The organism is Pseudomonas sp. F01002 (assembly GCF_004402115.1).
Taxonomy (GTDB): domain Bacteria; phylum Pseudomonadota; class Gammaproteobacteria; order Pseudomonadales; family Pseudomonadaceae; genus Aquipseudomonas; species Aquipseudomonas frigoris.
Window position 1 is genome coordinate 144058 of record NZ_SOPU01000003.1, and the last position, 45655, is coordinate 189712.

At 58.5% G+C, this 45655-nt stretch carries 33 protein-coding genes and 2 pseudogenes (1 of these 35 cut by a window edge); 18 read left to right on the plus strand and 17 right to left on the minus strand.

Annotated features, from left to right (window positions below; translation table 11 throughout):
• On the minus strand, positions 1-855 hold the 5' portion of the coding sequence (locus E3W21_RS01270; RefSeq protein WP_134417331.1) for an RHS repeat-associated core domain-containing protein. It extends 3672 nt beyond the left edge of the window; the window shows 855 of its 4527 coding nt (coding positions 1-855); it begins with the start codon at positions 853-855; the stop codon falls past the left edge of the window.
• A 402-nt stretch (positions 856-1257) separates the two neighbouring features.
• Between E3W21_RS01270 and E3W21_RS01275 the strand changes: the two genes are divergently transcribed.
• The gene (locus E3W21_RS01275) at positions 1258-2634 is read left to right on the plus strand and encodes a multicopper oxidase family protein (RefSeq protein ID WP_129438138.1); all 1377 of its coding nucleotides are present in this window, start codon (positions 1258-1260) and stop codon (positions 2632-2634) included.
• On the plus strand, positions 2634-3131 hold the full coding sequence (gene tadA, locus E3W21_RS01280) for a tRNA adenosine(34) deaminase TadA (protein ID WP_134417333.1): 498 nt from the start codon (positions 2634-2636) through the stop codon (positions 3129-3131). Before E3W21_RS01275 ends, tadA begins: the two co-directional genes overlap by 1 nt.
• A gap of 130 nt (positions 3132-3261) precedes the next feature.
• Here the strand turns inward: tadA and cmoB are convergent, their stop codons facing one another.
• From cmoB to E3W21_RS01325, 7 genes are all read right to left on the minus strand, one after another.
• Positions 3262-4218: a tRNA 5-methoxyuridine(34)/uridine 5-oxyacetic acid(34) synthase CmoB gene (gene cmoB, locus E3W21_RS01290; RefSeq protein WP_134417335.1), complete on the minus strand. Its 957-nt coding sequence runs from the start codon at positions 4216-4218 to the stop codon at positions 3262-3264.
• The gene (gene cmoA, locus E3W21_RS01295; RefSeq protein ID WP_054613634.1) at positions 4215-4958 is read right to left on the minus strand and encodes a carboxy-S-adenosyl-L-methionine synthase CmoA; all 744 of its coding nucleotides are present in this window, start codon (positions 4956-4958) and stop codon (positions 4215-4217) included. Before cmoA ends, cmoB begins: the two co-directional genes overlap by 4 nt.
• Positions 4959-5147: 189 nt before the next feature.
• Positions 5148-5783, minus strand: coding sequence for a lysoplasmalogenase (locus E3W21_RS01300; protein ID WP_178084123.1), 636 nt, complete (start codon positions 5781-5783; stop codon positions 5148-5150).
• Positions 5784-5785: 2 nt separating this feature from the next.
• Positions 5786-6178, minus strand: coding sequence for a protease inhibitor I42 family protein (locus E3W21_RS01305; RefSeq protein WP_123368345.1), 393 nt, complete (start codon positions 6176-6178; stop codon positions 5786-5788).
• Positions 6179-6383: 205 nt separating this feature from the next.
• The gene (gene lon / locus E3W21_RS01310; protein ID WP_134417339.1) at positions 6384-8801 is read right to left on the minus strand and encodes an endopeptidase La; all 2418 of its coding nucleotides are present in this window, start codon (positions 8799-8801) and stop codon (positions 6384-6386) included.
• A gap of 295 nt (positions 8802-9096) precedes the next feature.
• Complete coding sequence (locus E3W21_RS01315; protein WP_134417341.1) at positions 9097-11508, minus strand: glucose/quinate/shikimate family membrane-bound PQQ-dependent dehydrogenase; 2412 nt, start codon at positions 11506-11508, stop codon at positions 9097-9099.
• Positions 11509-11719: 211 nt separating this feature from the next.
• Complete coding sequence (locus E3W21_RS01325; RefSeq protein ID WP_166793803.1) at positions 11720-13102, minus strand: carbohydrate porin; 1383 nt, start codon at positions 13100-13102, stop codon at positions 11720-11722.
• Positions 13103-13465: 363 nt separating this feature from the next.
• Here E3W21_RS01325 and E3W21_RS01330 point away from each other — a divergent pair, with 363 nt between their 5' ends.
• Both E3W21_RS01330 and E3W21_RS01335 read left to right on the plus strand, forming a co-directional pair.
• Complete coding sequence (locus tag E3W21_RS01330; protein ID WP_007944895.1) at positions 13466-13696, plus strand: VF530 family DNA-binding protein; 231 nt, start codon at positions 13466-13468, stop codon at positions 13694-13696.
• Between the two features lie 2 nt (positions 13697-13698).
• Complete coding sequence (locus E3W21_RS01335; RefSeq protein WP_134417343.1) at positions 13699-14349, plus strand: Pr6Pr family membrane protein; 651 nt, start codon at positions 13699-13701, stop codon at positions 14347-14349.
• 89 nt (positions 14350-14438) lie between these two features.
• On the opposite strand, the gene E3W21_RS01340 is transcribed toward E3W21_RS01335, so the two are convergent.
• Positions 14439-15224 carry a siderophore-interacting protein gene (locus tag E3W21_RS01340; protein WP_134417345.1) on the minus strand — a complete coding sequence of 262 codons (786 nt, stop codon included), beginning with the start codon at positions 15222-15224 and terminating at the stop codon, positions 14439-14441.
• Positions 15221-15802: a PadR family transcriptional regulator gene (locus E3W21_RS01345; RefSeq protein ID WP_134417346.1), complete on the minus strand. Its 582-nt coding sequence runs from the start codon at positions 15800-15802 to the stop codon at positions 15221-15223. Before E3W21_RS01345 ends, E3W21_RS01340 begins: the two co-directional genes overlap by 4 nt.
• A gap of 515 nt (positions 15803-16317) precedes the next feature.
• Here E3W21_RS01345 and E3W21_RS01350 point away from each other — a divergent pair.
• The 5 genes and pseudogenes from E3W21_RS01350 to E3W21_RS01370 all read left to right on the plus strand — a co-directional run bounded on the left by E3W21_RS01350 (position 16318) and on the right by E3W21_RS01370 (position 22001).
• Entirely contained in the window at positions 16318-16812 is a 495-nt protein-coding gene (locus E3W21_RS01350) for a CS1 type fimbrial major subunit (protein WP_129438113.1), read from the plus strand.
• Between the two features lie 85 nt (positions 16813-16897).
• Positions 16898-19423 (plus strand): annotated as a pseudogene (locus tag E3W21_RS01355) (CS1-pili formation C-terminal domain-containing protein).
• Entirely contained in the window at positions 19392-20681 is a 1290-nt protein-coding gene (locus E3W21_RS01360) for a hypothetical protein (protein WP_256661468.1), read from the plus strand. Before E3W21_RS01355 ends, E3W21_RS01360 begins: the two are co-directional and overlap by 32 nt.
• A gap of 42 nt (positions 20682-20723) precedes the next feature.
• Entirely contained in the window at positions 20724-21467 is a 744-nt protein-coding gene (locus E3W21_RS01365; RefSeq protein WP_134417348.1) for a molecular chaperone, read from the plus strand.
• Between the two features lie 33 nt (positions 21468-21500).
• Positions 21501-22001 (plus strand): CS1 type fimbrial major subunit, encoded by a 501-nt coding sequence (locus tag E3W21_RS01370; RefSeq protein WP_134417350.1) that lies wholly within the window; start codon positions 21501-21503, stop codon positions 21999-22001.
• A 132-nt stretch (positions 22002-22133) separates the two neighbouring features.
• Here E3W21_RS01370 and E3W21_RS01375 read toward each other — a convergent pair whose 3' ends face one another.
• Entirely contained in the window at positions 22134-27263 is a 5130-nt protein-coding gene (locus E3W21_RS01375; protein WP_305955660.1) for an NEL-type E3 ubiquitin ligase domain-containing protein, read from the minus strand.
• 146 nt (positions 27264-27409) lie between these two features.
• On the minus strand, positions 27410-30526 hold the full coding sequence (locus tag E3W21_RS01380; RefSeq protein ID WP_134417352.1) for a transglycosylase domain-containing protein: 3117 nt from the start codon (positions 30524-30526) through the stop codon (positions 27410-27412).
• A 633-nt stretch (positions 30527-31159) separates the two neighbouring features.
• Here E3W21_RS01380 and E3W21_RS01385 point away from each other — a divergent pair.
• On the plus strand, positions 31160-32578 hold the full coding sequence (locus tag E3W21_RS01385; RefSeq protein ID WP_134417354.1) for an amino acid permease: 1419 nt from the start codon (positions 31160-31162) through the stop codon (positions 32576-32578).
• A gap of 193 nt (positions 32579-32771) precedes the next feature.
• Here the strand turns inward: E3W21_RS01385 and E3W21_RS01390 are convergent, their stop codons facing one another.
• Entirely contained in the window at positions 32772-33896 is a 1125-nt protein-coding gene (locus tag E3W21_RS01390; protein WP_134417356.1) for an OpgC family protein, read from the minus strand.
• Between the two features lie 240 nt (positions 33897-34136).
• Between E3W21_RS01390 and E3W21_RS01395 the strand changes: the two genes are divergently transcribed.
• From E3W21_RS01395 to E3W21_RS01420, 6 genes are all read left to right on the plus strand, one after another.
• Positions 34137-34511, plus strand: a complete 375-nt coding sequence (locus E3W21_RS01395) for a GtrA family protein (protein WP_134417358.1) — start codon at positions 34137-34139, stop codon at positions 34509-34511.
• Positions 34508-35449: a glycosyltransferase family 2 protein gene (locus E3W21_RS01400; RefSeq protein WP_134417360.1), complete on the plus strand. Its 942-nt coding sequence runs from the start codon at positions 34508-34510 to the stop codon at positions 35447-35449. Before E3W21_RS01395 ends, E3W21_RS01400 begins: the two co-directional genes overlap by 4 nt.
• Before the next feature lies 1 nt (position 35450).
• On the plus strand, positions 35451-36965 hold the full coding sequence (locus E3W21_RS01405) for a glucosyltransferase domain-containing protein (protein ID WP_134417362.1): 1515 nt from the start codon (positions 35451-35453) through the stop codon (positions 36963-36965).
• Positions 36966-37113: 148 nt separating this feature from the next.
• Complete coding sequence (locus E3W21_RS01410; protein WP_134417364.1) at positions 37114-37488, plus strand: GtrA family protein; 375 nt, start codon at positions 37114-37116, stop codon at positions 37486-37488.
• On the plus strand, positions 37485-38450 hold the full coding sequence (locus E3W21_RS01415) for a glycosyltransferase family 2 protein (protein ID WP_134417366.1): 966 nt from the start codon (positions 37485-37487) through the stop codon (positions 38448-38450). Before E3W21_RS01410 ends, E3W21_RS01415 begins: the two co-directional genes overlap by 4 nt.
• A 3-nt stretch (positions 38451-38453) precedes the next feature.
• Positions 38454-40043, plus strand: a complete 1590-nt coding sequence (locus tag E3W21_RS01420; protein ID WP_134417368.1) for a glycosyltransferase family 39 protein — start codon at positions 38454-38456, stop codon at positions 40041-40043.
• On the opposite strand, the pseudogene E3W21_RS01425 reads toward E3W21_RS01420, so the two are convergent.
• From E3W21_RS01425 to E3W21_RS01435, 3 genes and pseudogenes are all read right to left on the minus strand, one after another.
• Positions 39991-40275, minus strand: a pseudogene (locus E3W21_RS01425) (putative quinol monooxygenase). The gene E3W21_RS01420 and the pseudogene E3W21_RS01425 sit on opposite strands and share 53 nt — an antisense overlap.
• Positions 40276-40332: 57 nt before the next feature.
• The gene (locus tag E3W21_RS01430; RefSeq protein ID WP_134417370.1) at positions 40333-41952 is read right to left on the minus strand and encodes an FMN-binding glutamate synthase family protein; all 1620 of its coding nucleotides are present in this window, start codon (positions 41950-41952) and stop codon (positions 40333-40335) included.
• 132 nt (positions 41953-42084) lie between these two features.
• Positions 42085-42885 carry a LuxR C-terminal-related transcriptional regulator gene (locus E3W21_RS01435; protein WP_008147857.1) on the minus strand — a complete coding sequence of 267 codons (801 nt, stop codon included), beginning with the start codon at positions 42883-42885 and terminating at the stop codon, positions 42085-42087.
• Positions 42886-43010: 125 nt separating this feature from the next.
• Between E3W21_RS01435 and E3W21_RS01440 the strand changes: the two genes are divergently transcribed.
• Positions 43011-43832: a carbon-nitrogen hydrolase family protein gene (locus tag E3W21_RS01440; protein ID WP_129438083.1), complete on the plus strand. Its 822-nt coding sequence runs from the start codon at positions 43011-43013 to the stop codon at positions 43830-43832.
• Positions 43833-44074: 242 nt separating this feature from the next.
• On the plus strand, positions 44075-45400 hold the full coding sequence (locus tag E3W21_RS01445) for an APC family permease (RefSeq protein WP_123369261.1): 1326 nt from the start codon (positions 44075-44077) through the stop codon (positions 45398-45400).
• 155 nt (positions 45401-45555) lie between these two features.
• On the opposite strand, the gene E3W21_RS31540 is transcribed toward E3W21_RS01445, so the two are convergent.
• A partial coding sequence (locus E3W21_RS31540) for a hypothetical protein (protein ID WP_256661481.1) occupies positions 45556-45655 on the minus strand: 100 nt, incomplete at its 5' end.

The following is a 45655-nucleotide window of genomic DNA, read 5'->3' on the forward strand; positions in this document are numbered from 1 at the left end:
GTCGATCAACAGTTGCACCACCACCGTCGACACGGCTTCGGCGGTTTTACCGGCGATCTCGCCGGGCGGCAGCATGTCCAACCAGAGGCTGGCGGTGCGTAACAGCAGGCACAACGCCGCTTCATCACTGGCCAGCAGTTGGGCTTTTTCCATGACATCGGGGGCAGTTTCCGCAAGCTCACGCAATTGATCCGCGCCGCTGCCCAACCGCTCACCAAACTTCCCGGGATCCTTGAGAATGTCCGAAAGGAGGCCGATGCCGTCCCACACGCCCTCGATCGCCGCCCAGCTTCCCGCGAGCATTCCATTGCCTACAGCAACCGAAGACGATTCCGACCACTTCGGTTTGAACGTCTTCCACTCTTCACGCAGCCAGTGTTCGAGCTCATTCGTCAGCCCATCGTAGGAAGAGAAAAGGTCTTCAACCTGCTGCGGAGTGACTTCGTGGTGAACGTGAACGCGGTAGAACTTGCCGGGTGTACCGGTGAACGTTCCCTTGCCGTTTTTATCGAGTGTGACCGACGTCTTTTCGCCGCTATCGCTGGCAATCACATCAACCTGAATATTCCCCACGGGAATGTCATAAACCGATTCAAACTTGCTCTCGATCTCTAGCTCTCCACCCTTCGGGCATTGCACCACGGAGGAGAAAAAATCGTCGTCGCCACTGCTCACCGCAGTGCTGGCATTGCCGAAACTTATGATTCGCTCCATACCCATCAACGAAGGCAAATCAGCCGCGTGACTGGCCTTGTCGGCGGCCCGGTTGAACCAGTACTTGAGCTGTTCGCGATAGAGCGAAAGGGTGTTCGGGAAACTGTCGAGTTCCTGCTCGATGCGGGGGACGTGCTCCATCAACGCCCCGAAAAATACGAAGTTGCTGGAGTAAAGGAGTCGAACATGAGCAATCCCTGGCGCAGAAAATTAGGCGCGGGGACTTTGCGGGGGATCGATCAGGAAAGAAGTCGGGAAAGGTGGAAATGGATGTAGGGTAATTCCCTGATTTATGGCGACTAAATAACGATCAGCGAAGCGGCCCCAAATTCTGCAATCGCATTGCATCTGACTTATCGCGCTGGATGGTTTCACGACGGCTGCGCAGACGAACGGGAGCAAGCTCGCTCCCACAGGGTATCTGCCATGAATTGAGTGCGGCCATCCGCCGCGTCGCCCTTACTGTTTCTCATCCGCAGGTGTATCGTATTCGCCTTTTACAGGCCCACGGGCCAGTCGCTGATACGTGAGGTAGTTGAGTTCATGTCCTTTACCCGTCGCCAAATCCTCGGTGGCCTGGCCGGTCTTGTTGTCGTTGGCGTCGGAGCGGGGGGCGCGTCGCGGTACTGGTTGGGCAAGATGGCCGACGCCGATGCGGGCCACGACTACGAGCTGATCGCCGCACCGCTGGACGTTGAACTGGTGGCCGGGCACAAGACCGAAGCCTGGGCGTTCGGCCCGTCGGCGCCGGGCACCGAGTTGCGGGTGCGTCAGGGCGAATGGCTGCGGGTACGTTTCATCAACCACCTGCCGGTGGCGACCACCATTCACTGGCACGGCATTCGCCTGCCGCTGGAAATGGACGGCGTGCCCTACGTCTCGCAGCTTCCGGTGCTGCCGGGCGAATACTTCGACTACAAATTCCGCGTGCCCGACGCCGGCAGCTACTGGTATCACCCGCATGTGAACAGCAGCGAAGAACTCGGCCGCGGGCTGGTCGGCCCGTTGATCATCGAAGAGCGCGAGCCTACCGGCTTCAAGTACGAAAAGACTGTGAGCCTCAAGAGCTGGCACGTCGATGAAGAGGGCGCTTTTGTCGCGTTCAGCATTCCTCGCGAAGCGGCCCGTGGTGGCACGGCGGGGCGCCTGTCGACCATCAATGGCGTCTCGCAAGCGGTGATCGAATTGCCCGCCGGGCAGATCACCCGGGTGCGCCTGCTCAACCTCGATAACACCCTGACCTACCGACTCAACATTCCTGGCGTCGAAGCGCAGATCTATGCGCTGGACGGCAACCCCATCGAACCGCGCCCGTTGGGCAAGGAATACTGGCTCGGCCCGGGCATGCGCATTTGCCTGGCGATCAAGGCACCGCCGGCCGGTGAAGAGCTGTCCCTGCGCAACGGACCGGTTCGCCTTGGCACGTTCCGTTCGGTGGCGAACACCGATGCACCGACCGAATGGCCGCCCGCGCTGCCCGCCAACCCGGTGGCCGAGCCGGACCTGGCCAATGCCGAGAAACTCAACTTCAATTTCGAATGGGTAGGCTCGGTGTCGGTGAATGTCGACAATGGCAAGCCGCCGAGCCTGTGGCAGATCAACGGCAAGGCCTGGGACATTACCGACAAGACTTGCGCCGATCGCCCGATTGCCAAGCTCGAGAAGGGCAAGAGCTACATTTTCGAATTGAAGAACATGACTCAGTATCAACACCCGATTCACCTGCACGGCATGAGCTTCAAGGTCATCGCCTCGAACCGGCACAAGGTCATACCGTACTTCACTGACACCTACTTGCTGGGCAAGAACGAACGCGCGCAAGTGGCGCTGGTGGCGGATAACCCTGGGATCTGGATGTTCCACTGCCATGTGATCGATCACATGGAAACCGGCCTGATGGCCGCCATCGAGGTGGCCTGATGCGTCAGATACGCCCGACAGCAATCATCGACCGCAGCGGCGATCGTGACTTCATGCGCGAAGCCCTGACCCTGGCCGCCCAAGGCGCGGCGCTGGGTGAAGTGCCGGTGGGCGCGGTGCTGGTGCAGGACGGTGAAATCATCGGTCGGGGTTTCAACTGCCCGATCAGCGGCAACGACCCGAGTGCTCACGCCGAGATGGTCGCGATCCGCGCTGCTGCGTTGGCAGCCAGCAACTATCGTCTGCCCGGCAGCACGCTGTACGTGACACTTGAGCCGTGCAGCATGTGCGCCGGGCTGATCGTGCATTCGCGGATTGCGCGGGTGGTGTATGGGGCGCTGGAGCCGAAGGCCGGGATTGTGCAGAGTCAGGGGCAGTTTTTTACCCAGGGTTTTTTGAATCACCGGGTGCTGTACGAAGGCGGAGTGTTGGCCGAGGAGTGCGGGGCGGTGTTGAGCGAGTTCTTCAAGGCCCGAAGAACCAAACCAACAGACTAAACACCGTCCCCTGTGGGAGTGAGCTTGCTCGCGATTGCGGACTTACATTCAACATCGTCGTTGGCTGAAAGGACGCCATCGCGGGCAAGCCCGCTCCCACAGGTTTATCTGGGGTCTGAAAGATCGGGGGTTACTTGCGGGCCACGATGACGGCACGCATCGGCGCCGGCAGCCCTTCAACCGTCTTGCTGTGATCTTCCGGGTCAAGGAAATCGCTCAACGACTGATACTTCATCCACTCCGTCCCGCGCTGTTCCTCGACCGTCGTCACGCTCACGTCCACGCAGCGAACATCCGTGAACCCGGCGCGACGCAACCACAATTCCAGCGCCGGCACCGACGGCAGGAACCACACGTTTCGCATCTGCGCATAACGGTCTTCCGGCACCAATACCTGCTGCTGATCGCCCTCGATCACCAGGGTCTCCAGCACCAGTTCGCCACCCTTGACCAGGCAATCCTTCAGCGCCAGCAAATGCTCGATCGGCGAACGACGGTGATAAAACACGCCCATGGAAAATACGGTGTCGAAGCCTTCCATGTTCGGCGGCAGGTCTTCGAACGGGAACGGCAGGTGCCAGGCATTGGGTTCGGACAGGTAACGCTGCACCGCCTGGAACTGACAGAAGAACAGCCAGTTCGGGTCAACACCAATCACACTGTCGGCACCCGCACCGAGCATGCGCCACATGTAATAGCCATTGCCGCAGCCGACATCGAGGATGCGTTTACCCTTCAGATCCAGATGCGGTGCAACCCGCGACCATTTCCAGTCGGAACGCCATTCGGTGTCGACGTGCACGCCAAACAGATCGAACGGCCCTTTGCGCCAAGGCGACAAGCCCATCAGCGCAGTGCGCATCTGAGCACGGGTTTCGTCGTCGCAATCGGTGTCCAGCGTCAGACCGTTGAGCAAATCAACTTCGCTCGGCTGAATCTTCGGCAAAGCGTCCAGCGCACTCTGCCAACGCTCCAGATCGCCGTGACCCTTTTCCATTTTCTTGTCGAGTTGACGCTGCAGAGTGTTGGCCCAATCGGCCAGCGGTGTGCCAGCCAAGCGGCGGGCGAGGGGGGACAGATCAATCATGGCAAGGCAATCAACGAGGCAAAGTTAAGACACTGGAACCACGGCACGACTTTCGAGAACCCGGCGGCCAGCAGGCGCTCGCGGTGTTCTTCGAGGCTGTCGGGCTTCATGACGTTTTCGATGGCGCTGCGCTTCTGGGCGATTTCCAGTTCGCTGTAGCCGTTGGCGCGTTTGAACGCGACATGCAGGTCAGTGAGCAGCGCATGTTCTTCGAGGTCGTTGAAGCGCAGCTTCTCCGACAGAATCAGCGCGCCACCGGGCAACAGCGATTGGCGGATACGCGAGAGCAATGCGGTGCGCTGCTCCGGGGCGATGAATTGCAGGGTGAAGTTCAGCGCCACCACCGAGGCGGGCTGGAAGTCGAGAGCGAGGATGTCGCCTTCGATCACTTCAACGGGCAGCAACTCCTGGAACATCGAGTCCTGACCGTTGAGGTACTCGCGGCAGCGTTCGACCATCGCCGCCGAGTTATCCACAGCGATGACGCGGCAGCCGTCGGTGCGTACGTGTCGGCGCAAGGCCTGGGTTACGGCACCGAGGGACGAACCCAGGTCGTAAAGCACGCTGTTTGGCTGGGCGAACTGCGCGGCGAGCACGCCAAGGTTTTCAACGATGGTCGGATAGCCCGGCACCGAGCGCTTGATCATGTCCGGGAACACCCGCACCACGTCCTCGTTGAAGGCGAAGTCAGGCACCTGGGCCAAAGGCTGGGCGAAAAGGCGATCGGGTTCTTTGCTCACGGCGGTTCCAGCGGCTTAGGTGGAAAAGGCTGGCATTTTAGCCAAATTGACGGGGGGATGCGCGGGTTGTCTGATAAACCACCTGACAGGATCCAAGGTCTGCTTCTTCAGTGACACCGCTATCGCGAGCAAGCTCGCTCCCACAAGTACAGCGCTATCCCTGTGGGAGCGAGCTTGCTCGCGATGAATTCAGCGCGGTTTTTGGCCGAACGCCGACGCCGCAATCCCCCATTGCCCCAACCAATAGCTGAGGATGATCACATAAGGCGCCGCATCGAACGGCGCAACAAAGCGACTGATGCCAATCACGCTGTCGGAAAACACAAACGCCACCGCACCTGCCGCCGCCAGCAGCGCCGAGCGTTTGGGCACTTCGGTCCCGAGCCGAGCCAGCGCCCGCCAGAGCATCGCGTTAATGGCCAACCCGTAAACAATCACCGGAATCAGTAACGGGCCCAGTCCGTGGGAAATCAATATCCCCAACAGTACCGCGCCAACACCCAAGGCAATCACCAATGGCAACAGCGCCAACCGCCGGCAATCGCTCAAGTAGGCTTTCAGATAGGCCAAGTGGGCGACCAAAAACGCCCCAAGACCAAACACAAACAAATCCCCCGGCCACGCCAGCAACACATCACCAAGCAGCGAGAAAATCAGTCCGAGGCTGATCCAGCGTCGATACTCGGTAGGCGGTGCGTCATGCAACCAGCCGAGCAAGGCCAGAACCGGCAATGGCTTGACCAGCAGGCAGAGCAACGCAGCATGCACGCTGACGCCGTAGAGGAACGTCACCGCGCCCATCAGCGCCAGAATCAGCCAGCCCACGATCAGTTAACCGAGATTGCGCAGTCGAAGGTTTCCACTGCCGGTACTTCCGGTGCCCAGGGTTGTGAGTAGGTCAGGCGCAAACGGCCCGTGCCAGCGGCGAAGGACTGGAAGCGCCAGGTCGAGAGGCCGGCGCTGCCAACGATCCCCGCGTCTTGCGGGTTGCTGTAGACCTCGGGGCTGAGCGCGCGCAATACGCCACCGGCCGAATCCTGGATAGCCCAGCGATAACCCGTGGTCGGGTTGCTCGGCAGGGTCAGAATCAGGTTTTGCCCGCTGTGCAGTTTTACCGGGCATTCGCTTTGTTTTTCCACGGTCACGTTCTGTTTCGGTTGCGTGGCGCACGCGGCCAGCAAGGAGAGGGCGAGGGGGACAAACAGGCGGGTGGGGGACATAAGGTCAGTGGCTCCGGCATTCACGACGAACGGCGAGCATAACTGAAGATGAGACAAAGTGTGACGGCAACGCCTGAGGTGGCCGAGAGTTGAGCGTCGTCAGTGCCGACGTCATCGCGAGCAAGCTCGCTCCCACAGGGGACAGTGATAAACCTGTGGGAGCGAGCTTGCTCGCGATGGCGGTCGTATTGTCGCTACATCACCGTCAGAACAATATCTTCGCCACATCCGCAAACCGCTTGGCAAAGTGCACGGTAATCCCTTCCTTCAGATAATCCGGCAGTTCTTCAAAGCTACCGCGGTTAGGCTCCGGCAGAATCAATTCAAAGATCTTCTGCCGCCGCGCCGCAATTACCTTTTCGCGCACGCCGCCAACCGGCAGTACATGCCCGGTCAGCGTCAGTTCGCCGGTCATGGCGATGCCTTTTTTCGGCGCCTGGTTTCGGGCGAGCGAGAGCAGGGCGCTGGCCATGGTCACGCCGGCACTCGGGCCGTCTTTCGGGGTGGCACCTTCCGGGACGTGCAGGTGAACGAAGGCTTCGTCGAAGAACTTCGAATCACCGCCGAACGACTTCAGATTGGAGCTGACGTAGCTGTAGGCGATTTCCGCCGACTCCTTCATCACATCGCCCAATTGCCCGGTGAGTTTGAAGCCACGATTCAGGGTGTGAATGCGCGTGGCTTCGATCGGCAAGGTCGCGCCGCCCATGCTGGTCCAGGCCAGCCCGGTGATGACCCCGGTACCGGACAGCACTTGCTCGTTACGGAACACCGGATGGCCGAGTGAGGACTCGAGGTCTTTCGGGCCGAGCTTGATCACCGCTTTCGGCTCGTCGATCAGTTTCACAACGGCTTTGCGCACCAGTTTGCCCAGTTGTTTTTCCAATTGCCGCACCCCCGCTTCACGGGCGTAACCGTCGATCAACGCTTTGAGGGCGCTGTCGCTGATGCTCAGGCTGCCTTTGGACACGCCGGCCTTTTCCAGTTGCTTGGGCCACAGGTGACGTTTGGCGATGGCGATTTTTTCTTCGGTGATGTAACCCGACAGGCGAATAATTTCCATCCGGTCCAGCAACGGGCCGGGGATCGAGTCCAGGGTGTTGGCGGTGCAGATGAACAGCACTTTCGACAGGTCCAGACGCAAGTCCAGGTAGTGGTCGAGGAATTCGACGTTCTGTTCCGGGTCGAGGGTTTCCAGCAGTGCCGAGGCCGGGTCGCCCTGGTAGCTTTGGCCCATCTTGTCGATCTCGTCGAGCATGATCACCGGGTTCATCACTTCGACATCTTTCAACGCATGGACGAGTTTGCCCGGTTGCGCGCCGATGTAGGTGCGGCGGTGGCCCTTGATCTCGGCTTCGTCGCGCATGCCACCGAGGCTGAAGCGGTAGAACGGCCGACCGAGGGATTCGGCGATGGATTTACCGACACTAGTTTTACCTACGCCCGGCGGGCCGACCAGCAGCACGATGGAGCCGCTGATCTCGCCTTTGTAGGCCCCGACGGCGAGGAACTCGAGGATGCGGTCCTTGATGTCGTCGAGGCCGGCATGGTGTTTGTCCAACACCTTGCGTGCGTGCTTGAGGTCTAGTTTGTCCTCGCCGTACACGCCCCACGGCACCGAGGTTGCCCAGTCGAGGTAGTTGCGGGTGACCGCGTACTCCGGCGAACCGGTTTCGAGGATCGACAGCTTGTTCATTTCCTCTTCGACGCGTTTTTGCGCCTGAGCGGGCAGAACCTTGCCTTCCAGGCGCTGTTCGAACTGCTCGATGTCGGCGCTGCGGTCGTCCTTGGTCAGGCCCAGCTCTTGCTGGATGACCTTGAGTTGTTCCTTGAGGAAGAACTCGCGCTGATGCTCGCCAATCTTGCGGTTAACTTCGGCGGAAATCTCTTTTTGCAAACGCGCGACTTCGACTTCCTTGCGCAACATCGGCAGGACTTTTTCCATGCGCTTGAGCATTGGCACGCAGTCGAGCACTTCTTGCAGGTCGCTGCCGGTGGCCGAAGTCAGTGCGGCGGCGAAGTCGGTCAGCGGCGATGGGTCGTTGGGGCTGAAACGGTTGAGGTAGTTCTTCAGCTCTTCGCTGTACAGCGGGTTGAGCGGCAGCAGTTCCTTGATCGCGTTGATCAGCGCCATGCCGTAGGCCTTGACCTCGTCGGTCGGCTCGGTGGGCTGGTGCGGGTATTCGACTTCTACCAGGTACGGCGGGCGATGGTGTTTGAGCCAGGTGCGGATGCGCACGCGAGTCAGGCCTTGGGCGACGAATTGCAGTTTGCCGTTTTCGCGACTGGCGTGGTGCACCTTGACCAGGGTGCCGTAGAGCGGCAGGGCCGAGGTGTCGAAATGACGCGGGTCTTCCTGGGGCGTGTCCATGTAGAACAGGGCCAGGGAGTGGTGATCGGATTTGCTCACCAGGTCGAGGGTTTCGGCCCACGGTTCTTCGTTGACGATGACCGGCAGCACTTGGGCCGGGAAGAACGGGCGGTTGTGGATCGGGATGATGTAGACCTTGTCCGGCAGGTTCTGGCCTGGCAGGGCGAGGCCTTTGCCGGTGGAGGGGTGTTCGGCGTTCTCTGGGTCGGCGTATTCGCTCGGGTCTTCGGGGAATTCTTGCTGGTCGCTCATGGGGCACCTGCGCAATTGGGTATGGGTGTTAGATGGGGCAGGTGGGGGGTGGTTTCAATGGCGATGGATATTTCTGGGTGTGTGTTCAGGGTTTGGACAGGTGTGTTTGACTTGGCGGCCTGTGGGAGCGAGCTTGCTCGCGATGACGGAGTGTCAGCCGACATTGATGTCGAATGTTAAACAGCCATCGCGAGCAAGCTCGCTCCCACAGGGGATGTGCGGTGTGACGGGACAGCGGCCATAAAAAAGGCGACCCCCTCACAGGAGTCGCCTTTCCTTTAACCGCCGCTACAACTTACTCGGACAGTTTGTACGCAATCACGTAGTCACCTTGTTTGGTGCCCAGCGACCCATGACCGCCCGCAACAACGAGCACGTATTGCTTGCCGTCCTTGCCGGTGTAGGTCATTGGCGTGGTTTGTGCGCCTGCTGGCAGGCGGCCTTCCCACAACTGTTTGCCGTTTTTCACGTCGTAGGCGCGTAGGTACTGGTCGAGGGTGCCGCTCAGGAAACCAACGCCGCCAGCAGTGACGAAGGTACCGCCCAGGCTAGGCACGCCCATGCTCAACGGAATCGGAACCGGCGAGCTGTCGCGCACGGTGCCGTTTTTGTGTTTCCAGATGATTTTGCTGGTGGTCAGGTCGACCGCTGTCACGTAACCCCAGGCCGGTGCCTGGCACGGCAGGCCCAGTGGCGAGAGCAGGGGTTCGAGGATGACGCCGTATGGCGCGCCTTTGTTCGGCTGCACGCCTTCGGTTTCGCTTTTACGCGGGCCTTGGGCGGCGATTTCGGCGGCCGGGATCAGTTTCGATTTGAACGCCATGTAGTCCGGGTTCATGAAAGCAATCTGACGCACCGGGTCAACCGAGATGCCGCCCCAGTCGAACACGCCGAAGTTGCCTGGATACACGATCGAACCTTGCAGCGATGGCGGCGTGAACGCGCCGTCGTAGCGCATGGATTTGAAGTCGATCCGGCAGATCAGTTGGTCGAACGGGGTGACGCCCCACATGTCGCGTTCTTTCAGCGGCGGTGGCATCAGGTTCAGGTCGGATTTCGGTTGGGTTGGCGAGGTGTGATCACCTTCGACAGCGCCTTGTGGCACCGGCACTTCGTTGATCGGCACGATGGCCTTGCCGGTGCTGCGGTCCAGCACGTAGATGCTGCCTTGCTTGGTGGACGCGAGTACCGCTGGTTTCACACCGTCTGCGGTTTTCAGGTCCATCAGGGTTGGCTGGCCGCCGACGTCCATGTCCCACAGGTCGTGGTGGGTGAACTGGAAGTGCCAGCGCACCTTGCCGGTGGCGATGTCGAGCGCGGTCAGGCCGGCGGCGTGCAGTTCCGATTCTGGCGTACGCGCGCCACCGAACTGGTCCGGGGTCTGGTTGCCCATCGGCAGGTAAAGCATGCCGAGTTTTTCGTCAACGGCGAACATGGACCACATGTTCGGCGAGTTGCGGGTGTAGACCTTGCCTTCGGCAATCGGTGTGGTGTCGTCCGGGTTGCCGCTGTCCCAGTTCCACACCAGTTTGCCGGTGTGCACGTCGAACGCGCGGATCACGCCGCTTGGCTCGTCGGTGGAGACGTTATCGGTGACGTGGCCGCCAATCACGACCAGGTCTTTAGTCACGGCTGGTGGCGAGGTGGAGTAGTAACCGCCGGCGTTGAAGCCGCCGATGTTGGCGCTCAGGTCTACCTGGCCTTTGTTGCCGAAGTCTTCGCACATTTTGCCGGTGTCGGCGTCGAGGGCGATCAGACGGGTGTCGGCAGTCGGCAGGAAAATGCGACGCGGACAAACGCTGCTGACCGGCGCAGGGTTGGCTGTGCCGGTCGGGCTTTGCTCGGAGGCGTAAGCGGCGTCATCGTGATACGTCACGCCACGGCAGGTCATGTGCGCCCAACCCTTGAAGTTCGCCGCGTTTTGCGTGGAGAGCTTCGGATCGAAACGCCAGATTTCCTTGCCGGTGTCCGGGTCCAGCGCGATCACCTGGCTGTGCGGCGTGCAGACGTAGAGCATGCCGTTGACTTTCAGCGGGGTGTTTTCGGCAGTGGTTTCACCCGGGTCGTTCGGCCCTGGCAGGTCGCCAGTGCGGTAGGTCCAGGCTGGAACGAGCTTGTTCGCGTTCTGCGGGGTGATCTGTGCCAGTGGCGAGTAACGGTCGCCATGGGCGCTGCGGCCGTAGGAGTTCCAGTCACCGTCGGGCATGGCCGGGGCGGTGTTGGTCATACCCGGCACGCTGTCGCGGTCCAGTTGACCTTTGATTTCACCGGGGTTGGTGAATTGGCTGGCCAGCGCGGCAACACCGGCAATCGCCACCGCAGCGCTCAGGGCACCTGTGCCGACCGGATTGAATTCACCGCGATGCAGTGGGCGGCGGACCCACGGCAGCAGCATGACGATACCGATGGCAAACAACATCGCCAGACGCGGTACGAGTTGCCACCAATCGAGGCCGACTTCCCACAGGGCCCAGACGGTACTGGCGAACAGCACCACTGCGTACAGGCCCAGCGCAGAGCGGCGGGCAGCAATCAGCAGCCCCCCGGTCAGCGCCAGGCCGATACCGGCCAGCAGGTAATACAGCGAGCCGCCGAGCATGCTCAGCTTGATCCCCCCGGCCAGCATGGCCAGGCCCATTAGCAGAAGCAGGATACCGAGCAGGCTCGGCAGCAGACGGCTTCGACTCAAAGCACCATCAGTGCTCATAGTGTGGTTCTCCGTGACGTTTTAAGTAGTCCCGCGCAAGTTCACTGTAGATGACGATCCGGTGCGGGCAGGGTTCATGTAAAAAGTGTTTGGACGCCGCATTCCCTGTGGGGGCGAGCTTGCTCGCGATAGCGGCCTCGCATTCAGCATTGATGTCGACTGACACTCCGCCATCGCGAGCAAGCTCGCTCCCACAGGTTTTGCGTGATTCTTAGAACGACGACTGGACCTTGATCCCGCCAATCAGCGCGTCATCGACCTGGTCCACGCCACCGGGGTGGCGGATGTATTGCAGGTTCTGGCGCACGGTCAGCCAGTTCGTGACGTGCACGCCGTAATAGAGTTCGGCGCTGTATTCGGTGTCCTGCGGTGGCAGGAAGGACGGGTCGTTGTAGTCGAAGACCGCGCGGGCCTGATTGGTCGCCTCGGCGTTCTTGCGATAGGCCGGGTTGACGTGGACGCGGGCCAGGGCGAAACCGATGTCGTCCTTGGCGCGTGCATCGAACAAGCCTTTGTAGACGACGCCCGCCTGGACATAGTTGTCGATGGCGTTGGTCTTCTTGTCGTGCATCGTGCCGTTGGCGAACACGCTCAGGCCGCGGGAGTTGTCGCTGGCGCGGCTGGTCAATTGCTGCTGCACACCGAGCCACACACCGTGTTTGCTCGACGCGCTGCGGTAAGCCTCGCCACTCAAGGCGGCCGGCTGACCGTTGCTGTCCTTGTAAGCGTCGGTGGCGTTGGCACTGCTGTAGTAATAGCCAGCGCGGTATTCCCCCGGTAGACCATTGAGCTTCGGCGACCACACCAGTTCCACCGGCAGGATCGCGCCCTGGGTACCGCTGCCGCTGAGCTTGAAGCCGTTGCCGCGATCGAGGTTCGACGGGTTCTGCTCATACGCGCCGACTTGCGCGTACAACTCCGGCGTCAGGTGATATTTGACGCGCATCGCCCACTGGCTGACCGGCCAGTTGTACCAGATGCCGCCGACCCAGTTGCCCACCTGCGAGCCGCAGAACGCGAGGTTCTGGAAGTCGCAGGGGAAGCTGTTGAAGTCTTCGCCTTCGCCGAAACGGCCGACCTTGATGTCGAGCTTTTGATCGAAGAATTTCTGCTGATACCACATCTGCGTCAGGCGCCATGTCTGCCCGCGGCCCCAGACTTCCTGAGCCGAGGTGAACCCGCCCACGCGCGGATCATTGATGCGGTCGTTGCTGATGTTATTGCCGTTGCGCTCGGTGATGGTCAGCTGAAATTCGGCGTCGTCCCAGCCCAGAATCTTCTGCAAGTCCATGTGGGTGCCGAGGCCAAACTGGTCGCTGTAGCGAGCGGTGCGATCGTGGTCGTAGCCGCCGTGCAGATTGCTGCCCATTTCGCCGGTGTAATCGACCTTGAAGTCGTAGCCTTTTTCCGAAAGTTCGGTGCGCGTGCCGTTCCAGTCGCCGAGCATCCACGGCGACTCGCTATCGAAGGCCGGAGCCGCCTGGGTGCAAGTGGCGAGGCCCAGCGCGGTGAATCCGCCAATCAGGTTCAGGGCTTTTCGACCAGCAATAGTGGTGCGGACAGCGCTGTCTCGCGGAGTTTGAAGATAAGGCATAGGGGAAGTAATTCTTGGTCTTTTCTGGGGGGTGAACTGAAGCGGCAGTATGTCGCGGGCAGCGGAAGCGTTTCAGCTTGACGGGCGCAAGGATAATGTCCTGTTACAAATAGAGAAAGCGCTTTTAACGACATGGAGCGTTTCGGATTTGGTAACAGTCAGTGGAAAAGATCGCAGCCTCGTTTCACTCGACAGCTCCTACAGGTGAACGCATTCCAATGTAGGAGCTGTCGAGTGAAACGAGGCTGCGATCTTTTGTGTTTCACCTACATTTATCTGACCGCACACAGATCGCTTCCCCCCAACGAAGCCCTCGGCTAAGGTGCGCGGCTTCTTCACTCTCTCTACGCTCGAAGGCCCGGCATGACCGAACAGAACAACAACCCGCTGCACGGCGTGACGCTGGAGCAAATCCTCAACGCGCTGGTTGAACACTACGAATGGTCGGGGCTGGCCGAGCGCATCGATATCCGCTGTTTCAAGAGTGATCCGAGCATCAAGTCGAGCCTGACGTTTCTGCGCAAAACCCCGTGGGCGCGGGAGAAGGTCGAGCGCTTGTACGTGAAGTTGATGCGCACCAAGCGCCCGGTCTGAACATGGTCAACCCACCGACGCCAGGTTCTGCCGCGCGGCGTCATGTTGTCGCCGTGGCTGCAGTGCTTGGCTGGGCGGGACTGAGCATTCAGTTGTACCTGATTTTCTACTCACGCTGGACGCTGGCGGCCAGTCTGCTCGGCGGGCTGATCAGCTTCTTCAGCTATTTCACCGTGCTGAGCAATACGCTGGTGGCGACCGTGCTGACGTGTGAGCTGACGTCCCGCGAGTCGGCGGCGCGACGCTGGTTTTTGCAGCCGTGGGTAAGCAGCGGCATTGCCGTGAGCATCGCCGTGGTCGGCCTGGGGTACAACGTGTTGTTGCGCCATTTATGGCATCCGCAAGGCTGGCAATGGCTGGCCGATGAGCTGATGCATGACGTCATGCCCCTGCTGTTTCTGACTTATTGGTGGTGCTGTGTGCCGAAAGGCACGTTGCGACTGCGGCATATCGCTGCGTGGGTGATCTATCCAGTGGTGTATTTCGCGTACTCGTTGTGGCGCGGGCATCTGCTGGCGGTTTATCCCTATCTGTTCATTGATGTCGGCAAACTGGGTTATTCACAGGTGTTCGTGAATGCCGGAGGGCTGCTATTGGGTTTTGTGGCGATAGCGTTGTTGGTGGTTGGGCTGGATAGACGTCGTCGCCAATAAAATCGCCAGGATCGCAGCCTGCGGCAGCTCCTACAATGGATCGTCGTACACCCTGTAGGAGATGCCGCAGGCTGCGATCTTTTAAGGTTTCACTCGTCGTCGCTGTCATCCGCCCGCCAGTAACCCACGGCTTTGACGGACTGCTCGTTAAGCCCGTGCTCATCCAGCAATACCCGACGTATCTGCCGCGACACTTTGCTCTCGGTCGCCACCCAGGCGTATAGGTTGCCGCTGGGCACCTGCAGCTGCTTCACGGTGTTCAGCAGGTTATTGCTGCCGCCTTCGCGCAGTACCCAGATCACATTGACCTGCGCCACGCTGTCGAGTTTTTGCTGCTCGGCACCGTTCTCCACTTCGATGATCACCAGTGCCCGGCGATTGGCCGCCAGGCCTTCCAGTCGACGAGCAATCGCGGGGATGGCCGTCTCATCGCCGATCAACAGGTAGCTGTCGAAAATGTCCGGCACGATCATCGAACCCCGTGGCCCGCCGATGTGCAGGAACTGGCCGGGTTTGGCCTGTTCGGCCCAGGTCGAGGCGGGGCCGTCACCGTGCAGTACGAAGTCGATGTCCAGTTCCAGTGCGTCGAGGTCAATGCGCCGAGGGGTGTAATCACGCATGGCGGGCATCGGGCCGTTGTCTTTGCCGGCACCGAGTACCAGGGTTTCCAGCGCCGCCTGCTGCGCTTCATTCTGTGGGAACAGCAGTTTGACGTGGTCGTCCGTGCCGAGGCTGACGAAGCCTGCCAGCTCCGGGCCGCCCAGGGTAATCCTGCGCATCCGTGGCGTCAGGTCGATCACCCGCACGACTTGCAGCCGACGGCGTTTGATTTCATGCATGACGCGGTGAATGGTTTGTACGATCACTTCAGTCATTCGGCTTGCTCCTGAGCGGGTTGAACGACAGGGCCATCGACGATGGCTTTGGCGGTGTTGTTAAGCAGGTCGCGCACCCGCAGGATTTCTTCCGGGCTCCAGCGGCCGTGATGCATCTGCAAGGCATGACGCAAGTTGTGCACTGCTTCGTGAATCTCGGCGGGGCGGTCATGGCCGCGCAATGAGCGCTTGCTGACTTCGATGCGCATCCGCACACCATCTAGTGCGATCGCCTGTTCGCTTAACGACAGACGTCCGGCGTCGGTGATGGTGTAGCGTTTTTTTCCGCCCTCGGCGTCGCCCAGGATCATTTCGCTTTCTTCAAGGAAGGTCAGGGTCGGGTAGATCACACCGGGGCTGGGGCTGTAGGCGCCGTCGAACATGCTTTCGATCTGGCGGATCAGGTCATAGCCGTGGCACGGCTGCTCGGCGATCAGCGCCAGCAGCAGCAGTTTCAGATCGCCTGGGGCGAAAACCCGCGGGCCTCGGCCACCCCGTTCGCGGCCGGGGCCTGGGCGTTTTTCGAAGCCGTCGCGGCCGTCGTTATGATCGCGGTGTTGGGAATGATGGTCTCTCATTTTTCTCTGCTCTCGTCGTATTTAGATACAACTTAAGATATATCTTAAGCGCAGGGCAAGACGTTTTTTGCAAGGGGCTGATCGGTGCCGACGGGCGGTCGGCGCGGTCAATGATGCAAATCACCAGGAAATATCACCGTACATAAGCTGATTTTGTCGCCGATACAGGAATTGTTTAATAGTTAAAGCTGTTGCTCTAATAATAGTTAAACTTATGTTCTAAAAATCCTGCAAGTCCATTGTTGTCTAGGCGAAGCCGCTGTATGGTTTTTTTAGTAAAACTGTATGTAGGCTGTAACTTACAGTCACTATTTGGTATTTGAGTTTTTTGTTTCTTTTTCCTTCTGGTCATGAGGTTGTTTAACTACGCGCTCATGGGAAGTTGCCTGCTTACTTTCCGGAACAAGAAGTCGAAGATGTTTCGGCGTTGGAAGTTCAAACAAAGCGACCTGTTGCGGGTAAGCAGTTTTTAACTTTCAATGAACCGATTCCATAAAGAAAACAGGTACTTAACAATGTTCAAGAAAATCGCAATCGCTGCCCCATTGGCTATTTTGGCGCTGGGTTCCTCCGGGGCATTTGCCGCAGGTGAAGCTGCTCACTCCATCAACATCGTCGCCCACGTGCCGACTAACGGCTTCTACGTGGTGCCGACTGACCCTGACCTGGTTAACAAGGATCAGGACATGAGCTTTCAGCCGAGCAGCGGCAAGATGAGAGAGGTTAATGGGTTCTTCGATGTGCGCAACAACAACGGTTCGGTTCACGCCAGCCTGGAAAGCGCGCCAAAACTGATTTCTGGCTCCGATACCATTGATTTGAAAGTCGAGCTCAATAACAAGGAACTCAACTTGACCCCGCAACTGGTTGTAGGTGAAGCCGAGTCTGACGTGAACTTCCGCGCACCGCTGAAAATCAGTGCGGTAGGTACGACCTTCCAGCCGGGCGACTACACCGGTGTCGTGGCAATGACCTTCGACGCTGTCCCTCCCGTGGGCGGCTCGCGCTAACTTTCAAAGTCGCGCAAACCGACAGGGCAAACAGCATTGTTTGTCCCGTCGGACTTCAACTTGATCGTAATCAGAGTAAGAGTTCATGTTCCCGATGACCCCCATCGCGGCTGCGCTTGCGCTGTTGTTTTGCGCCAGTGCAGCCGCGGCTCCCGTTTCTTCCGCCGGTACGACACCGCGAAGTCTACTGGCGCAGGCCAAAGGTCTTCCGGCGGATTTCGAGGAGCATTTCTTTGATGTGCCTCTGGCTGTCCGGGTAGAACTCGATCAACAGCCTCTGGGAGAGGCCATGGTGGTGTTGTCTCGCGATGATCGCGTTACCCTGCTCGAATTTACCGACACCAGCGAAAACCGTTTCGGCCCCGCTGAACGGGAAAAATGGGCAAGTTATCTCAAGCCGGGTGTGCCGCTGGGCAATTGCACGGGATCATGCCCGGATCAGGTGCTGGCCGTGCACTACAACCTGGAAAACTCGTTGGTTTCGATCCTCACCGAAAACGCCGAGCGCGATCTGGAGACCAAGCGTTATTACGAGCAGCCGGATGGCGGCAGTAGCGGCCTGATGGTGCGCAACCAGCTCAACCTCAATGGCGGCCAGGATCAGGATCTGGGTGGGCGCTATGGCCTTGAAGCCAGCGCGAGCCTGGGCAACTGGAGCCAGACATTCAACATGCAATTGGCCCGCCTCGGCGGTCCCGACGATAAGCTTTATCACGCGGTTCATGAGCTCTACACCCAGCGCGAACTGCAGGGCAGCTTCCTGCGCCTGGGCTATTTCACCCCCAGTTCCGAAGGGCTGACCCGCCAACCTCGTACGTTTGGCACCAGCCCCGATACCGCTGTCGGCGTCATGTTCGGCAGCTCTGACAGCCTGGCGATCAACAGTCCGATGCCCAGCGTCTACCCTATTTATGTCACGGCCAATCGCCAAGGGTCGGTGGAGATCTATCGCGACGGTCTGTTGATCAACACACAGTCAGTGCCCGCGGGATTGCAAACCCTCGATACCCGGCCGCTGCCAGGCGGGATCTACGAAGTGGAAGTGCGCCTGATCGAAGATGGCCAGATCACCTCCACTACCCAGGAGCTGGTGTACAAGCCCAGCAACTGGCGCAACCTCGATGAGCGCTGGCGCTACAACCTGTTTGCCGGTGAAGAAAGCAAACTGCTCAGTAACTGGAACCAGCAGTCCAGTGGCAGTCCGACGGCAGGGGCGTCGGTCAATTACCTGATGCACCCACGGGTAATTCTCGGGCTATCGGCGCGGCAGATTCGCGAAAAACTGCAATACGGCAGTTCCATCGACTGGACCCTGGCCAATCACATCAGTCTCTATGCCAACGTGTATTAGACTCAGGATCATGGCACCGGTCTCGATCTGCAAAGTCTTTACAACTATGGCTCCGGTAGCCTGGTGATCAGCCACAACCGCAGCTGGCTGGACACCACCAACCTGTACGAAACCCTGCCAGACGGTACACGGGTGCGCCAACGTAATGTGTTCGTTGGCGAAACCAGCAATTCATCCCTGGCGATCAACCATCGGGTCAGCAGTAAAAGTTCGATCAGCGGACGGGTGTCCCACAGCGAGGGCAACATCGATGGCATCGGTATGGATCTGGGTTGGACCCAGCGCGCTACGTTGTTCGGCAGCGATGCGAGTTGGCGTCTGTCGTTATTTGATCGCCCGGGCAGTTTCAGCAGTGGCGACGCACGCAACCGCGGGATAGACCTGAGCCTTAACCTGGCGTTGGGCACGCCGGGCCAGCAGATCACTGGCAGCATCGGTTCGCGCACGGCCCGTGACGGCAGCCGCGACAACAATGGTTCCCTCGGCTGGCGCCGGGATCTCAAAGATCACGTGCTGCAAAACGTCTCGGTGACGGCACTCACTGACACCTACGGCGTGGGTGTGTCGAGCCTTGCCAACTTTCGTACCGACGCAGTCAATGGCGACGGTTTCGTCCAGCGTTCGTCCTACAACGGCAACTTCACCGGCGGTCTTAACCTGGACAGCACCCTGGTTGTCGGCGGCGAGCAAATGCTCATGACCAGCCATTACGAAATGCGTGGTGCGGGAATGATTGTCGACGTGGAATCAGACATCGACGACATCACCCTGCGCGCCGACGATTACAGCGGCGGCGGCGCGGCGTTGAAGCCGGGGCGCAATTTCATCCCGATTACTGCGTACCAGAACAGTTCGGTGAGTTTCGATTTTGAAGGCAATCACGTGCCGGCAGCGACCATCGAACCGCCGCGCACGCGCTATCACCTGAACAAGGGCGGGGTGGAATACCGCAAGGTGCGGGTGATGAAGACCCTGACCGTGCTCGGCCGGCTGGTCGATGCGCAGGGGCGACCGCTCAAGGGCCATCACGTGATCAACCACGCCAGCCGCGGGGTGACGGAAGTCGACGGGTTCTTCTCGATGGAAATGAATGCGGGCTCACCGACGCTTGAAGTGCGCCAGGGTAATCAGCTGCTTTGCCAGTTTCGTCTTGATGCCAGTCGTCATCGCAGTGAAAACGATGTGTTGATGATCGGTGATCTGCACTGCACGCCGGATACTCTGGCGGATGCGTCGTTTATTAAACAGAAGGCGGGTTGAAACGATGATAAGGGGTAAAACAGGTGGAAGCCGCAGTTTTTGGTTTTTGATATTAAGCCTGATGGCCGAATCAGCGGTGAGTGCAACGATGGATATTCGTGCGGTGTTTCGACCCGATCCGTCAAAACCACTGCAAAACAAGTTTGTTAACGAAACCCCTCTAAGTGGACATTGCGAAACTCAACTTGCGTTTTGCAAAGACAGAGAGCTGTTTTCTTTGCTTATACCCATCGGATTCCGATCTGTTGCGCCCTTTGAGGCAGGGCATGCCGATCAACGCAAGGGGCCGATGTTTCGGGTACCCGGTGAATGGCAAAGACTGAGTGTCAAGCATTCAGACACACTCGAAGAAGCTGATTTGGAAGTCCGGATAGTCTCGATCGGTGGCCGCTATATCCTGCCTGATACGGCGGAAAATTTGGTCGGTACAGGCGAGCCCACAACTGTTCAGGGTTGGCACACACGCCTTTGGGGCGACTGGACGTGGCAACCTCCTCGACCTTGTCAGTACACAGGAGGCATGTACACGTTACCGGCCAGTAGAACCTTCTTTTGGTTAACCACCGGATCCAGCGTGTGTGCCGCGAGGGCCAATTACCCAGTTCCGTCCGTGACCTATGACCGGATGCAGATTGGCTATGAGTTGCGTACGCCAAACCCGCTGCAGATGTCTTCCGGTAATTATTTTGGCAGTTGGACTTACACTATCGGACCAGGGATGGATTTCGACATGGGCGACATCATGCAGCCTGATGACTCGACCCTGACCCTAAGTTTCGATCTGGATGTGCAACACACCCTGAAGGTTGACCTGCCACCGGGCGGCAACAAAGTTTCGCTGGAACCCGAGGGCGGGTGGCAGCGCTGGATTGAAAGCGGTCGCAAACCGAGCAAGATCTACCGCGACCAGCTGTTTTATCTGTCGGCGTCGTCGCGCTTCAAAGTCATGATGCTATGCAACTCGACCGGCGGCACCCGCTGCAAGCTGTTCAGCCCCAAAGGTAATACCACCGAAGTGGAAACCTACCTCACCTTGCCCGACGGAATCATCGGGCCGGGCGGGCCGGGGCCGGTCAAGCTCCACAGGCTGCGCTACAACACCTGGTCATCAGTCTTTCAACCAGGGATCTATGTGAATCGCAAGGCCGGCTCGCTACGTTTCGAGATGCCCAAGGACGCCATCGATTTTCTGCTGCGGCCCGGCCTGAGCGACACGCTCAGCGGCAACATCACCATTATCTGGGACTCGGAAGTTTGACCGTTCGAGCCTGGCCACTTTTTTCTTATGGGATTAAAGACGATGAATCGTGTGTTTTTGCTGTGGGTGCTCAGTGTGTTTTGCGGGACGGCCAACGCCGGTCCGCAGATCAATGTCGGCACCGTGTATGACTATCTGGATGCGGATAAAAGTACCTACCTCAAACGGGTATTCAACAGCGGCGATGCCACCGCTTTCGTCAAGGTCAACGTGCTGGAAATCGTCTACGACGCCGATGGCGCGCCCAAGGAAATTCCGGTCGAGGCTGCGGTGGACGGTGCCTCGCGCAACGGCTTGATGGCCAGCCCGGCGCGGCTGATCGTGCCGGCCCAGGGCATGCAGGGCACGCGACTGTTGTACATGGGCGAGCGAGACCGCGAGCGCTACTTCCGTGTGCGTTTCTTGCCAGTGGTACCGGAGAACGAAGATGAGTTCGCCGTCTCAAGCGAAGAGCGCGAAGACTACAAAAAGAACCTGTCGGCCGGGGTCAACGTGATGACCGGGTTCGGCACAGTCTTTTTCGTGCGCCCCAAAGATGCTCGTTTCGAGACCGCCATCAATGACACTGCCAGCCGCTACGAGTTGAAAAATAATGGCAACACCGTGGTGATCGTCGATGAATTCAAAAGCTGCTCATTGAGTAACGAGAGTGACTGTGGCTCGACCACCAAACACCACGTAATGGCCGGCAAGGCATTTGGCTTCGACAAGGAAAAGGGGCGTGAATACCGTTTCAACCTGATCGAAGGCGACAGTAAAAAAGCCCTGAAGATTGCCAGCCGATAGGCCGGCTTTCCATCGACACAACGGGTATTGAACATGATCAAGCAATGCGCCGCCGTCGCGCTGACGGCAATGACCGCACTGATGGGCTCTTTGACATGGGCTGCCCGGGAAGAGCACACCTTCGAGGTGTCCTTGAGCATCCCGACGCGCTCGTTCTACCTGATTCCGGCCGAACCGGACTGGATTCACCGGCCCCAGCGGTTGATCTGGAACCCCTCGACATCGACCCTGAGCAGCGTGCGCAAGCACTTCGATGTGCGGCATGACACCAGCGCCATTGAAGCGCGCCTGGAGGCCGCCCCCTACCTGTCGAACGGCAGGCCGGTTGACAACATTGTGTTACGGGTCAGTTTCAACGGGGTGGAGTTGAGCCCGGACCTTTCTCCACGGCTGGTGGTGTCGGCGGTTGACGCGGCGGCAGGTAAGCGGGTGTTGCTGGAAATCGATCCGGTGATGCCGTCCGGGGGATACCGCCCGGGGGATTACAACGGCAACGTACTGTTGTTGTTCAGCGCCAGGGCGCCGGGGGAGTGAGCTGAAACAGGCGCCTCGAGATCTGGGATTCGGAAGTGGGCTGAGCAGTGTGTCGATCGAGAAGCAGCGCCGAGTGATAAGACTCGGCGCTGGCGTAGGGTCAATCAAAAGATCCCCAGGCGCGTTACATTTTCAAAGCCCGGCTCGTGCCATCGCTGCCCGAGTCAGGTCTCTGGCCAACTCGTTCCGTGCATAGCCCATGTCTCGAACGAGTCTGTTGTAAAACGAGGTGCTCATTTCTTCACCACTGAACACGTCTTTCTCTGGAACGTTCAGCACTCGGGCTAACGCTTCCAGTTTTTTCTGAAGCCGTGTTGTCTGAGCCTTATCCTGATTATTTGCCCACTGGTTTTGAACCTCGCGCAGCTCTTCGAGCTGCCCTTGTTTTTCCTTGAAAAGTTGATCGTTCGACTCGAACTGTTCAGGGTAGGTTTTACGCAAATGTTGCTCCCAGAACGGGTTCTCGAATGCATCGACCATCCCATTGACCAGCCCGTCGCCTTTCTCCCGTTCGATGATCGTGTCATAGGCTGTGTCGATTTTCGCCCGATCTACACCGGATCTCGGTTCAAACAGCATGCCCTCGGACTGCCACGGCAACTCCAGGCGTTTCGCCAGTCCCGTTTCAAACGCCAGGTGCACTTCCACATCATCCGGAGCGGTGTTGTTTGCCGGATTGATCAGAAACTTTTGCTGCTGGCTGCTGATTTCGGCTCTGGCGACATCACCGACCTTTTCCAGGCGAGCGGCGCTACGGGCCAGCCTGACCAGTTTGTCGTCGAGCACCGTGGTGGACGCCGATTCTGTGTACGCTTGCGACACCAGTACTTTGAGCCCCATGTTGTTGAACAGCTGCGACCCGGCATCCGCGCAGCTCTCGGGTTGACTGGCCTGTTTAAACAGTTCTTCGCGCAAATCGGAGTCCAGCGCCATGGCATCGATCATTTGCCAGACGCGCTTGGTCAACTGCTGGCGAGCTCCGACGTCCCGGTAATCCCGGCTCTCTCTCTGTTTACTGATGACCCTGAAAAAATCGGTGGAGCCGGGTTCGGCCATCACATCGTGCCAGGACTCTTCCCTGTGTACTTTGTAACCCTCGGACAAATCGAAAACCGATGGTGCGTTCGAGGACGGCTTCCAATGGCTCAGTTCATCCTCTACAGCTCCTGAATAGACCTGCTGACGGGCAAAGCCCATGGATTCGCGGTAGTCGCCAAAACGGATCCGGTCGGCATCGGAAAGCCGCAGGGTGCCGAATCGCGCACGTGCCAGGATGAACGCTTGATCCGACCCTGGAGCGACCTCCGGTACGGTCTTGATTGGGCATTGGCGCATGTCGAGAGCAAAGCCACGCGGGCGGTTTCTCTCGCCGGCCGCGTCGCTGAAAAGACCTTGCGGCCAGTCTTCGATACCGGTATTCGCCAGACCTAACACTTTCAAGTCGCGCATGCCGCCTACATTCGGGGGCTGGCGCAGCGGATTGCCGTCCAGCCTCAGTGTTTCCAGGTGGGTGAGGTTGCTCAACTGCTCGAGCGAATTGGAACTCAGACTGATTCGGTTGTCAGCCAAATCCAGGGTTGTCAGTTGACCCAGCTTGCCGATATCGGATGGCACCGTGGTCAATCCAGTGTTGCGGGCGCTCAGCTGACGAAGGTTCGGGAAGTCGTTCAAGAGACCGTTGCTGTCGACCGAAAAACGCGCTTTGTCCAGGTTCAGCACGGTGATCTGGTCAAGGAACTTTCCGATGTCGGCCAGCTTGCGTACTTGCTTCCACCAGCGTTCGAGATCCGGGCCCATGATTTCGGCGGAAAGATCCAGCGTATAGCCACCGTCCGGATGGATATTGCGCTCGCCGAACGTTTCGCTCTTGCGTTCGAAGCACTCAAGCAGCCGTTCCTCGATATGCCTTCCGCCGTTTTGCAGGAAGTCCCTGTTAATCCCGGCGATGGGATCCCCGACACTGTCGAATTGAGTCGGCTGGTTTTCCCGCCACGCCTGTAAGGTGTTGCGCAATTGCTTGAGGTCATCCCTGATGCGGTCGATGGCCTGGTCGGGATCGCCCTTGGCACGCAACGCCTCAAGAAACCGGGTGACTTGCTGATCGCTCAATTGCGGATGCAGCTCCTTGATCCTCTGCTCCGGGGTTTTTTCGCCAAAGAACCAGAACGGACCACGCACCAGATTGACGGTTTCAGTCGTGGCAACGGCGCGAATGGGCGGTTCCGCCAGCAATGTTCGGCGTTCGCCCGACGGCGCGGAGGTTTCCATGATCCATAGTTTGAGCAGGCGACCGTGACCGCGCGCGTACCCCAATGCCGTGCGCTGGTCGTCGGGCAGGGCATTCAGTATCGCTTCGTAGAAGTCGCCGGCTTTGTGCAGCTGCCGGTTGTCCCCGTCGAGCACCTCGTAGCGGCCCAGCCCATCGCGGATCAGTAGCCGTACCGTCGAGGCATCATCGGGGCCGACACTACAGCGTAGCGGGCCGTCAAATGCGCCATCTCGCACCTCAATGCGCAAATCGCTCAGGCTCTCGTTATGAAGTGTCAGGGTTCTCAGCGCTAGCATCTCGGTGTTCGGCACCATCATTTCGTCGCGATAAAAACCGTCGTAGGCGCGGGCGTTGGACGCTTCGAAATTCACTTCGCGCGCCAGGGTTTTGATCCTCAGGGGCAGGCGACTTTCATCGGCTATTCGTTGCAGTTCGGCTGGCTTTGCTTCAGTCAGGACTTTTTCCGTGAGCGTGAGCGGCATGTCCGGGAACGTCTGTTTCAGCACGCGGGTTTGCGCCCTGTTCGACCGTTCACCCGCCTGGTACACACGTTTGGACATTTCGCCCTGTTGCTGATCGACGGCATCCGCCAATCGGTCACGCACGGCTTGGGTGCGTTCGGCGCGTGGTACGTCGCGCCCCAGCAGGGTGTTGATTTCGGTGTCGTTCAAAAAGACAGAAACCCGTTCGGGCAGTCGGCCGGACAGGAGTTCTGGCAGGCCGATGCTCAGGGTATTGGCGTCATTTGCGTGGGCGTTGCCGTAGGTGCGTGACTGACCACTCAAGTCAGACCGTTCATAAACCTTCAGCGCCCGTTCGGCGGGCCAGCCCTGGAGCCTTGTCAGCAGTGGTTCGAACCACACGGACGATGGGTCGAGCGGTCGTCCGGTACGGATGTTCGCACTGGCGATCTGTACATCGTCAAACGCGCCGAAGCGCTTGATCGCGTCGACCAGCAGTGGCGGCGGTGGCGCATGCTCGGCATGCATGCGCCGCAGTTCCCCTTCGTCGGTTGCGCTGCTGATCCGGATCCGTTCGCGCTCCGCTGGTGTAAAGCGCTCGACGCTTTGGCCGAGGCGGCGCATCAGGATTTCACCTTTCCAGTCGAGCGGATTTTCGCCCTCGAACACCCAGGCGCCGCTGCCGTTGTGTTTGAGCTTCGGCGAGTAGGCATTCGGTCGGGTGGGGTGTTTTAGGCGGTGTGTGGCGCTCGGATCGCGCGAAGTGGTTTCAAGGGCGTAGAGTTTGCCTTCAAGTGGCAGGATGTTCTGATTGAGGTGTCGGTGCAGGCCGAGGGCGTCGGGTTTCGAATCAGTGGGCAGGTTCAGGCTGGCTTGTTCATAAGGCTTGAGATCGGAATGCCACAGCGACTGTTTGCCGTTGGGCAACGTGACCGGGTTCATGCCCTCGACCAGCGCCGACAATTTGAATCTAAGCGTGCTGCCAATCGCTGCACCCGCCCCAAACGCCACCAGTTGAATGACGTCCGTCACCACGCTGATCACATGTTCGGTTGCTTCAACTGCCAGACCTTCGGCCAGATCGACTATGCCTTCAATGACGTCATTCGTCAGTTGATAAGCGGTATAGGCCATCATCAGTTCGCCCAGACCCGGCACGAATGGCGTGGCGATCAACAGGGCGACGTTGAAAAGGTCCGATACGATTTTCTTGAAGTTGTCCCACCAGGCCCAGCGCGCCTTGGTATCTGTGTCGGCGGTGGACACGGCGATTTCACGAGCGTCGTTGAGGACCTTGTTGAGTTTCTGCTGGTAGGCATATGTCCAGTAATCCCGAGGAACTGGCAGGGACAGGAACTGCAAGCGAAGGCGAGGTACAGGTTCTTCGCGCCACGCTGGACGCGGATCCGTCCGATCTCCTTTCTCATGCCATTTGATGGTGGTGAGGCCTCGATCCATATTGGCAAAAAAATGCCCGCGCTGCTGTTGATCGACAAACTGGCTGAAGAATTGTCGGTAACTCTGCCTGGATGAGGCGCCGACCTTGTTTTCGCGCAATTGGCGCGCCAGTTCCGTCATGAAGGCATCTGTTGATTCGTATTCCTTGAGCGGGTGATCCGGGTCATGGGGAACATAGGCAATGAGCCGTCGAATACCTCCGCTGTCTTGCATGACAGGAAGCAAAAGAACAATGCCGGTCATACGCGTCCCCATCATGGAGAAATCACAACACAGCATTTGTTTCCCATTGAGGAGCGGTAGAGATTCGCCCTTTGCCAGCGCCAGTATCAGTTTGTAGGCGTCGTATTGGATATCCTCGGTCATCAGCGCCAGTTGCGCGGCGACGGCGAGTGCGTCTTTCTGGCTTTCAGTCACAGTGTGTCGAAGGAAGGCTTTGGCCGCGGGGTCGCCGGGGAGCAGGTAGCTTTCGAGATATGCTTTATATCGGGCGCCAATGTCCAGTTCCCGGCACAGCGCTTGGAACTGGCTGATGGTCATTTTCCGCTTGATCGACAGGACATCGAAGTGCCCGCGATGGTCGGGTTCGGTGATGAAGTCCGAGCCGGTATCAACCTTTTCACTCTTTGCAAAGTTGTGCAGCGCCGCATCCAGCATGGACACGGTTCGGGCTGTGACACCATCCCACAGGTCCATCACATACCACGGCAAATCCTTGGGAAGGTACAGGCGCACGTAGGTCGTCTTGACGTCATGCTCGACTCCGTAACGCTTTTTGAGCTCTGCCTGGAGCAGGGGCGCGGCGAACGAATGGAGGTCCAGTTTTTCGAACAGTTTGTCGACCGTATTCTGCGAACGCCATGCCTTGAGGTTGGCCGCTTTCAGCTTGTCATGATGGGTGGCGGGCGATGTGGTGTACCACGGCTCAATCTTCAATCCAGCAGCCGCCAGTGCCCGGCCTCTGCCGACAGTGGCGTCTTTGAAGTTGTCGCTGATGGTGTTTTTGATGAACTCGTAGTGCCGGCCCTTGTTGATGTTTTGGCCGAGCGTGGGAGCGTCAGACATGGCAATCATCCTTGATCGTTTTAAGAATGATCAGCCTATCTGTCGGGGCTAAAAACAACAGTCTAAAGATCTGTGCTTAACCGGCGCTTTCAGCCGGTAAACAGGTAAGTATTCGAATCTGAAAAATAATTAAATACCACCTGCTGCGCAAAAGCTCACAGTCGCGATGTCGCAACCGGCTGACACGCGACACTGCTACCCGGTTGCAGGTACGGCGTCAGAATTGGCGCCATCCCCTTGAGCACTTGCACTGGCAAGGCCGAGGTGAATTTGAACGCTTCGGCCGATTGCCCGGGCACGAACGCAGTCATCGTGCCGAAGTGACGATCGCCGATGTAGAACACGAAGGTCGCGGTGCGGTTAATGGATTTCGAACTCAGAATTCGCCCACCCGAACCGAAGGCTTCGATGCGGTTATCGCCCGTACCGGTTTTGCCGCCCATGGCCAACGGTTTGCCATCCGGCGTGATGAAACTGCCAGAAACACGTTTGGCCGTACCGGCATCGACCACTTGCGACAAGGCTTCGCGCATGGCCGTGGCGACCTCGGAGGGCATGACTCGCTTGCCGACATCCGGGTCATTGATCAGTTTGGTTTCATACGGCGTATTCGCCGCGAAGTGCAGGCTGTCGATGCGCAGAGTGGGCATGCGCACGCCGTCGTTGAGGATGGTACCGATCAGCTCCGCCAATGCTGCCGGACGGTCGCCGGAACTGCCGATGGCGGTGGCCAGCGACGGCACCAGGTGATCGAACGGATAGCCGACTTTCTGCCAGCGCTGGTGAATGTCGAGGAACGCTTCGATCTCCAGCATGGTGCGGATGCGACTGTCGCGGGCGCCCTTGTGACGGCTTTTGAATAACCAGCTGTAGACTTCCTGGCGTTCGAACTGGCTGGCTTTGACGATCTGGCTGAACTTGGCGTCGGGGTTGTTCAACAAGTAGCCCATCAACCAAAGATCCAGCGGGTGAACCTTGGCGATGAAGCCCTGGTCCGGTAGGTCGTAGGCGCCAGGGCCGTAGCTTTCGTAGAGCCGTTGGAGGCGTTCGTCGGTCAGTTTTTCGGTGAGCTTGGCGCCTTTGAGGTGCGCGCGCACAAACATGTTGAAGCTTTCCTGACTGGCCTGTGGCAACAGATAACGATGCACCGCGGCCATGCGGATCGGTGTCGGGCGCATGCTGTCGAGGAAGGTCTCGAGCCGCGCCTGGGTGTCCTTGTTCTTGTATTTCTTCCAGAACTTCAGCAGGAACGACGTGCCTTCGCGGTCGGCAAACGAGGCGAGGTATTCCTGGCGGCGAGGGTCGCGGTCGTCCTTGAGCAATTCGGCGCTGCTGTTGGGGCCGGAATACGTGGTGTAGCGCACCAGGTCACGCATCAGCCGAATGAACGGCAGGTTGATCGACTCACGCAGGGCATCGCGCAGGGTAGGGAGGCGGCCGTTGTCTTCTTTGCGAAAGTTAACGAATGTGTGCAGCCCGCCACCGGTGAAAAAAGCTTCGCCGGGGCTGGCCGAGTATTTGCGATCCAGCGCAGCGCCGAGCATGGCTGGCAAGTTGCGGTCTTTGTTCTGGATCAGATAATCGACGGCCCAGCGACTCAGGCGGTCCTGTTCAGGGACGTCGACCTTCTTCAGTTCCGGGACGGTCATCGTTGCGTACTTATCGTGCAGCTCGGCGATGATCTGCAAATAGGTGGTCAGCACACGCATCTTGGCGGTGGAGCCCAGTTCCAGCTTGCTGCCTTCATTGATATCGAAGGGCTGGTCGGTGCTGTCGGTCTGCACCCGCACCCGCGAGCCGTCCGGGGTCAGTTCGAACAGCGTGAAGCTGTAGCGTACTTGGGCGGTACTGGTGGGGGTGAGCAGGCGTTCGCCCATCAAACCGATCTGCGTCGCAAAAACCGGGTCGGCCAAGCGTTTGAGGTATTCGGTGGCCTTGGTTTGCAGCTCGCCTTGCAGGGTGCTGGTGGCGGAGAGATCAAGGCGATCGAGGTCGTACAGCGGACGGTTGAGCAACCCGCCCAGACGACTGCGCGCCACGCTGATGCCCTTGTTGGTTTCGATCGGCTGAATGGTTGGCTGTGTCTGCCAGTCGCGATAGGTCACTTTGCTGGCCAATGCCGCTGCCGCGAGTGGCGCATCGATCACGCTATTGAGTGCCAGCAGACGAATGTGGCTGTCGGTGAGTTCGGAAAGTTCATCGTGACCCTTGGTCAGGTAGTGGGAAGGACGGCGCTGGGCAATCATCAAAGACAGCATCTCACGCAGGGCCAGACCTTTTTCCGACATGCTTTTCGGATCTGTCTCCTTGCTGGCCAGCCGCTCGTTGGCCTGGTTGAAATCGGCGCCGTACCAGACGCGCAAACCTTCGGCCATGCCATGCACTTCACCGTGGCCCGGTACTGCCGACAGGGGCACGCTGTTGAGGTAATCGCGAATCACGTTCTGCCGGGCTTCGAGGGTCTCCGGCCCGGCCTGATAGGCGCGCACGCTGGCAGAAATCATCTGACGGATTTTTTCCGCGCCCGACACGGTCAGGCCATCGGGCGAATGCCGGTACTTCTCAAGTTGCGTTGCCAGGGTACTGCCGCCCGCCGACTGGCCCGGCAGGTGCAACAACTTGGCGACCTGGGACCACGCCGCCATGCCGAACCGAGGCCAATCCACGGCAGGGTTGGCCCGTGGCTGAAGGGGATCGAGCAGAAAGCGGTTTTCGATGAACAGCAAACTGTTGACCACCACAGGGGGGATCGCCGCAAAGCTTGAATACAGTTGTTGTGGGTATTTGTACTGGTAAAGCGGTGCACCACGGCAATCGGTGATCGACAATCCAGCCTGGATTTTCTCCGCGTAGGGCACGAAAAAGCCCTTGTCGGTGTAGTCCATCAATTTTTGGGAAAACCGGGTCTGTGCCGCCACAACGTAGTCACGCTTGATCAGACGCGGCAGGAATTCATCCAGAGAGCTGTAGCCCAGACGCAGGTCGAAAGGACCGGCGCCGGGATAGTGAATGGCATCGCTGGGACCGGGTTTCAGCTCGTAGCTCAGGGTGGCGGCGAATTGGCTGAGCTCCCGGGATTGAAACTTCGACGTGCGCATTTCCTTGGCCGCGGCCAGCCCCAGGACAATCAGAATTATCAGCAACAACAACCAGAACGCCCCCCAACCGTGCTTCGTACGACTGCGAGGGGATTTTTCAGGTAAAGGCGTTTCATCCACACGTTCAGTCGGAACCACATTTTTTCTCGAATCGGTTTGCCATAAAACGCCCATAGTCGACTGATCCATTCACGCAGATTGAGAGGACTTGTCTGAAGCTTAGACGGTGGTTGGCCTTGGTGAAAAAATTGTGAACAGGGTTCTCCCGGTTTTTTTCCGGATCCAAGTGGGTCCCTGTAGCAGCTGCCGAAGGCTGCGTTCGACTGCGCAGCAGGCGCTAATTCTGTGACCTTGACCTGTCTGGCATACCGCAGTGTCTGATTTACGTCTGCTGCGCAGCCGAACGCAGCCTTCGGCAGCTGCTACAAGGGGCGGCAGTGTGTATGCCAGAGATACTTGGATTAGAGCCATCGGAGCGTAAATGCCGCCTAAGTTGGGGACATGACGATGCACCATTACCGTGCAATACTCCGCGCCGTTTCATTAGCGAATAATCCTACGTAAGGCAGGTAATGCCCCTCCGTAAACCTAACTTTTCCCGAGAGTTCTCGCTAAATGTTGTGGTTTATAGAGTGAAAAACCCTGTAGGAAGCTTTTTATACTGCACGCCCCGCTGATCTTGCAGGTTTTGTCCTACAAGACGGGTTTGCCCACGAAGCAGGCCCGGTTTCAGAAAAGCATTGGCTTACCGGTCAGCGCTTCGACACTCGGTGGTCATATCCAATAACAAGACGAGGTTGTACCCCTATGCCAGGCAATCACCTGCCCAATGGCGAGACCGCTCAAGGCGGCCCGCTCAAACGCGAACTCGGCGAACGGCATATTCGCTTGATGGCGCTCGGTGCCTGTATCGGCGTCGGTTTGTTCCTCGGTTCGGCCAAGGCCATCGAGATGGCTGGCCCGGCAATCATGCTTTCCTACATCATCGGCGGTCTGGCGATCCTGGTGATCATGCGCGCCCTCGGCGAAATGGCGGTGCACAACCCGGTCGCCGGCTCCTTCAGTCGGTATGCTCAAGACTACCTCGGCCCATTGGCGGGCTTCCTGACCGGTTGGAACTACTGGTTCCTGTGGCTGGTGACCTGCGTTGCGGAAATCACCGCGGTGGCGGTGTACATGGGCGTCTGGTTCCCCGATGTGCCGCGCTGGATCTGGGCACTCGCTGCGTTGATCAGCATGGGCTCGATCAACCTGATCGCGGTGAAAGCCTTCGGTGAGTTCGAGTTCTGGTTCGCCCTGATCAAGATCGTCACCATCATTGCGATGGTCGTTGGCGGCATCGGCGTGATCGCGTTCGGCTTCGGTAACGACGGCGTGGCGCTGGGGATTTCCAATCTCTGGGCGCATGGCGGCTTCATGCCCAATGGCGTGCAAGGCGTGTTGATGTCCCTGCAAATGGTGATGTTCGCCTACCTCGGTGTCGAGATGATCGGCCTGACCGCCGGTGAAGCGAAGAACCCGCAGAAGACCATTCCCAATGCGATCGGCTCGGTGTTCTGGCGGATTCTGCTGTTCTACGTCGGCGCGCTGTTCGTGATCCTGTCGATCTACCCGTGGAACGAAATAGGCACTCAGGGCAGCCCGTTCGTGATGACCTTCGAGCGCCTGGGCATCAAGACCGCCGCCGGCATCATCAACTTCGTGGTGATCACCGCGGCACTGTCGTCCTGCAACGGCGGCATCTTCAGCACCGGGCGCATGCTGTACAGCCTGGCGCAGAACGGTCAGGCCCCGGCCGGCTTCGCCAAGACCTCGAACAACGGCGTGCCGCGTCGCGCCTTGCTGCTGTCGATCGGTGCCTTGTTGCTGGGCGTGCTGCTCAACTACCTGGTGCCTGAGAAAGTGTTCGTCTGGGTGACGGCGATTGCCACCTTCGGCGCGATCTGGACCTGGGTGATGATCCTGCTGGCCCAGCTCAAGTTCCGCAAAGGCCTGAGCGCCAGCGAACGTGCCGGCCTGAAATACAAGATGTGGTTGTACCCGGTCAGCTCGTACCTGGCGTTGGCGTTTTTGGTGCTGGTGGTCGGCCTGATGGCGTACTTCCCGGACACTCGCGTGGCGCTCTATGTGGGCCCGGCGTTCCTGGTCCTGCTGACGGTGTTGTTCTACGTGTTCAAGCTGCAACCGACCAATGTGTCGCAGGGTGCGGTGCGTTCGGCTTCGTAAGACGTAACGCCTGAAATGAAAAAGCCCCGGTCGTGATGATCGGGGCTTTTGGGTTTGGAGGATCAAAAGATCGCAGCCTCGTTTCACTCGACAGCTCCTACACGGAAATGTGTTTGCCGATCGTCCGTGTACGTTCGTCAATTGCAATTCCTGTAGGAGCTGTCGAGTGAAACGAGGCTGCGATCTTTTGATCTTAAGCGGCCGCCACCGACATTTGCCGATTCAACCGCTTGTTGAAATCCAGCCACGCCCCCAGCAACGCCATCACCCCGGCACCCACCAATGCGGTGAAAACCTGCATGGCAAACGCATCATCGGTCAGGGCGTTGAGCATGTCCGCCAAGGGCGCCAACAGCACGCCGAGGCAGAAAACTTCCAGTGAGTAGCGCCCCATGCGACAGCATTGCTGCGCCAGCCAGTTTTGCGTCCAGCCGTTGCCGGGCAAGAGCCTGGCGGTGACATAAGCCAGCGCCAGGAAGTGCAGCAGACGGACCGGCGACAGATCGGTCTTGCTGATCGGGTACAGCAGATTGCTCAGGATGGCCGGCATCACGGCATCGTGTATTTCCGGCCAGCGCCAGGAGACAGTAATCACTCCGGTCACCACCACGTACACCGCCGCGCTGACAAACAAGGGCTGGCGCAACAGCGGGCGAGCGTCGGGCAACCGTGGCCGCTGCCCGTGAATTGCCGCAAAGCCGCCGAGGATAAACAGCAGTTGCCAGGTGACGGGGTTGAAGTACCACACACCGTCCTTGATGGCCGCAAGGTTCCAGCCAAACCGCGGTGCCAGCAGGTACACCGCCAATGACACCGCTACGACCGCCCACGGTTTACGCATCAGCAACGGCAGGACCAGTGGCAATCCCGCCAGCAGCACGATGTACAGCGGCAGCGGGTCCATCAGGTTCGGCTTGAAGCGCAGCAGTAACTCATCCGTCAACGCTTGCTGGGGGTTGGTGATGAAGTGATGCAGGCCCATTTCCTCCACCAGATCGCGGGTTTTCACATGGCTGTTGGCGAAGAACACGATGCCCATCAGCATGGCCAGCAGGAAAATATGCACCACGTAGAGCACCCAGGCGCGCCGCAGAATCTTCACGCAGGCGATCAGGTAACCATCGCGTGCAAGGATTTTGCCGTAGGCCAGAACGGCCGCGTAGCCGGCGAGAAATACGAATATTTCTGCGGCATCGCTGAAACCGACATTGCGCAGGGTGATTTGGCCAAGGGGGTTGTGAGGCACGTGATCCCAAAAAATGAAGATCAGTGCCAGGCCGCGAAAAAAGTCGATTCGGTGATCGCGCTCAAACGTCATGACGGCGGGCTCGTGAACGGGTGTTGAGATAAGGAGTCACCGACGGCGCCAAAGGTTGCGCGCCGCACATCGGCGGCGCGCAGGGTCGCGTGATTCGCAGGTAATTGCAAAACCGGGATATTACGGGATGTCTCCTGGCGTTGAGGTAAGCCCTGACCGCTGGTCTGAAAGGCTGTCCGACCTGTGATTTCTGACAGTAGACAGGTTCCAAGTTTTATGACGTGAAACAGGAGAGTCACCATGAGGCTCTTGTGGAAAGGATTTTCCAGCTACACGGTGGTCGGGGTCGCCAACACGCTGATCCACTGGCAAATTTTTTTCCTGCTGAGCGTGGGGGCTGGCTTCAGTCAGGCTGTCAGTAACCTGGCTGCCTTCTGCGTTGCCGCCTCGTTTTCCTTCTACATGAACGCGCTGTATACCTTCGATGCCAAGGCGTCGGTCGGCGGCTATCTTCTATTCTTGGGAACCATGGGGGCGCTGAGTCTGGGCGTCGGCCATGCAGGCGACGTGTGGAGACTTCACGGCCTGCTGACGGTGGCCCTGTTTTCGGCATTGAGCCTGGTGCTTGGCTTTCTGTTTTCAAAGTACGTGGTCTTTCGCGAGCGTAACGCATGAAAGTCTCGTTGATTGTTCCGGTATTCAATGAAGAACAGGCGATCAGTCTGTTTTATCAGGCAGTGCGTCGCGAGTTGAGGCTTGACCAGGCTGAGGTCGAAATCGTGTTCATCAACGATGGCAGTTCCGACCGGACGGCCGAGGAGGCCAAGGCCTTGGCGCAGGCCGATGAACAGGTATTGCTGATCAACTTCTCACGCAACTTCGGCAAGGAGCCGGCATTGTTCGCCGGCCTGGAGTATGCCTCCGGCGATGCGGTGATTCCCATGGATGTCGATTTGCAGGACCCGATCAGCGTCATCCCGCGGCTGATTGGCGAATGGCAAAAAGGCGCGGATGTGGTGCTCGCCAAACGCCGGGATCGCACCGCCGACAGTTACCTGAAACGCCACAGCGCGTCGCTGTTCTACCGTGTGCTGAACCGTATCGCTTACACCCGCATCGAAGAAAACGTCGGGGATTTCCGGCTGATGGACCGTAAGGTGGTCAACGTGATTCGCGCGCTTCCCGAGCACCAGTTGTTCATGAAAGGCGTGCTGTCATGGGCCGGGTTCACCACCGTGGTGGTGGAATACGAGCGAGCCGAGCGAGTGGCGGGCACCAGCAAGTTCAATGGCTGGAAGCTCTGGAACCTGGCGCTGGAAGGCGTGACCTCGTTCAGTACGGTGCCGTTGCGCTTGTGGACTTACGTCGGTGGCGGTATTTCGATCTTCGCGGTGCTCTACGCGGTGTACATGGTGCTGGACAAGATTTTCTTCGGCAACAGCGTCCCCGGTTACCCGTCGTTGATGACCGCGATCCTGTTTCTCGGCGGCGTGCAGCTGATCGGCATCGGCATCCTCGGTGAGTACGTCGGCCGCATCTACATCGAAGCCAAACATCGGCCGCGCTATATCGTCAAAGACGTCGTGGGCGGCAAAGACCGGCTCGGGATTTAGCATGGGCAGGTTCAGCGACTTTTTCAGCAAGGAACTCGGGCGTCGGCAGGTCTGGCTGTTTTTTCTATTGGCGACCTTTGTGTATGTGGCGCCGCTGATCCTTGCGGACTATCCGTATATCGATGACAACTGGCGATCGTTGTCGGCCGCGGCCGGTTCGGCCTGGGCGGAGCAGGGACGGTTATTCACCGAGCTGATCTACAACCTGCTGACCTTCGGCAATGCCGCACCGAACATCTTTCCGCTACCACTGTTGATCGCCACGCTGGCCATGGCCGCGGCGTTGGCCAGCCTGACGTTTCATTACTACCCGCAACCGACGATTGCCTGCTGCCTGGTGCCATTGCCACTCTGGTACAACCCGTTCTTTCTGCAAAACCTGTCCTATCAATACGACGGGCCCGCCATGGCGTTGAGCGTGGTGGCGGTCATCTATGCGATCACTTTCCGTCATCCCTCGCGCATCGTTCATTGGCTGGTGCCTTCGTTCCTGATTGCGCTGGCGCTAGGGCTTTATCAGGTCAGCCTCAATGTGTTTCTGGGCCTGTGTTGCCTGGAACTGCTCAGGAGCGCGAACGACAAGCTGGTCTGGCCGCAGTGGTGCGAGTTGATCGGCTGGAAAATATCGCAGGCCATCCTGGGCTGGTTGATTTACAGCGTCAGTGCTTATCCGTTCATGAGTGGAAATCGCACCTTGTTGTTGAACTGGACGGCGCAGCCCCTGCTGCAACTCCAAATCAACATCGCCCGGGTGCTGGAAAAAGTCGTGCTGCTGTTTCACGGCGGATTTGCCTGGGTGTTCGCCGCACTGCTGCTGTGTGCCATTGCCGGCAGTGTCCGGCTGGGACTGAACGTGTTGGAACGTCAGGACACGGGGCTGAAGAAAATCCTGATCGGCATGGTGTGTTTACTGACATTGCCGGTCGTGACGCTGCTGGTGTCGGGTGTCGCGCTGTTTTTCCGGGACTTCAATGAAGGCGCCAGGACCCTGATGGGCTTCGCGGTCCTGTTGGTGCTGTTGTTCTATTTGAGTCATCTGGCGCTGGCACGAATCCACCAGCGGCTGCCGCTGTTGTTGATGGTTCCGTTGTTGGCGATGCTGTCGCTGTCGTACGCCTATGGGCGGGTGCTGACCGTGCAGAAAGCCTTAGCGTCCAGCGCGCTATTGAGTCTTGAACACGACATCGCGTCGAATCGACAACTGCTCGAAGCCAAGCGCATTTACATGTCAGTGACCTATTCCGATCACTGGCTGCGGGGGGCGGCGGGCTCGTTCAAGCAGATGCCGGTGTTGCACTATCTGCTGAACATCGACTTTTTCATGCTGGCCGAGAACCTGCCGAAAGTGGGCATCACCAACGTCGTTGCGGAGAAGGAACGACGTAACGCGACCCGGGTGGGTTATCAGGGTTATCCACCGGTGGTGGAGAACCTGTACTACCGGATTTATCTGCTGGGCGATTACGGGTTTATTGTCATGAAAGAGCCAGCCCCGATTAAGGCGCTGCACTGGTGAAATGTGAAGGGCACGGTTCGCGACGACATCGTTAGAATGACCGTTGGTCTGGAAACGTCGCCTACCTGTTATTTCTGACAGTAGACGCCGCCGGCTCATGATTTTAGCTTGAGAGGTAACTGAAACGGCGGCAAGGAAGGGCGCTGGCATGAAGGCTTTATGGAAAGGATTCTATAGCTACACAGTGATTGGGGTGGCCAATACGCTCATTCATTGGCAGATTTTTTTCGTGCTCACCACGGCTGCCCAACTCAGTCAGGCGGCCAGTAATTTTGCGGCGTTTTGCGTCGCCGCATCATTTTCCTTCTATGTGAATGCGCTTTATACGTTTGATGCGAGGGTGTCGGTACTCCGATACCTGCTCTTTGTGAGCTTCATGGGCGTATTGAGCTTCGGCGTCGGGCTCTTTGCTGATCGGTGGCGAATTCATGGGTTGCTGACCGTTGCCTCGTTTTCGCTTCTGAGCCTGTTTTGCGGGTTCTTTTTCTCGAGGTTTGTCGTGTTTCGCGAGCGCGAGGCATGAAGATTTCCTTGATCGTTCCGGTGTTCAATGAAGAGCAGGCCATCGGGCATTTCTATCAGGCCGTGCGCCAGGAACCATCCTTGCGTCGGCACCAGATCGAGATCGTGTTCATCAACGATGGCAGCACGGACAGAACGGCGGATATCGCCCAAGCCATTACTCTGGTTGATGGTGACGTGCTGCTCATCAACTTCTCGCGCAACTTCGGCAAGGAACCGGCGTTATTCGCAGGTCTGGAATATGCCAGTGGCGATGTCGTCATTCCCATGGATGTGGACTTGCAAGACCCGATAGATGTCATCCCACGCTTTATTAGCGAATGGGAGAACGGTGCCGAAGTGGTCTTGGCCAAGCGTCGCGATCGCTCATCCGACAGGTATCTCAAACGTCAATGCGCGGCAATGTTCTACCACCTGCTGAATCGTATTGCTTACACCCGCATTGAAGAAAACGTCGGCGACTTTCGTTTGATGGATCGCAAGGTGGTGGATGTCATCAAGCAATTGCCGGAACAGCAATTGTTCATGAAAGGTGTGTTGTCGTGGGCGGGGTTTAACAGCGTGACCATCGAATATGACCGCGCTCCCCGTGCCGTCGGTCAGAGCAAGTTCAATGGCTGGAAGTTGTGGAATCTGGCGCTGGAAGGCATTACCTCGTTCAGCACCGTGCCGTTGCGTGTGTGGAGCTATGTCGGCGGTGCCATCTCGCTGCTGGCTTTGGTTTATGCCGCCTATATGGTGCTGGACAAGCTTCTCTATGGAAACGAAGTGCCAGGTTATCCGTCCCTGATGACCGTGGTTTTGTTTCTGGGAGGTGTACAACTGATTGGGATCGGAATATTGGGGGAGTACATCGGGCGGATCTACATGGAATCCAAACACCGACCCAGGTATGTGATCAGAAGTATTGAGGCGCGCACCACTCGGCATGGCGAGCCGAACCGTTTGAAAAGGATTATTTAAACGATGAACTATCTCTGCGTATACCGCAGCCGATCCTCGAGCCTGCTGGTTGACAGTGTTGGTTTGATCTCGGTGATCGTCCTTGCTTTATTCGTGCGATTTCACGCTATCAGTGTGCCGTCCATCTGGTATGACGAGGCCTTCAGTCTGCTGCTTGCCAAGGAGTCGCCGTGGCAGATCTGGTCCATTACTGCCCGGGACGTTCATCCACCTCTTTACTATGTCTTGCTGCATTACTGGATGCTGTTATTCGGAAACAGCGTTGTGTCTGTGCGGTCGCTGAGTGCACTGGCAGACGTCGGCACGCTGTTGCTTTGCGTGAAATTGATGAGTCTGGTGGCGACGCGAAAGGCGACCTGGATAGCTGCGTTGTTATTGGCATTGCTACCGATCTCGGTTCGCTACAGCCAGGAAGTGCGAATGTACACCTTGGTCAGCTTTTGGCTGATGGGCGCGACTGTGGCGCTGGTGTGCTGGGTCAAGGCACCCGATAAAAAGCGTTTTCCCACCCTTTACGTGCTGCTGATGACGGCTGCTTTCTATACGCATTATTTCGCCGCGTTGTGTGTATTGGTGCATTGGCTGTTTTGGTGGCGAGCGCGCGGAGTGCCCATTCGTGCATGGATGTTGGTCAACATCGCAATTGCTGTTTTGTACCTGCCGTGGGTTCCTCATTTCATTGGTCAACTGCTGCAAAGGAATGGGCTTGACTGGATACCGCCTCTCACGTGGCAGGCAGTGTTGACTGTCGTTTGGCAGTTTACGGTGATGATTGATTCGGTGCCGGCGGCATCCTGGTGGCGTGTGGTGCCGACACTATTGATCTTTGTTTGTGCCGCATCGGTGTTGTTGAACGATCGGAGTGAGCGTCGTTACAGATTGCTTCTGGTAGGTTATTTTTTTGTGCCAGTGCTTACTGTTTTTCTAATGTCGTTGGTGAAATCGATTTTCGTCCATCGATACCTCATGTTCGCTGCTGTCGGGTTGCCCATGATCTGTGCTGTTGCACTTGATTCTTGGTGGCAACGACGACCCTTGTTTGCCGCCGCGACAGTAGTGCTTTTAGTCATTGGACAAATACAGGGACTGCAAATGGTTTACAGACAAACTGATGGATTGAATGGGACCAGTCTTCGCAAAGAACTCAGGCTGGACGCACTGGCGAACGAGATTGATCGGCAGGCCCATCCGGGTGACAAGATCGTACTCGACACTTTGCTCTTTTACTTGCCGTTTACCTACTACAACACCACAGGCATTCAACCGAGGTTTCACATCAAATCATCTGTGGACACATTCCCGGATGAACTAGATCGAGGCGGATACGCGCTGATACCTCAACATCTGAAATGGATTTTTTTCAATGACGTTAGCCAATTGAAACTTAACGGAGGAAGAGTCTGGTGGATAACCGACATACCTGCGACCGAAAGTCATGTGTTGTTCGCGGATGAATGGAAACAAACGTTGACTATCAAGGGCGAAGGGATCGAAGCCCGTCTATTCACTCTCGATGCAGCACCAGCCCCCCTTGTTAGCGTCAGAACGCATCCATCAGCACGACAATACAATCCCTTGCCTGGTAGCCATTGATCTGCGGTACCAACCGCCGAAAATGCTCAGACTGGCAATGAGCATCCAGCGCCGCCTGATTCGGCCATTGTTCGACGAAGATAAAGTGCCCCGGGTCTTTTTGATCGATGAACAGGTCGTAAGCGATGCAATCAGGTTCCAGTTGAGTCTTCTCGACCAGTTCGGCGTATCACGGGCGAACGGTTTCAATGTATTCGGGTTTGATGAAGTCCTGAGCGATGACTTTCAGCATGGCGTCCTTCCTTGGTGTAAAGCCAACCTCCCGATGAGGCTGGCGTTCAAACGTTGTTTACGCAGCAGCCACTTCATTTGGCTCAAAACTATCCGCCCGAGCCATCTGCCACATCCGCGAGTAGAACTCGCCATTCACTTCACCGGCCAGCAACTCCCCCGGTTTCAAGAACACATGCAACTGTGAGAACAACTTGATCTCGGTCGCCGACATGCGCCGTACCAAATGCTTGGCCGACAATTGCGAAGGATGTTCCAACCCGGCAGCGGCGAGCATTTCGGCCAGGGCCTTGAGCGTGTTGCGGTGGAAGTTGAAGACGCGCTGAGCCTTGTCCGGAACCACCAGTGCGCGTTGGCGCAGGGTGTCCTGGGTGGCGACACCGGTCGGGCATTTGTTGGTGTGGCAGCTTTGCGACTGGATGCAGCCGATGGCGAACATGAAGCCGCGTGCCGAGTTGGCCCAGTCGGCGCCGATGGCCAGGACGCTGGCAATGTCGAAGGCGCTGACGATCTTGCCGCTGGCGCCGAGTTTGATTTTGTCCCGCAGGTTCAGGCCGACCAGCGTGTTGTGCACGAACAGCAGGCCCTCGCGCATCGGCACACCAATGTGATCGGTGAACTCCACGGGCGCGGCGCCGGTGCCGCCTTCCTTGCCATCGACCACGATGAAGTCCGGGAGGATGCCGGTTTCCAGCATGGCCTTGGCGATGCCCATGAATTCCCACGGGTGGCCCAGGCAAAACTTGAAGCCCACCGGTTTGCCGCCGGACAGTTCGCGCAACTGCGCGATGAAGTGCATCAGTTCAATCGGCGTGGAAAACGCGCTATGCCGCGACGGCGAGATGCAATCTTCGCCCATCAGGATGCCGCGGGTTTCGGCGATTTCCTTGGTGACTTTGTGCTTGGGCAGGATCCCGCCATGACCGGGCTTGGCGCCTTGGCTCATCTTGATTTCGATCATCCGTACTTGGGGCGTCTGCGCTTGGGCGGCGAAGCGTTCCGGGTCGAAGCGCCCGTCAGCGGTGCGGCAGCCGAAGTAACCGCTGCCGAGTTCCCAGGTCAGGTCGCCGCCGTTTTCCCGGTGATAGGCGCTGATGCTGCCTTCGCCGGTGTCGTGGGCGAAGTTGCCGAGTTTCGCCCCTTGATTCAACGCGCGAATGGCGTTGGCGCTGAGGGAGCCGAAACTCATGGCCGAGATATTGAACACCGACGCCGAGTACGGCTGCGTGCATTGCGGGCCGCCGACGATGACCCGGAAACTGCTCGGGTCGCTCAACGGCGCCGGGCGCATGGAGTGGCCGATGAATTCGAAACCTGACTGATACACATCGATCAACGTGCCGAAGGGTTTGTCGGCGCTTTCGTTTTTGGCGCGCGAATAGACCAGCGAACGCTGCGCCCGGGAGAAGGGCAGGGCATCACTGTCGGATTCGAGCAGGTACTGGCGGATTTCCGGGCGAATACCCTCTACCAGATAGCGGATGTTGCCGAGGATCGGGTAATTACGGCGTACGGCGTGAGGGCTTTGCAGCAGATCGAACAGGCCCACGAGGCTGAGAATGCCGGTGACGGCGGTGATCGGCCAGAGCCAGTCGTGCTCCAGGAAGGGCAGGCTGGCGAGGGTAAACATCACACAGACGGCAAAGAAGGCGTAGCGGCTCAGGAGTGACAGGCTCATACGGTTTCCTTGGGTTCGGACTCGGTTCTAAAAGATCGCAGCCTGCGGCAGCTCCTACAGAATTGTGCACGGTCGGGCTTTTGTAGGAGCTGCCGAAGGTTCGGGCCGCGTTCGGACGATCTTTTCATGCAATCAGGCATTTTGTGCCTGGAGAAAAATCGAAAACAGCTCGGACTGGGATTTGATCCCCAGTTTGCTGTACATGTGTTTCTTATGGACTTTCACGGTTTCGACAGAGATTTCCAGCTTACGGGCGATTTCTTTACTGGAGCAACCGCTGAGCATCAAGCGCCCGACATCCAGCTCCCGGGCGGTCAATTGCGCGCCTTTGAGTTGTTGCACCGACGCTTCCAGCTGCACGCGCCAGTCGACTTGCGGCGGTGCGGGTGCGAGGGCCACGACTTCGTTGATTTCGTAAGGCAGGCGCTGGCGCAACAGGCCGAGTACCCAGGGCTGGATCAGCGACAGCAAGGCAATCTGCTGGCCGCTGAAACGTTGCTTGCTGCCCAGTGACAGGCACAGCGTGCGGTCGCCTTCGAGCTGGCAATTGAACTGGATTTCATCGGCCACCACATTCAGACGAAAGTAGCGCTGGTAATACTCGGTCAGCTCGAAATGCTCCGGCGCCACTTCCGACAGGCGATAGAGCCCGGTACGCGACTGCTCGCGACAGGCGATGTAGAACGGATCGAGCAGGTACAAACCGCGCAGATAATCCTGGAACAACTGATCGGGACTGCCGTCCGCGCCGGGGCATTCGGCGAACACTTGCGGGTGCTGATCGGCGCTGAAAAGCAGCGCCACCCAGCTGTCGAAGGTCACGTACTGATCCAGCAAACGTACCAGCTGCGTCCAGAAATTGGGCTTGTCCAGGGCGTCGATCAGTTGCCCGACCGAGCGGTGCCACGCGATGTCGTCTAACGAAAGTGTCATGTCTCTACCCCTATCGGGTTACCCCAGCGGCGTGATTTCCCGGCCGGTGGCTTGCTGCGCATACTGGCGCACAGACACCGACCGGGCAATCTTTCTGCCAGCCCGGTTAAGAACAAGGAATACCCATGAAAGTCGAACTCGCCCAGTTGGCGGGCCGTGACAACGACACGGCTTACAACCTCGAACGCGCTCTGCAGGCGATGGCTGCCTGTGCTGCCGATACGCAGCTGATCGTGTTTCCCGAAACCCACCTGATGGGCTTTCCGTCGCTTGAGGCGCTGGCCGAAACCGCAGAACCGCTGGACGGTCCGACCGTCAGCGCGGTGCTGGCTGCGGCCCGTGAACACAACATCGCCGTGGTGATCGGGATGGCCGAGAACGACAACGGCCGCTTCTACAACACCACGCTGCTGATCACCCCCGAAGGTATCGCGCTGAAATATCGCAAGACGCATCTGTGGGCGTCGGATCGCGGTGTGTTCGAGGCCGGCGACCGTTACGCCACCTGCGAGTGGAACGGTGTGCGGGTCGGCCTGCTGATTTGCTACGACATCGAATTTCCGGAAACCGCCCGGGCACTGGCGCAATTGGGTGCCGAACTGTTGATCGTCACCAACGGCAACATGGACCCTTACGGCCCGACTCACCGCACCGCGATCATGGCCCGCGCCCAGGAAAACCAGGCGTTTGCGCTGATGGTCAACCGGGTGGAAGAGGGCGATGGCGGGTTGGTGTTTGCGGGCGGCAGTGCGCTGGTGGATCCGCTGGGCACGCTGCTGTTCGAGGCCGGACGGGAGGAGGGGCAGTTTGCGGTTGAACTGGACCTGAATCAGCTGACGGCGGCGCGGCAGGATTATCGGTATCTGGATGATCAGCGGCTGCGATTGCCGGGGGAGATTGTTGAGCATGCTTGTGGATTGCGGGAGCTGATGATTCCTCAGAGCTGATCCGGATCCTGTGTTGTCAGGGCGGGCCTCTTCGCGAGCAAGCCCGCTCCCACAGGGGATCTTCAGCGGACACAGCATTTGTAAACGACACATAACACCTGTGGGAGCGGGCTTGCTCGCGAAGAGGCCCATCCGGTCGACACACCTGTTTAATAGTTCACCCAATTACAACAACGAAACACCCGAAATTTAGCGCCGAACTCGGCTCTGCCATAAATCTAATAAATTCGGAGTAGTCGCTCATGGCTCGTTTGCAACGCACCCTGTCATTGGGTTCGGTGGTGCTGTTCGGCATTGCCTACATGACGCCGATCATTGTACTCGGCACCTTTGGCATCCTCGCTCAATCCACTGCCGGCATGGTCCCGGCCGCTTATCTGGCGGCGCTGGTGGCGATGTTTTTCACCGCCATGAGTTACGGCCGAATGGCCTCGGCGTTTCCCGTCGCTGGCTCGGCCTATAGCTATGTCCGCAAGGCGATCAGCCCGAAACTCGGTTTCATCGCCGGTTGGGCCGTGCTGCTCGACTACCTGTTCCTGCCGATGGCGATCTGGCTGATCGGCGCGGCCTACCTCAACTCCGCGTTCCCGGCCGTGCCGCAGTGGATCTGGGTGCTGGCGTTCATCGGCATCACCAGTGCGATCAACATTGTTGGTCTGAAACTGGCCAACGGCATCAACGCGTTACTGATGCTGGTGCAGTTCCTGGTGCTGATCGCCTTCGTTGCGCTGTGCGTTCATTACGTCGGTGGTGATGCGAGCACGCCGTTGTGGTCGGTCAAACCGTTCTTCAACGGTGACATGCAGATGCCGCTGATCATGAGCGGTGCAGCCATCGCCTGCTACTCGTTCCTGGGGTTTGACGCGGTCAGCACCCTGACCGAAGAAACCCGCGACCCGCGCCGCACCATCCCGCGAGCGATCATGCTGATTACCCTGATCGGCGGGTTGATCTTCGTCGGTGTGTCGTACTTCGTGCAGATCGCGCATCCGTCGTTCCAGTTCGACAGCGTCGACTCGGCGGCCTATGAAATTGCCCGCAACATCGGTGGTGACCTGTTCGTGTCGATCTTCCTGATCGGCCTGATCGTCGGCCAGTTCGCGTCGGGCCTGTCGGCTCAGGCCAGCGGCTCGCGGCTGTTGTTCGCCATGGGCCGCGATGGCGTGCTGCCAAAATCGTTCTTCGGCACTTTGCATGAACGCTTTGGCACGCCGGTCAACAGCATCCTGCTGTGCGCCGTGGTCGCGTTGCTGGCACTGAAACTGGACGTCACTACCTCGACCTCGTTCATCAACTTCGGCGCGTTCCTGGCGTTCAGTCTGGTGAACCTGTCGGTGATCTTTCACTACTGGATTGGCGGTGAGAACAAAGGGCTGCGTGAATTCGTGTTGTTCTTGTTGTTCCCGTTCATCGGCCTGGCGGCGGATTTGTGGTTGATGGTCAGCCTCGATCACTTGGCGATCTATCTGGGCTTGAGCTGGCTGGCGATTGGCGTGGTGTACCTGGCGGTGTTGACCGGCGGCTTCCGTCGCCAGCCACCGGAGATGGATTTCCAGGAAGCCACATAACGAGCGGACTGGTAAAGAACCTTGTGGGAGCGGGCTTGCTCCNNNGGGCGGCGTTCCGACGAAGGGGCCGTGTCAGCCAACATTGATAGCGACTGACACATCGCTTTCGTCGGAACGCCGCCCGGAGCAAGCTCGCTCCCACATTTGATTGGCGTTCAGCTTGCCAGCTTTGATTGGTGAATCGGCAACTGGACCCGAAATGTGCTTCCCACACCAACTTCACTGCGCACCGTTATATCCCCCCGATGTTTTTTC

Coding starts and splice junctions, on each gene's coding strand:
- E3W21_RS01380 (WP_134417352.1), bottom strand. CDS start 30,526: ATGGGCGTTTTATGGCAAACCGATTCGAGAAAAAATGTGGTTCCGACT.
- E3W21_RS01325 (WP_166793803.1), bottom strand. CDS start 13,102: ATGCCTTATCTTCAAACTCCGCGAGACAGCGCTGTCCGCACCACTATT.
- E3W21_RS01405 (WP_134417362.1), top strand. CDS start 35,451: ATGGGCAGGTTCAGCGACTTTTTCAGCAAGGAACTCGGGCGTCGGCAG.
- E3W21_RS01360 (WP_256661468.1), top strand. CDS start 19,392: ATGCGTCGTTTATTAAACAGAAGGCGGGTTGAAACGATGATAAGGGGT.
- E3W21_RS01435 (WP_008147857.1), bottom strand. CDS start 42,885: ATGACACTTTCGTTAGACGACATCGCGTGGCACCGCTCGGTCGGGCAA.
- tadA (WP_134417333.1), top strand. CDS start 2,634: ATGCGTCAGATACGCCCGACAGCAATCATCGACCGCAGCGGCGATCGT.
- E3W21_RS01370 (WP_134417350.1), top strand. CDS start 21,501: ATGATCAAGCAATGCGCCGCCGTCGCGCTGACGGCAATGACCGCACTG.
- E3W21_RS01305 (WP_123368345.1), bottom strand. CDS start 6,178: ATGTCCCCCACCCGCCTGTTTGTCCCCCTCGCCCTCTCCTTGCTGGCC.
- E3W21_RS01315 (WP_134417341.1), bottom strand. CDS start 11,508: ATGAGCACTGATGGTGCTTTGAGTCGAAGCCGTCTGCTGCCGAGCCTG.
- E3W21_RS01395 (WP_134417358.1), top strand. CDS start 34,137: ATGAGGCTCTTGTGGAAAGGATTTTCCAGCTACACGGTGGTCGGGGTC.
- E3W21_RS01350 (WP_129438113.1), top strand. CDS start 16,318: ATGTTCAAGAAAATCGCAATCGCTGCCCCATTGGCTATTTTGGCGCTG.
- cmoB (WP_134417335.1), bottom strand. CDS start 4,218: ATGATTGATCTGTCCCCCCTCGCCCGCCGCTTGGCTGGCACACCGCTG.
- E3W21_RS01275 (WP_129438138.1), top strand. CDS start 1,258: ATGTCCTTTACCCGTCGCCAAATCCTCGGTGGCCTGGCCGGTCTTGTT.
- E3W21_RS01390 (WP_134417356.1), bottom strand. CDS start 33,896: ATGACGTTTGAGCGCGATCACCGAATCGACTTTTTTCGCGGCCTGGCA.
- E3W21_RS01445 (WP_123369261.1), top strand. CDS start 44,075: ATGGCTCGTTTGCAACGCACCCTGTCATTGGGTTCGGTGGTGCTGTTC.
- E3W21_RS01345 (WP_134417346.1), bottom strand. CDS start 15,802: ATGAGAGACCATCATTCCCAACACCGCGATCATAACGACGGCCGCGAC.
- E3W21_RS01335 (WP_134417343.1), top strand. CDS start 13,699: ATGGTCAACCCACCGACGCCAGGTTCTGCCGCGCGGCGTCATGTTGTC.
- E3W21_RS01365 (WP_134417348.1), top strand. CDS start 20,724: ATGAATCGTGTGTTTTTGCTGTGGGTGCTCAGTGTGTTTTGCGGGACG.
- E3W21_RS01430 (WP_134417370.1), bottom strand. CDS start 41,952: ATGAGCCTGTCACTCCTGAGCCGCTACGCCTTCTTTGCCGTCTGTGTG.
- E3W21_RS01400 (WP_134417360.1), top strand. CDS start 34,508: ATGAAAGTCTCGTTGATTGTTCCGGTATTCAATGAAGAACAGGCGATC.
- E3W21_RS01385 (WP_134417354.1), top strand. CDS start 31,160: ATGCCAGGCAATCACCTGCCCAATGGCGAGACCGCTCAAGGCGGCCCG.
- E3W21_RS01375 (WP_305955660.1), bottom strand. CDS start 27,263: ATGATTGCCATGTCTGACGCTCCCACGCTCGGCCAAAACATCAACAAG.
- E3W21_RS01340 (WP_134417345.1), bottom strand. CDS start 15,224: ATGACTGAAGTGATCGTACAAACCATTCACCGCGTCATGCATGAAATC.
- E3W21_RS01440 (WP_129438083.1), top strand. CDS start 43,011: ATGAAAGTCGAACTCGCCCAGTTGGCGGGCCGTGACAACGACACGGCT.
- E3W21_RS01330 (WP_007944895.1), top strand. CDS start 13,466: ATGACCGAACAGAACAACAACCCGCTGCACGGCGTGACGCTGGAGCAA.
- E3W21_RS01410 (WP_134417364.1), top strand. CDS start 37,114: ATGAAGGCTTTATGGAAAGGATTCTATAGCTACACAGTGATTGGGGTG.
- E3W21_RS01420 (WP_134417368.1), top strand. CDS start 38,454: ATGAACTATCTCTGCGTATACCGCAGCCGATCCTCGAGCCTGCTGGTT.
- lon (WP_134417339.1), bottom strand. CDS start 8,801: ATGAGCGACCAGCAAGAATTCCCCGAAGACCCGAGCGAATACGCCGAC.
- E3W21_RS01415 (WP_134417366.1), top strand. CDS start 37,485: ATGAAGATTTCCTTGATCGTTCCGGTGTTCAATGAAGAGCAGGCCATC.